We start from the raw sequence: 55,909 nt of genomic DNA, 5'->3' as shown, positions 1-55,909 counted from the left end.
CAGGGGCGCGACCGCTTTCACCGGCAGCCTGACCGGCGCGTTCCGGTGCCGCTGCCCGAGGGCGTGGCCTGCCATGCCGTCGCCGCCACGCTGGCCGCGCGGCGCAGTCCGGTGGCCGAGCGGCTGGTGGGCGACGGGTTGGTGCCGTTGCACAGTGCCCTGGGCATCCACGATGATGCGCGGCGGACCCTGGGTTTTGCCAAGGATCGGCAGGCCGTGTTCCACCGGATGGGCCATCTGGCGCTGCTGGGCGATGCGGGCGTGGCGCGGCAGCTGGAGCAGTGGCTTCGGCCCGCGTGAGCGGCAAAGGGAGGAAAGCGGTCCGGTGGTCCGCTTTTCCACGCCAACGGCCTTGTGGGGCCTTGGCCCGCGGCTACCATGTGGCCATGAATATGTGACAAGGAGAAACTAGTGAGCGACGTGAAATACCGGCTGGTAACCCGCAGCGACTTCGACGGCCTCGTGTGTGCCGTGCTGCTCAATGAGCTCAATCTCATCGACGAGATCACCTTCGTGCACCCGAAGGACATGCAGGACGGCAAGATCGCCATCACCAGCCGCGACATCACCACCAACCTGCCCTATGTGCCGGGGGCCCACCTGGTCTTCGACCACCACGAATCGGAAACCGTGCGCAACTCGGGCCGGCGCGACGAAAACCACATCATCGAGGCCCATGCGCCGTCGGCGGCCCGCGTGGTCTACAACCACTACGGCGGCAAGGCGGCCTTTCCGCGCATCACCGACGAAATGATGGCGGCGGTGGACCAGGCCGACTCCGCCCAGTACTCCCGCGAAGACATCCTGGACCCCCAGGGCTGGGTGCTGCTGAACTACATGATGGATTCGCGCACGGGACTGGGGCGTTTCCGCGACTTCCGCATCAGCAACTATGCGCTGATGATGGACCTCATCCAGTATTGCCGCGACCACGACATCGCCGACATCCTGGCTCTGCCCGACGTGCAGGAGCGCGTGCAGCTGTACCGCGACCATGCCCCCAAGGCCCAGGAGCAGCTGCAGCGCTGCGCCATCCGCATCGGCAAGCTGGTGGTGCTGGACCTGCGCGAGGAAGAAACCATCTGGGCCACCAACCGCTTCATGATCTACGCGCTGTTCCCCCAGTGCAACATCTCCATCCACGTGATGTGGGGCCTGCAAAAGCAGAACACGGTGTTCGCCACGGGCAAGTCCATCCTCGACCGCAGCAGCCAGGTGCACATCGGCAACCTCATGCTGGAGTTTGGCGGCGGCGGGCATGCGGCCGCGGGCACCTGCCAGGTGGCCAACGACAAGGCCGACAAGATCCTGCAGACGCTGGTGCAGCGCATCACGATCGAGGGCTGAAGCCCGCCCCCTCAGTCGTCGCTGAGCAGCGCGCGGTAGATGGCGGCGCCCAGCAGCGCGCCTGCGATGGGCGCTGCCCAGAACACCCCCAGTTCCGACAGCGCATAGGCCGGGCCAAACAGCGCCGGGCCGGTGCTGCGCGCGGGGTTGACCGAGGTGTTGGTCACCGGGATGGAGATCAGGTGGATGAGCGTGAGGCACAGGCCGATCGCCAGCCCGCCAAAGCCGCTGGCCGCGCGTTTGGCCGTGGCGCCCAGGATCACGATGAGGAACACGGCCGTCAGCACGACCTCCGTCACCACGGCGGCCACCAGGCCATAGCCGCCGGGGGAGTGTTCGCCATAGCCGTTGGTGGCGAAACCCCCGATGTCCGCGCCCGGCTTGCCGGTGGCGATGAGGTACAGCACGCCCGCCGCGGCGATGGCGCCCAGCACCTGGGCCAGCACGTAGCCGGGCAGCTCGGACGCCTTGAAGCGGCCACCCAGCGCCAGCCCCACCGACACGGCGGGATTGAAGTGCCCGCCCGAGATCGGTCCCAGGGCATAGGCCCCCGTCAGCACCGTGAGGCCAAAGGCCAGGGACACGCCGACAAAACCAATGCCCAGCTGAGGAAAGGCCGCGGCCAGCACGGCGCTGCCGCAGCCGCCCAGGGTCAGCCAGAACGTGCCGAGGAACTCGGCGGACCATTTTTGAAGGGATGTGGGCATGGCAGGACGGCTCCGAAAGAAAAAAGGGCACAGGGTTCTGGAAGGCTGCTCCCTTCGGAACAGCGGCGGCGCGTGCATCTTATGGGGGGCAAATGACAAAAAATACTGCCAGTTGCCTGCAAATTGTCAACAATCTTCAGCGCCCGGCCCCGCCTGCCCGCCGTCTGCAGGGACGGACGGCAGGCCGCGCCGGAGGCCGCCGTGTGCGAAACACCCTTGAAATCAGCCAGTCCGCCCCGAGGTGAACACGCGCGAACGCCTTTCCTCGCCACCCCCGTGGCCCGTGAAAGGCGTTCCCTTGCACCTTACACAGCAATCTCCAAGACACCATGAGCACCAAACAGACCCTGTCTTTCCAGGCCGAAGTGGCCCAACTGCTGCACCTTGTCACGCACTCGCTGTACTCCAACCAGGAGATCTTCCTGCGCGAGCTGATCTCCAACGCCTCGGACGCGTGTGACAAGCTGCGCTTCGAAGGCCTGAACAATTCCGCGCTGTTCGAGGACGCTCCCAACCTGGAAGTGCGCGTGACCTTCGACAAGGACGCGAAGACGCTCACCATCACCGACAACGGCATCGGCATGAGCCAGCAGGAGGCCATCGAGCATCTGGGCACCATCGCCAAGAGCGGCACCAAGGACTTCATGGGCAAGCTCTCGGGCGACCAGAAGCAGGACGCGCAGCTCATCGGCCAGTTCGGCGTGGGCTTCTATTCGGGCTTCATCGTGGCCGACAAGATCACGGTCGAGTCGCGCCGCGCGGGCCTGCCTGCCGGCGAAGGCGTGCGCTGGGTGAGCGGCGGCACGGGCGACTTCGAGGTGGAAACCATCACCCGTCCGCAGCGCGGCACCAGCATCATCCTGCACCTGCGCGACGACGCCGAGGAATACCTCAACGCCTGGAAGCTCAAGTCCGTCATCGCCAAGTATTCGGACCACATCAGCCTGCCCATCCTGATGGAAAAGGAAGAGTGGAAAGACGGCGAGCTCATCACCCCCGGCGACGAAGCCGGCGGCCGCCAGCCCGGCGGCATGGTCAAGACCGGCGAGTGGGAAACCATCAACAAGGCCAGCGCCCTGTGGACCCGCCCCAAGAAGGACGTGACCGACGAGCAGTACGCCGAGTTCTACAAGACCATCAGCCACGACCATGAAGCCCCGCTGACCTGGGCGCACAACCGCGTCGAGGGCAACACCGAGTACACGCAGCTCCTGTACATCCCCGCCAAGGCGCCGTTCGACCTGTGGAACCGGGACAAGAAGGCCGGCGTGAAGCTGTACGTCAAGCGCGTGTTCATCATGGACGACGCCGAGGCGCTGATGCCCACCTACCTGCGTTTCGTCAAGGGCGTGATCGACTCGGCCGACCTGCCGCTGAACGTGAGCCGCGAGCTGCTGCAGGAAAGCCGCGACGTGCGCGCCATCCGCGAAGGCTCGACCAAGCGCGTGCTCAGCATGCTGGAAGACCTGGCCAAGCACGACAAGCATGAGGCCACGGCGGGCGACGACGGCGTGACCGATGTGGTCGACGCCGACGACAAGGCCAAGGAAGGCAAGTACAGCCAGTTCTACGCCGAATTCGGCGCCGTGCTCAAGGAAGGCCTGGGCGAAGACTTTGGCAACCGCGAGCGCCTGGCCAAGCTGCTGCGTTTTGCGTCCACCACCAGCGACACCGCCACCGTGGGCTTTGCCGATTACAAGGCCCGCATGAAGGAAGGCCAGGAGGCCATCTACTACATCACCGCCGACACCCTGGCCGCGGCCAAGAACAGCCCGCAGCTCGAAGTCTTCAAGAAGAAGGGCATCGAGGTGCTGCTCATGACCGACCGCGTGGACGAGTGGGCGCTGAACTACCTGCACGAATTCGACGGCACGCCGCTGCAAAGCGTGGCCAAGGGCGCGGTGGACCTGGGCAAGCTGCAGGACGAGGCCGAGAAGAAGGCCGCCGAAGAGGCCGCCGAGACCTTCAAGCCCGTGCTCGCCAAGCTCAAGGAGGCGCTCAAGGACAAGGCCGAGGACGTGCGCGTGACCACGCGCCTCGTCGATTCACCCGCGTGCCTGGTGGTGCAGGACGACGGCATGAGCACGCAACTGGCCCGCATGCTCAAGCAGGCGGGCCAGCAGGCCCCGGAGACCAAGCCCGTGCTGGAGGTCAATGCCGAGCATGCGCTGGTCAAGAAGCTCGACGGCAGCGTGCATTTCCACGACCTCGCGCACATCCTGTTCGACCAGGCGCTGCTGGCCGAAGGCGGCCTGCCCGAAGACCCGGCGGCCTACGTGCGGCGGGTGAATGCGCTGCTGGTGTGACGGGGATGAAATAGGCTCCTGGCGCCCGGCCATCAAGCGCCGATAGCTATTAAAAATAGAGCAAACCCCGTCGATGCCAGGGCATCACGGGGTTTTTTTGCGCCGGCGCTGGCGTCCTCCGCGCCAGCGGGCGGGGGCGGTGCGCCTCAATCCTCCGGCCGCGCCTGCTCCAGCAGGCGGTCGTGCGCGCGGTTGCGCTCCTGCGGGTCGGCGTCGATCAGCTCCTTGAGCGCGCCCTGCGGCGCCAGCAGCCCCTTGCGCCGGTCATTCTTGACGGGCAGGTTGCGCCAGCCCGAGAGCACCAGCCAGTCCCAGAGCTCGGGCGGCACGGGGCAGGTGATCGCCATCTTGACCGGCCCCCGGATGATGAACGTGCCCACCGCCGGCAAGGGCCCCACCGGGGCAGGCCGGCGCTGCTGGCGGATGGAAAAGAGGTTGCGGAACAAATCCTTCATGGCCGGGGCAACTCGCTGGGGGATCTGGAATGGCGCAGCATAGCCCAGTGCCGTGGAGCCGGTCCACTGCCCGGGGGCGCCTGCGCGCCACGGCCTGCGTGGTGGAAACAATACGCAATACGGTTCACGAACGTTAACGATTGTTTCTGCGCGGATTACGCCTGCCGCGCTCGATAAATTCAGGCCCTGCCTTTGCCCATGGCGGCCCAGGCGCGTTCACGCACTCCCTCGCATTTTTTGCCAGCCCTGAGGGGCCTGGTGAGGTCGCGGCGTGGCCGGAAGTTCGAGCCATCCACTTCAGGAGAATTCAATGCCCTATCGATTGACGCGACTATGGACGAGCGGCCGCGCTCCCTGGCGCGCGCAGACATCCAGCGGGTCCATGCAGCCTGCCAGCGATGCCACCGCGCAGGCACGCGAGGTTCCTGCGGCTGCGCCCGCGCAGCGCGCCGTGCGCCGCTTCCGCTGGCTCTTGCTGGCCAGCGGGTTGTTTGCCGGGGCCGCCCTGGCGCAGTCCGCCGACCTGGTGGTGAACCATGCGGATTCCCCGGACCCGGGGCCCGCCGGAGGCATCTTCACGTACACGCTGCGCATCGACAACAACGGCCCGAACGGCGCCACCGGCGTCACGCTGGTGGACACCCTTCCCGCGGGCTCCACGTTCATCGACGTGAACACCACGGCGGGCTCGTGCAGCGAGGCCGGCGGCACCGTCAACTGCGCCGTGGGCAACATCGCGTTCAACACCAACCAGACCGTGACGATCCGCGTGCGGCTGCCTTCCGCGGGCGTGTGGACCAACACCGCCACGGCCTCCAGCGCCACGTCCGATCCCAACACCAGCAACAATGTCAACAGCGTGCAGGACACCACCGCCACGCAGGCGGCCGACCTGGCGCTCGTGGCCACGCCTTCCACGGCCAACGTGGTGGCCGGGCAGGCCTACAGCTATGCGCTGCAGGCTGCGAACAACGGCCCGAATGCGGCCGATGGGAGCCAGCGCATCACCTTCACCGTGCCGGCCGGCGCCTCCATCACGTCGACGCCCACGGGCACGGGCTGGTCGTGCACGGCCTCGGGCGGTTACCCGCTGAACAGCGGCACGGTGACCTGCACCCGCGCGGGCACGCTCGCCAACGGAGCGTCCGCCGCCGTGCTGACGGTCCCCGCCGTGTCCAACGTCAACGGCACGGTGACCGCCGCATTCGCCATCGACGGCCTCAAGCCCGACAACTCGGCCATGCCGGACGGCAACACCTCCAACAACACCACCTCCGCCGACGTGACTTCCGCCTCCGGTGCCGATGTGGCCATCACCAAGAGCGCCGCCAGCTCCAATGTGGCCCAGGGCACCAACGTGGTGTACACGCTCACGCCGCGCCTCAATGGCGGGGAGTCGCTGGTGGGCCGGCCCGTCACGGTGACCGATACGCTGGGCGCGGGGCTCACCTTCGTGTCCGCCGTGGGCACGGGCTGGACCTGTGACGCCACGATCACCTGCACGCGCACGGAGTACACCGGTGCCAACTTCACCAACATGCCCGTCATCACCGTGACCGCCACGGCCAACAGCGCGGGCACGCTGGGCAACACGGCCGCCGTCAACACGCCGCTGGCCGACCCGGTGCCCGCGAACAACTCGGACTCGGTCAACGTGACGGCCAGCAACGATGCGGACATGCAGCTGACCAAGACGGCCAGCATCAACCCGGTAGTGCCGGGCCAGGCGTTCAACTACACGCTGACGGCGCGCAACACCGGCCCCTTGGCGGTACCCAACGGCCAGGCGATCACCATCTCCGACGTGGTGCCTGCCGGTGTGACGCTCAACAGCCTTGTCAGCGCCACGGGCTGGACCTGCGATGCACTGCCCTTTGTCGGCAACGGCGTGGCAGCCTGGAACTGCACCCGCTCCACGGGCCTGAACGCGAACTCCAGTGCGCCTGCCGTCACGGTGTCCGCCGTGCTGGCCAGCGCGGGTACCGTCACCAACAATGCCTGCGTGGCGCTGGGGGGAGGTGCGCGAGTGGACAGCAACGGGACGAACAACTGCGTGGGCGTGGGCGTCACCGCCACCGCCACCCAGGCCGACCTGCGCGTCGTGTCCAAGACCGCAGCGCCGGACCCCGTGGTCGCGGGCCAGAACCTGACCTACGTCATCACGGTCGACAACGTCGGCCCGGCGTCCGCCAGCAATGTCATTGTGTCGGACACGCTGGCCAGCCTGGTGACCACCGGCGGCTTCCAGTCCGCTGTGGCCTCGCAGGGCAGCTGCACGCCCAACGGCGTCACCAACGGCACCTCGCAGAACCTGAGCTGCAACCTGGGCACGCTGAACTCCGGCGCGCAGGCCACGGTGACCGTGGTGGTGCGCCCCAGCATCGCCGCCACCGGCCCGCGCACCAACATCGCCACCGTGCGTTCCGCCGACGTGGGCGACCCCAACCAGGCCAACAACAGCGGCAGCGTGACCAGCCAGGTCACGGCCATCGTGGACGTGACCGCCGCCAAGACGGCCACGCCCTCCACGGTCGCGGCCGGTGCGCCCATCACCTTCGTGGCGACCATCGGCAACACGGGGCCTTCCACGGCACAGACCGTGCAGATGGTGGACACCCTGCCGTCCAATGCCGCCTTTATCGACGTGGTGAGCGTGAGCGGGGGCGGCAGCTGCGTCCCCATCGCGGCAGGCACGGTGGGCGGAACGCTCACCTGCAACTGGGCCAGCATCAATGCCGGCGTGCAGCAGACGGTGAACTACCGCATGCGTCCCCTGGGCAACGCGGCAGGCAGCAGCGTGGTCAACAGCGTCGCCGCGACCACCGCCACCACCGAGTCGAGCCTGGCCAACAACAGCGCCACCACCACGACGCCCGTCACGGCGCCGCAGCTGGACATCCTGGTGAACAAGGTGGACAGCTCCGACCCGGTGGACCTGGGGCAGTCGACGACGTACACGATCACGGTGAACAACAGCGGCCCGTCCTTCGGCACCAACGTGGTGATGACCGACGTGTTCCCCGCGCCGGGCTCCTCGCCGACGGCCACCTTCAGCTACCGGGGCTCGCTCACGGTGAATGCGGGCGGCTCCTGCACCGAGCCCGCGGTGGGCGCGACCAGCGGCACGCTGATCTGCTCCTTCCCAGGGCTCAGCAGCGGCCAGAGCGCCACCATCACCTACGTGATGCGCGCTGAAACCCTCACCGTCGCGGGGGCCACGAGCGGCACCGCGTTCAACCAGGCGAGCGTGGTGGTGGAGGAAACCGAGACCACGCTGGCCAACAACGTGGTGACGCACGACACGACCGCGCGCCGCTTCACCGTGGCCACGGACCTGGCCCTGACCAAGACGGCGCCCGCGGGCCCGATCGCACCGGGCGCGGCGCTGGACTACACGCTGGTGGTGACCAACAACGGCCCGCTGGCCAGCGATGGCGCGCAGGTGGTGGATGTGCTGCCGGCGGGTGTCAACTTCGTCTCCGCTGCCGGGTGCGTCAATGCCTCGGGCACCGTGCGCTGTGCGGTCGGCGCACTGGCGGTAGGGGCTTCGCGCACCTTCACGATCAGCACCATGCTGTCGTCCCCCTACAGCGGCGCACGTCCGCTGGTGAACTCCGCCACCGTGGATGCGCCGGGCGATACCAACCCGCCCAACAACACGGCCAGCGCCACGACCACGGTGTCCAACACCACCAGCAGCATCCCCACGCTGTCCGAGTGGGGCCTGATCCTGCTGGCGGTCCTGCTGGGGCTGATGGCCTGGCAGCACCCTGCCGTGGGTCGCCGCCGGTAGTGCGCGCGTGGCAGCGGCTATCGCGGTGATCGCGCCGGGATAGCCTGCTGCTCGCGGCCCGGTCCAAGGCCAGCACGCTGCCTGCGTGCTGGCCTTTTTTCATTCCGGGATGCGTGTGGGGGGGGCGGGAGGTCCGCCGGGTGTGTGCCGCGGGCTGCGTGTGCGCCGCGTGGGCCGGCCCGCACGCTGGCGGGGGAGGGCGCGGGGGCCGTCTAGCCGCGCGAATCCGCGGCATCCAGCCGGTAGCCCATGCCGTAGATCGCGGTGATCGTGTAGCCGTTGCCCGGGGTCAGCTGCAGCTTGGCGCGCAGGCGCGATACATGGGTGTCGAGCGAGCGCGAAGCCGCCTCGCTGATTTCGCCCCACACGACTTCGCGCAGGTGCGCGCGGGACAGCAGCCGCCCCGCGTTGCGGAACATGAACAAGGCCAGTTCGTACTCGCGGTTCTTCAGCGCCAGCGGAGCGCCGTGCAGGGTCAGCAGCCGCCGCTCCGCGTCGAAGCGGTAGGGGCCGAAGACCAGCGCCTCGCCCATGGTCTGCGGGTAGGCCCGCCGCAGCAGGGCCGAGACGCGTGCCACCAGCTCGCCCATGCGCACCGGCTTGGTCATGAAGTCGTCGGCGCCCCGGTTGAGGGCCTCGACCACGTCGCGCTCCTCGTTGCGCCGGGTGACCAGCAGGATGGGAAGCTGGTGCCCGATCATCTCGCGCATGCGCTGTATGACCTCGATCCCGTTCATGTCGGGAAGATGCCAGTCTGCGATCAGCAGATCGAAGGTCTCGTGGCGCACGTCCTTGAGCAGGCTCGCGCCGCTGGCATAGAAGTGGCACACGTGGTGGAGGCGCTCGAGGGCGCCCTTGATCATGTCGGGCAGGAGGGGGTCGTCGTTGAGGACGGCAATGCGCATGGTGGTGTGAGTCTTCGGGCCTGGAGGCCCTTCGCAAGTCAGGAAAATGCCCTTCTTGAAGGTCGTTTTTCTGATGGTGCGCGACATCGCACCCGCGTGCACACGGGTTGACAATCGTTTGCAATGAAGAGGCGCCAAGGGCATCGCCGGCACCCGCAGCGCGAACCCCGTGGCGCGGCACGCAGGCCGCGGGGCTGCCTCAGGCGGACAGGGGCTCTTCCTGCATGGCCTCGATCTGCTCGATCAGCATGTCCACCTGCCCGCGCCAGTAGTCGCTGGTGCCGAACCACGGGAAGTTGACCGGGAAGATCGGGTCCTGCCAGCGGCGCGCGAGCCAGGCGCTGTAGTGGATCAGGCGCAGCGTGCGCAGCGGCTCGATGAGCGCCAGCTCGCGGCGGTCGAAGCCGCGGAACTGCTCGTAGCCGTCGATCAGGGCGCCGAGCTGGTGGGTGCGCTGGCGCCGGTCGCCGGACAGCAGCATCCACAGATCCTGCACGGCCGGGCCCATGCGGGCGTCGTCCAGGTCCACGAAGTGCGGGCCGCCCCGGCCCCATTCGTCCAGCGGCGTCCAGAGGATGTTGCCGGGGTGGCAGTCGCCGTGCAGGCGGATGGGGGTGGCATCTTTCAAGCTAAATGGGGCTCCAGCGCTTGATGGATAGGCGCTGGCAGCTATCAATTCAAGAGCTTTTTCGCACTGGGCCTTCCACAGGGCCTGCATGTCGAGCGGGATGATTTCCCGGGCAAGCAGCCAGTCGTACGACGCCGTGCCAAAGGTCTGCACGTCCAGCAGCGGGCGGTGCACAAACGGCCGGGCCGCGCCCACGGTATGGATGCGGGCGAGAAAGCGGCCGATCCATTCGAGCACCTCGAAGTCATCCAGCTCGGGCTGGCGGCCGCCGCGCCAGGGGCTGACCGAAAACGCAAACCCGTCGTGCTGGTGCAAGGTGCTGCCGTTCAGCACCAGGGGCCCCACGGCGGGCACCTCGGCGGCCATCAGCTCGGCGGCAAAGGCGTGCTCTTCCAGGATCTGCGCCTCGCTCCAGCGGCCCGGGCGGTAGAACTTGGCCACCACGCGCTCGCCGTCTTCCAGCGTGACCTGGTACACCCGGTTTTCGTACGACGACAGGGCCATGAGGCGCCCGTCGCCATACAGGCCCACGCCGGCCAGCGCGTCCAGCACCTGGTCGGGGGTGAGGCGGGCGTAGGGGTGCTGGTCGGCGGGGGGGCGGGTGTCGGGCGCGGTGTCGGGAGGCAATGGGGTCATGCCCCATTGTCGCCGCCCGCCCCGGCATGTCCCGCGCGTTGCGTGTCAGCGGGGCAGCATGGTGGCGATGTGCCCGGCGCGCGGGTCGCCGCTGCCGGCCAGCACGGCGGCAAACAGCGCCTGCGTGGCCTCGGGCCCCTCATGGTTCTGCACCACCAGCCAGGGGTTGGAGGCGGTCTGTACGGCGGCGCTGAACTGGTTCCAGGCCGCCACCAGGCGGTCATTCAGGCCCTGGGCGCCCCAGTCGGCGTGGCGCTTCTTGACCTGCGCGGGCGCGAAGAACATCACCGGGCGCGGGCCGGGCAGCTGGCCGGCGCCGCCCAGATCGCCCACATGACTTGCACCCACCGAGCAGCTGTAGGCCAGGCCCGTGAAGTGGGCGTGGATGCGCTGGCGCAGGCCCACGCTGCCCGCGAAGTCGATGTACACGCTGGGCGTGGCGCCGTCGAGCTGCGATTCCAGCGCGTCGTAGGTGACCACGCGGTCGTAGCAGCCCAGGCTTTCGCAGAAGGCCACATTGCCCGGCGAGGTGAGCCCCACGACCTCGATGCCGCCCCGTTGCGCCAGCTGGAACGCGGTGCCGTAGGCCGTCTTGCTCGACGCGCTGGACAGCAGCATGCGCCTGGCGCCGAAGAACTGCTGGTCTGCCAGAAAGTCGTCGATGAGCCACGAGGTGACGAACAGCGGCCGCAGCAGCGCCTGCACGTCCTCGTTGTCGGCGCGGTACAGCGGGTCGGTGCGGGTGCGCAGGTAGTGGTTGTAGACGGCGTGCAGGCCCGCGCGGTGGGGGGCACCGTCGCTGAAGCCGGCCGCGTTGGCGCGCTGGGGCGAGAGCACCGCCTGGGTGCCCATGGGCCAGTAGCCGTACAGCCGCTCGCCCACCGCCACGTCGGGGTGCGATGACTCGGTCACCGTGCCAAACCCCCACACGGGCACGATGCCCCAGCCGGGCTCGCTGGTGGGGAAGAACTGCCAGTAGTTGAGCATGTTCCCCAGCGCGGCATAGGTGATGTTGTTGGACGTGAGGGCGAACTGTTCGACCCGCACGCGGACCTGGCCCTCGGCGAGTGCAGGTTCTTCGGCGGCCCACTGGCGGGTGGTGGCCAGCTGGTCCTGGCGCACGAGGAGGGTGGTGGTGGTGCTCATGCCGCGACGCTAAACGAAACCCCCCGCCGGCTCAAGATGCCCGCGCCGCCTGCGCGACAGCGCGGCCCGGCCGCTCAGCCGCCCAGGGGGTGCGCCAGCTGCTCGAACGGGAGCGCCTGCTTGACCAGGATGACGGTGCAGGGCGCGTCGCGCGCCACGCGCATGGGCACCGTCGCGATGAAGCGCTGGGTGTGCAGGCCGTGGGTGGCCGCGCCCAGGATCATCATGCTCACGTGGTTGCTGGCGGCGTAGCGCACCAGCGCCTGGGCCACGTCGCTGGCTTCCAGCACGTGGTAGCTCGCGTGGTGGCCCGACAGGTCCAGCCCCTGCGCCCATTGCCGCAGGCGCGCCATGTGCTGGCGGTGCAGCGTGGTCTCGCTGCGTTCGCTGTCGCTCGTGCTGCTGGCCGAGGGCGAGATCACCGTCACGCAGGCCAGGCGCGCGCCGGGCCGGATGCCCAGCGAGCGCGCGACCGCCTGGCGCAGCGAATACAGCGTGGCATCGCTCACGTCGGCATGTGGCACGGCCACCATGAGGATGGGAGTCTCCTCGATCTGCTGCGCGGGCAGGGGGCTGGGCTGGTAGTGCATGCCCGCCGCGCGCACCCAGCGGCGCAGGTGCGTGGTGAGCGGCGTGCCCTGCGTGCGCTGGCCGCGCGCGGTGATGGGCACCTGCGCCGGGTGGGTCAGGTCGAACGCCAGGTGGGCGGCCGAGGGGTAGCGGCTGGCGGCCTCGGGCTCCAGGCAGCGCAGGATGGCTTCCTGCAGCCAGGGCGGGATGTCGGCGCGGTGCTTGCGGGGGGGCGCGGGCGTCATCCACAGCCGCTGGCGCAGGCCGCCCTGCGTGGTGGGCGAGCCAAAGGGCAGCTCGCCGGTGGCCAGCTCGTACAGCATCACGCCGATGGCGAAGATGTCGCTGCGCGGGTCGCCGCGCACGCCCACCACCTGTTCGGGGGCGATCCAGGTGGGCGAACCCACGGCCTGGCGCATTTCCTCGGCCAGCAGGTCGGGGTAGTGCGCGTGGCACGAGAGCCCGAAGTCCAGCAGCACGGCGTCGCCGTCGCTCTTGATGAGCACGTTGGCCGGCTTGAGGTCGAGGTGGCAGACGTTCTGCTGGTGCAAGCTGTGCGCGGCGTGGGCAATGGCCGCGCCCAGCCGCGCAATGGTCTCTGGCGGGGTGGGCGCCATGCCCGGACTGGCGGCGCTGTCCAGCCAGTGCTGCAGCGTCTGGCCCGGCACGTATTCCATGACGAGGTAGGGCAGGCGCACCAGGTCGCCGGCGGCGACGAAGCGCGGCACGTGGGGGCCGGTGAGGACCGGAAGGATCTGCAGTTCGACCTCGAAGCCCACGATGTTCTCCGCGCCGTCGCCCGCGGTCATCCGCGGGATCTTCATCGCCATTGGAAAGCCGGGGCTGCGGCCTGCCTGCGCGTACTCCACGGCATAGATATGCGCCATGCCGCCCGCGTGGATGCATTCGGCCACGCGAAAGCCGTCGATCTCGGTGCCGGGCTCAAGCAGTTTCATGTTGATTTTCCCTTGCGCCGCGTGCCGCGCTGGCGCCGTCCCCCTGCCCGCATCCCCCAGCGATGCGGGGGCGGGAGAAGCGGCGCGGCCGCTCAGGGGGGTGTTTCATCCCTACTGGCCTTTTTCCAGGCGGTCCGCATAGAAGCCGGGCAGGCCCGCCGCGCGGATGGCGGCCGCGGCGGCCAGGTGGTCGTACGGCACGCGGTGGAAGGTGATCTGCGCCGCCGCGTCGTCGAACAGCGCGTACATGGCGCGTGCGTCGCCGTCGCGCGGCTGGCCCACGGAGCCCACGATGGCGAGCCACTGGCGGTGCGGCGGCACGGGCACGGGCACGCCGGGCTCGGGCGCAAAGCGCATGAGCTTGGCGGTGGGCGTGAGGAAGTACAGCACCTGCTCGTGCACATGGCCGCAGAACACATAGCGGATGGCGGGGTCGATGGCCTGCGCTGCCATCATGCAGCGCTCGGCCGCGTTGGAGTCGTCCACGTAGCGCCACTGGGCAGGTGCGTCGGCGCTGGCGTGCACGAGCAGGGCGTTGCCGCCCAGCCGCGCGGTCAGCGGCAAGGCCTGCAGGAAGGCGTGGTGCCGCGACGCGAGGCGGTCGTGTGTCCACCGCGCGCCCAGCTCTGCGCGGTTGCGGGGCGTCGCGGGCGGCGCGAGCGCCATGGCGTCGTGGTTGCCCAGCACGCACAGCGCGCCATTCTGCGCGAGCGCCATGGCCTGGTCTGCCACGACCACGGGGTCGCCGCCGTAGCCCACGAGGTCGCCCAGCAGGGCGAATCGCTGGGCGCCCTGCGCGCGGGCATGCTGCAGGCAGGCGTCCAGGGCCTGGCGGTTGGCGTGGATGTCGGAGAGGAGGGCGGTCTTCATGGCGCGAGTATTGGGCACCATCATCGCGCGCGTGGCTGAATGCCAGCTTGCAGCGCGCGGGCCGGGCGCCGGGGAGCGCCATGCCGCACGTAAAAATAGCTTCCAACGCTTGGCTGGCAAGCGCTGGAAGCTATGATTTTTGTAGCTATTGCAGGCTGCGCTGGCGCGCTGGCTTGTCCAGGGCCAGCACCAGGGCCAGGGCGATGATGGCCGGCAGCGCCTGGGTGAAGAAGATCTTGGGCACGGCGGTGGCGGCGCCGAAGACCCCGGCCACGATCACGCAGCCCAGGAAGAAGATCTTGAACAGCCGGTTGCCGGTGAACAGCCCCCAGAACAGCCCGGCGGCCAGGAAGCCGTTGTACAGCCCCTGGTTGGCCGCCAGCGTCACGGTGGCATCGGCCAGCTCCTGGGTCAGGTTGAAGGTCTTCAGGCCCAGGGGCTTGTTCCAGAAGAACATCTCCAGCACCAGGATGTACACATGCTCGATGGCCACGAGGGCCACCGCGATGCGGGGAAGCAGCAGCCGGCCCATGGCTTACACCAGCGTGATGGTCACGTCGATGTTGCCGCGCGTGGCGTTGGAGTAGGGGCAGACCTGATGGGCTGCGTCCACCAGCTTCTGGGCCGTGGCCTTGTCCAGGCCGGGCAGGCTGATGGCCAGGCGCGCGGCGATGCCGTAGGCGTTCGGGATGGGGCCCAGGTCCACTTCGGCGTCGATGGACACGTCCTGCGGCACGGGGATGCCGATCTTGCCGCCCACGGCCTTCATCGCGCCGATGAAGCAGGCTGCGTAGCCCGAGGCGAACAGCTGCTCGGGGTTGGTGCCGGTACCGGAGGTGCCGGGCGAGGACAGCTTGACGTCCAGGCGGCCGTCATCGGTCTTGGCAGCGCCGTCACGGCCACCGGTCACGTGGGCCTTGGCGGTGTAGAGGACTTTTTCGAGTTGCGTCATGGTGTCTTCCTTTGCAGTGGGTCAATGAATGTCCGCGATGCGGACGGGGGGTGGAAACGAACGGTGAAAGAAAAGGGTCAGCGCGGCGGGTTGATCCGGTCGCGGAAGGTCTTGAGCTGGCCGGTCAGGGCGGTCAGCTCGGGCAGGGTGCACTGGCTGCTTTCGAGCACGCAGGGCGGAATGCTTTCCGCCTTGTCGCGCAGCGCCCGGCCCGGGGCCGTGAGGCTGATGCGCACGCGGCGCTCGTCTTGCGCATCGCGGATGCGGGCAATCAGGCCCGAGGTCTCCAGGCGCTTGAGCAGCGGGGTGAGCGTGCCCGAGTCGAGGAACAGGCGCTCGCCGAGGTCGGAGACGGTCACGCCGTCCTGCTCCCACAGCACCAGCATCACGAGGTACTGGGGGTAGGTCAGGCCCACGGCCTCCAGCAGGGGCTTGTACAGCTTGGTCATCGCCAGCGAGGCGGAATACAGCGCGAAACACACCTGGTTGTCCAGGCGCAGCGCTGCCGGGCTGGGGGTGGTGGAAGTGTTGCTGCGTGCCATGGGGTGGATTGTGCGGTGCAATTCAATTGTGCGCAATTGAATTGTGTAATCTTTTGTTGCTGGATTGGTTTTTGCGGACGGACGCGGCGGCCTTTCGCCCACGGTGCTATCCGCGCGCGGCGCGCGTGCCATCAAGGCGCAAGAGGCCCGGCCCAGCCTGGACGCGGCCTCTGCGGGCCGTCAACGCCCGGTGAAATGCGCGGGCCGCTTTTCAACGAAGGCGCGCACGCCCTCGGCCGCATCCTCGCTGTTGGCCAGCTGTTTCTGCACGGGAATGAAATCGGCCACCGCGGCGGCCTGCCCCTGCTCGATGGCCTTGAGCACGTTGAGCCGCGTGGCCACCACGGCCCGCGGCGCCTGGGCCTCGATGCGCCGGGCGATGGCGATGGCCTCGTCCAGCACCTGCGCGGCGGGCACCACCTTCTGCACGAAGTTCAAGCGCAGCGCCTCGCTGCTTCCGAACTCGTCGGCGGTCAGCAAATGCAGCAGCGCATTGCCGGTGCCCGCGCGTTCGGCCATGCGCAGCGTGGCGCCGCCCGTGGCCATGATGCCGCGCTGCACCTCCATCTGCGAGAAACGGCAGTCATCGGCGGCGACCACGATGTCGGCGCCCAGCATGAGCTCGATGCCCACCGTGAAGCAGATGCCCTTGACCGCCACCACCATGGGCTTGCTGCGGCGCCGGTAGCCGGGCAGGCCGTAGTCGTGGGGCTCCACCAGGCCTTCGGGGATGGCTTTTTCGCCGCGCTGCATGTAGGCGCTCACGGCGGGCAGGTCCAGCCCGGCGGTGAAGTGGTCGCCAAAGGCATGCAGCACGCCCACGCGCAGCTCTGGGTCATCGTCGAGCCGGGTGTAGGCCTCGGCCAGTTGGCGGAACATGGGCGGCGTCCAGCCATTGCGCTTGGCCGGGCGGTTGATGCCGATCAGCAGGATGTGGCCGAGCACCTGGGTGTCGATGCAGCCTTCGGCCGGGGGCGTGGTGGGGGTGATGCTGCTGGTCATGGGCGCAATGTCTCCTTGCCCATGATTGAAAACCCAACGCGATGGGCGCGCCGTCCCCGGGGGGACAGCGCGCCTGGGGTCCTCAGTAGGTGTAAACGCCCTGGCCGGTCTTGCGGCCCAGGCGGCCGGCGGCCACCATTTCCTTGAGCAGCGGGCAGGGGCGGTACTTGCTGTCGCCGAACTCGGTGAGGTAGACGTCCATCACCGCCAGGCAGACATCCAGGCCGATCATGTCGGCCAGCGCCAGCGGGCCGATGGGCTGGTTGCAGCCGAGCTTCATGCCCGCGTCGATGTCCTCGGGCGTGGCCAGGCCCTCGGCCAGCACGAAGAAGGCCTCGTTGATCATCGGCACCAGGATGCGGTTCACCACGAAGCCGGGCGCGTTCTTCACGGTGATGGGGCTCTTGCCCAGGGCCTCGGCCAGGGCCTTCACGGCGTCGTGCGTGGCATCGCTGGTCTGCAGGCCGCGGATGATCTCCACCAGCGCCATCATGGGCACGGGGTTGAAGAAGTGCATGCCGATGAAGCGGTCGGCACGCGACGTGGCGGCGGCCAGCTTGGTGATGGAGATCGAGGAGGTGTTCGAGGCGATCAGCACCTCGGGCGCGACCAGCGCATCCACCTGCTTCAGGATCTTGAGCTTGAGCTCGTAGTTCTCGGTGGCGGCCTCGATCACGAGCTGCGCGGCCTTGAGGTCGTCGTAGCTGGTGGAGACCTTGATGCGCGCCAGCGCCGCGTCCTTGTCGGCCGCCGTGATCTTGTCCTTCTTGATCAGGCGGTCCAGGCTGCCCGACACCGTGGCCAGGCCTTTTTGCACCGCGGCATCGGAGATGTCGACCATCACCACGTCGATGCCAGAGACCGCGCAGGCCTGTGCAATGCCATTGCCCATGGTGCCCGCGCCGATGATGCCAACCGTTCGAATCGTCATATAGAGAGCTCTCTTCAAAGTGAAACAGACGGGCAGCATGGTAAAGCGAATCGAACGCCCGTTCGGTTATCGTGCCTCCACACCGCCGCCATGTACGGCGCAGGAGGCAACACAACATGTTCGATTACATCGTCATTGGCGGCGGTTCGGCGGGCTCCGTCCTGGCGGGCCGGCTGACCGAAGACCCCGCCGTGCGGGTCTGCCTGCTCGAAGCAGGCCCGGCCGACAGCAGCGTGCTCATCCATTGCCCCGCGGGGCTGGCCGTGATGGCCAAGTTCGAACTCAACGGCTGGGGCTTCAACACCACGCCGCAGGCCGCGCTGAACCACCGCAGCGGCTACCAGCCGCGCGGCAAGGTGCTCGGGGGCTCCAGCTCGATCAACGCCATGGTCTATATCCGGGGCCAGCATGCCGACTACGACCATTGGGCCGCCCAGGGCAATCCCGGCTGGGGCTGGGAGGATGTGAAACCCTACTTCCTGCGTGCCGAGAACAACGAGCGCGGCGCCGATGCCTGGCATGCCCAGGGCGGCCCCTTCAACGTGGCGGACCTGCGCGCGCCAAACCGCTTCAGCCAGTACTTCGCCGACGCGGGGGTGCAGGCCGGGCATCCGTACAACGCCGACTTCAACGGCGCCACGCAGGAGGGCGTGGGGCCGTACCAGGTCACGCACAAGAACGGCGAGCGCCACAGCGCCGCCAAGGGCTACCTCACGCCGCACCTGGCACGGCCCAACCTCCAGGTCGTCACCGGCGCGCAGGCCACCCGCATCCTGTTTGACGGCCGGCGCGCCGTGGGCGTGGAATACCGCCAGGGCGGCGCGCTGCGGCAGGTGAAGGCCTCGCGCGAGGTGCTGCTGAGCGCGGGGGCGCTGCTGTCGCCGCAGCTGCTCATGCTCTCCGGCGTGGGGCCGGGCGCGCAGCTGCAAAGCCACGGCATCCCGGTGCTGCATGGCCTGCCCGGCGTGGGCGCGCACCTGCACGACCATCCCGACGTGGTGCAGGTCATGGATGCGCCCGCGCTCAAGGACCTGTTCGGGCTGTCGCTCTCGGGCATGGCGCAAACCCTGCGCGGCATCCGCGAATGGCGGCGCAGCCGCACGGGCATGCTGACCACCAACTTCGCCGAGGCCGGTGGCTTCATCAAGAGCGATCCGTCCGAACCCGCGCCCGACCTGCAGCTGCACTTCGTGATCGGCAAGCTCGTGGACCACGGCCGCAAGACGGTGTTCGGCCACGGCTACTCGGCCCACGTGTGCCTGCTGCAGCCGCGCAGCCGGGGCTCGGTGACGCTGGCGAGCAAAGACCCCATGGCCCTGCCGCTGGTGGACCCGCAGTTCCTTGCCGACCCCGATGACATGCGGCGCATGGTGCGCGGCTTCCAGCGCACGCGCGAGATCCTCGCGCAGCCTGCGCTGGCGAAGTTCGGCGCCAAGGAGCTGGCGGCATCCGCCAACGCGCGCACCGACGTGGAGATCGAGCAGTTCATCCGCCAGTACGCCGACACCATCTACCACCCCGTGGGAACCTGCCGCATGGGGACGGGGCCCATGGACGTGGTGGATGCCGAACTGCGCGTGCATGGCCTGTCGGGCCTTCGCGTGGTGGACGCGTCCATCATGCCTCGCATCGTGAGCGGCAATACCAACGCACCGACGGTGATGATCGCGGAGAAGGCGGTGGACCTGCTGCGTGCGCGGGTGTGAAGGAATTCACATTTGTGGCACTGAACGCGGTTTTTAAGGTTCGAAGAAGGTCTGCTTAAGGAGTTTTTAACAGGCAAACCGGCCGCGCTTTTCTAGACTTCTTTTCATGGAAGCGGGTGCATGGTGCACCCGGCCCGGCACCCCTAGAAGCAGGGTGTTGAGAGGCCCCACGAGGCCATGAAAGAAGCAGATGAAGATTGATGCCCGCGAAATTGCCGCACTGACCCAAGCCCAGCCCGCCGCTCCCCGCATGGACATGTACGCCAGCATCCACAAGGCGCTGCGCGCCTTCATGGCCGACACGCTGCTGGGCCTGGGCCGCATGGATGTGGACGACGACCTGGAGTTCGCCCACACCTGCGACCGTGTGATGCAGCTGCTGGACCTGTGCCGCGCGCACCTGCACCACGAGAACCAGTTTGTGCACGCCGCCATGGAGGCGCGCCAGCCCGGCTCCAGCCAGAGCATTGCGGGTGAGCATGTGGAGCACGAACAGGCCATCACGGCCTTGGCAGACGGGGTGAACCACCTTATGGCCTGTGCCAAGCCCGCACGGGCTGCGGCCAACCTGGCCCTGTACCGCCAGCTGGCGCTGTTTGTGGCACACAACTTCGAGCACATGCACGAGGAAGAGACTGCGCACAACCGCGTGCTCTGGCAGTGCTACACCGACGCGGAACTGGCGGGTGTGCACGATGCGCTGGTGGCCTCGATCCCGCCGCACGAAATGATGGTGGTAGCCCGCTGGATGGTGCCCTACATGTCACCGGCCGAGCGCACGGCCATGCTGTCGGACATGCAGCAGCATGCGCCCGCCCCCGTGCTGGCCGCCGTGCTGGCGCAAGTGCAGCCGCACCTCACGCAGCCCGAGTGGACCAAGCTGATGCGCAGCCTGGGCCTGCCGGTGGTGCCTGGTCTGGTGCACTGAGGCGTCAGGCGTCTTCCAGCACCACGGGGCGCAGCACGCACAGCCGAAAACGCCCGCGCCCTGTTTTTTCGATATGGATGTGCGGGCAGTTCTCCTGCAGGCGGCGCTGCAGCAACAGCAGGCGGGCCTCCAGGTTGTCGGCCACATCGGGCAGGCGCAGGGTGGGGTCCAGCCGCAGTTCGCGGTTGGTGAAGTCCACGCGCCCGGTGTGCTGGTGGTCGCGCAGCAGCTTCCAGATGATGGCTCCTGCCACGCCCTTGATCAGGTAGTCGTCGTTGATGAACACGCTGTCATTGGCCGCAAAGTGGCGCACCCGCAGCGCGCTGCCGCTCACTGGCGTTGCTACAGCGGGGGCGGGCAGGGGCTCGGTCGCATCGGGCGCTGCCTGCAGCAGGTCGATGGCGGCAGCCAGCTGGCCCGCAATGGCCACCAGCAGGTCTTCATCTTCGAAGCCAAAGCGCATGTCCTGGGGGCTTTCGGCAAACAGCACGCCCAGCGGGCGTCCGGCGGACATCAGGGGCACCGCCACCTGGCTGTGCGGCTGGGCCAGGCCCGGGTAGGGAATGTCCAGGCCGCGGGCGGGCTGGGGATCGCTGGTGCCGGCATGGGCATCCAGGCTCTCGCGGATGGCGTGGCTGTAGCGGGCGGCATTGGTGAAATGGCTGATGCGCACGGGTGTCCCTTCCTGGGCCGCGACGCCGATCACCCCCTGGCCGAGGCGGATCTCCGATCCGACGCCCGAGGTTGCGTAGCCGCAGCTGGCCACCGTGTAGAGCTGGCTGGAAGGCGCGTCGAGCAGGAGCACCATCGCGTGCTCGATGTCCAGCTGCTCGCGCAATGCGCCCAGGGTGCATTGCAGCAGCTCGTCGAGCGCGGTGCAGCGGGCCATGCGCTCGCTGCAGGCCCGCAGCGCGTGCAGCATGCCGGGGCGCGGCGCTGGCGGAGGCAGGCTCTCGCCCGCCACGGATTCGATGCGGTCCACCGCGTAGATGTCGGCCCCCTTGAGTTCGAAGACGCCCGCCATTCCCGCGTGCGAGGCAATGCCCGCCAGCTGCGCGCGCATGCTCTCGAACACCGGGCCCGTGGCTTCCGTGCGCTGGTAGACGAGGTGCAGGCGGTAGAAGCTGGCCGTGCGCGGGTCCAGGACCAGCACCGAGGCGCGGGGGTTGCGCAGGATGTTCTGGCGCGTCTTGTTGAAGAACTGGAACGACAGGGCGACATGCCCTTCGTCCACGTACACCGCCTGCGAGATGTAGGCGACGTTGGGGGTTCCATCGGCGTCGCAGGTGGCCATGACGGCCGGTATCGCTCCTTCCAGGCAGGGGCGGATCGTGTGCAGGGACAGGAGGGACTGGCTCATGGCTGCGGCGCGGGCAGCGCGGCGCCCGCGCGCGGCCCCGGTGTCTGGTCGAAGGCCCTGGCCGGCGTGAAGCTGACGGCGACCACGTCCGCCAGCGGCGCTGCCAGCATCGCGCCCACGTAGCGCGGACCGTACCCCACCAGGCCCACCTCGTGTTCCATGGAGCGCAGGTACGCCTCCAGCAGCGGCGCGTCGGCGGCGGCGGCCGGGCGCTGCACCGCCCGGCTGGCCTTGAGCTGCAGCGTGCGGTGCGTGGACGGCTCGCTGAAGACGACGGCGATCTGCCCTGTCTCGGCAATGTCCTGCAGCAGTTGCCGCGACTGGCTGCGGCGCAGGAAGACGGTGACCTGATGCCCGTCCGCGCTGATGTGGGAGCCGACCGCGCGCATGATGCTCGGCTGCAGCTGGGCGTTGCACGATGCCACGATGGCCGACACGCCCTTGGCGACCATGGCCATGCGGTCCGGATCCAGCAGCGGGGGAAGGGCCATGGCGGGTGCCGCCGGTTCAGGCCTTGAAGCGCCTGCGCGTGAGCGCCAGGGCCACCCAGAAGGCCACCACCGTGGTCACCACCAGCACCAGCCCGTGGCGCAGCGCATTGGCAGGCCACTGGTCCATGAACAGGGGCCGCACCAGCTCGACCGCATTGGTCAGCGGCAGCCAGTCCGAGATGGCGCGCACGATGGGCGGCAGCTGCTCGCGCGGGAAGAACACCCCCGACAGGAACATCATGGGCGTGAGCACCAGCGTGAAGTAGTAGGTGAAGAAGTCGTAGCCCTTGGCGAGCGCGTTGAAGATGAGCGCGATGCTGGAGAACATGATGCCGACGAAGAGCAGCACCGGCCAGGCCACGAGCAGCTTGGGGCTGTGGCTGATGGAGAGCGCGAGCATCACGCCCAGGATGGCCGTCACCGTGAACAGCGCCTTGAAGGCGGCCCACAGCATTTCGGCGAGCACCACGTCGTCAAGCCGCACCGGCGCGTTCATGATGCCGTCCCAGGTCTTTTGCACATGCATGCGCGAGAAGGCGGAGTACAGCGCCTCGAAACTGGCGGCGTTCATCGCGCTCATGCAGATCGAGCCACTGGCCAGGAACAGGATGTACGGCACCTGCGTCGTCGCGCCGCCCGCCGTCCCCACGTTCACCTGTCCCACCAGGGCGCCCATGCCGTAGCCAAACGCCACCAGCCACATCAGCGGCTCGGCGATGTTGCCCACCAGGCTGGGGATGGCCAGCTTGCGCCAGACCAGCAGGTTTCGCAGGAACACGGGCCACCAGCGCGCCGAGAGGCTGGGCGCGCGCCAGACGGAGGCAAGGGGCGGGGCGGCAGCGGTTGCCGTGGAGGGGGATACGGATTGCATGGGCTTATTGTGCTGTGTCGGGCCGGGGGTGGATAGGTGGCCGTGTCCACCGCCCCACGGGCCCGTGGGACCGGCAGGCACGGGCATTGCTTGCGGTCGTGCCATAGCGCACTGATCCGACACCCGCCCCCAAGGAGCCCCCATGAACCGCAACGACGTCACCGAGAAGATCATCAGCACCAAGGTCGCCAAGGGCCTGCAATGGGATGCCATTGCCAGGAAGGTCGGCCAGTCCAAGGAGTGGACCACCGCCCTGTGCCTGGGCCAGATGACCGCATCGCCCGTGCAGGCCAAGGTGCTGGGCAAGATCTTCGGCCTCACGGCCGAGGAGCAGAAGTGGCTGCAGGTCGTGCCCTACAAGGGCTCGCTGCCCACGTCCGTGCCCACCGACCCGCTGATCTACCGCTGGTACGAGATCGTGAGCGTGTATGGCACGACCATCAAGGAACTGATCCACGAGGAGTTCGGCGACGGCATCATGAGCGCCATCGACTTCAGCATGGACATCACGCGCGAGGCCGACCCCAAGGGCGACCGCGTGAAGGTGGTGCTGTCGGGCAAGTTCCTGCCGTACAAGCAGTACTAGGGCGTGCCATCAATCCCTACCCCCACGCGCTGGCCCCGCAATGCGGATGGATGCGCGGAGCGGGGCGCGGCGGGGCGGGCAGCGGCCTACGCCGCTTTCCAGAAGATGTAGTCGGCCTGGTACTTCACGCTCTGGCGCTCGCCCTTGTTGGCGGCCGCACAGGGCGAGGCAGGCGCCACGCCGCCCTTCAAGGCCACGCGCTGGATGAAGGTCACACCTGCCATCGCGCCGCCGCCCATGGCGGGGTGGGCCTTGACCAGCTGGTAGGGCAGGTTGCCTGCACCCGATGGCGCCACGGCCAACTGGGTGGCCGTCAGCTTGGAGCCATCGGCCGACTCCCAGGTGGCGGGTGGGCCGTAGTAGGTGCCCACTTGCTTGCCGCTGCGGTCGTTCAGTACCGCCTTGGGGCCCACGAACACCCATTCGGTCTGGCCGGGCGCGTTGGCCTTGTCGCGGCATTCGTAGGTGATGTCGCCCACGCCCACGGTTTCCATGGCGACCCGGTTGCCGGCGGGTACCTTGATGGCGTCCGGCAGGCTGTCCTGCGAGAACATGGGGCTGGGGGTGGGCTGCTTCATCGCCCCGCAGGCGGCCAGCAGGGCCGTGGCGGCAAGTGCGCCCGTCAGGGCCGCGAAACGGGAGCGCAATGGCTGGGTGTGCATGGTATTTCCCTTTTCTTCAGTGGGTTGAAAAAGCGCAGCGGTCCCAAGAACGGTCTGCTGCCCCTGGGAGTACGCGCGCCAGCGCCGCCTGGATCCACCCGGCGCAAAAAATAGTCCGCACGCCCTGTGGCCGGGGTGGCGGGGCGCGCAACCCGTGCATTAAAGTTGGCCGATCGCCGCGGCTTCACGACCCTTTCTGCCGCCCGTCCTCACTTTTTTCTGGAAAGCCTCCCATGACCACCCTCGGAACCCCGCTGTCGCCCCATGCCACCAAAGTCATGCTGCTGGGCTCGGGCGAGCTGGGCAAGGAGGTGCTGATCGCGCTGCAGCGCCTGGGTGTGGAAACCATCGCCGTGGACCGGTACGAGAACGCCCCCGGCCAGCAGGTGGCCCACCACCAGCGCACCATCACGATGAGCGACCCGGCCCAGCTCAAGGCCCTGGTCGAGGCCGAGAAACCCCACCTGGTGGTGCCCGAGATCGAAGCCATCGCCACGCCCATGCTCGAAGAGCTGGAAGCCGCCGGCACCGTGCGCGTGATCCCCACCGCCCGCGCCGCGCGCCTGACCATGGACCGTGAAGGCATCCGCGTGCTGGCCGCCGAGACGCTGGGCCTGCCCACCAGCCCGTACAAGTTCTGCAACTCGCTTGAGGAACTGCAGGCGGCCATCGATGCCGGAATCGGCTACCCCTGCATCGTCAAGCCCGTGATGAGCAGCTCCGGCAAGGGCCAGAGCAAGATCGACGGCCCGGCCGACGTGCAAAAGGCCTGGGACTACGCCATGGCCGGCGGCCGCGTGAGCCATGGCCGTGTCATCGTCGAGGGCTTCATCGACTTCGACTACGAGATCACCCAGCTCACCGTGCGTTCGGTGGGGGCTGACGGCCAGATCGCCACCAGCTTCTGCGACCCCATCGGCCATGTGCAGGTGAGCGGTGACTACGTGGAAAGCTGGCAGCCCCACCCCATGCACCCGGCCGCGCTGGAGAAGTCGCGCCAGATCGCCAAGGCCGTGACGGACAACCTCGGCGGCCAAGGTCTGTTCGGCGTGGAGCTGTTCGTCAAGGGCGAGCAGGTGTGGTTCAGCGAGGTGAGCCCGCGCCCGCACGACACCGGCCTGGTCACGCTGTGCACCCAGCACCAGAGCGAGTTCGAGCTGCACGCCCGCGCCATCCTGGGCCTGCCAGTCGATACCAGCCTGCGCAACCCCGGCGCCAGCGCCGTCATCTACGGCGGCGTGGAGGCCCAGGGCATCGTGTTCGACGGCGTGGACGAGGCCCTCGCCGTGCCCGGCACCGACCTGCGCCTGTTCGGCAAGCCCGAGAGCTTTGCCAAGCGCCGCATGGGCGTGGCACTGGCGCGTGCGGCCGAGGTGGAAACGGCGCGCACCAATGCCAAGCTGGCGGCCAGCAAGGTGAAACCACGCACCCCCTGAGCCGCTTCGCGCCTTCCCTCTGTCTCGCTTCGCGGGAGGGGGACGCCACCCGTGGCCTGGCAAAGCCAGTTCCACGGTGGCACCGGCTTGCGCTGTGTCAGTTTTCGCCGTTGCGTGAAGCGTGGCGCACCGGAGTGCACTGATCCAGACTTCAGTTCAGCCATCCTCGCGGATCTGCCGCCCCGTGAGCTTGAGGAACAGGTCCTCCAGGTTGGCCGGCCGGTGCAGGGTGCGCAGGTGCGGGTGCGCGCCCAGCGCCTGCAGCAGGGGCCCTGCGTTCTGGGTGTAGAAGAACACCGTCTCGCCGCTGATCTCCACGCGCGCCGCCAGGGCCCGCAGGGCGGCATTCTCGGCCAGCGCCACGGCGCCCACGCCGAACACTTCCACCACGTCCGGCTCCAGGTGCTGCGCGATCAGTTCGCGCGGGCGGCCCTCGGCGATCTTCTTGCCGTGGTCCAGCACCAGGAGGCGCGAGCACAGGCGCTCGGCCTCGTCCATGAAGTGGGTGGTCAGCAGGATGGACTTGCCCTGCTGGAGCAGCAACTGCAGGCGCTCCCACATGAGGTGGCGGGCCTGCGGGTCCAGCCCCGTGGTGGGTTCGTCCAGCAGCAGCAGGCGCGGGTCGTTGACGAGTGCGCGGGCCAGGCTCAGGCGCCGCTTCATGCCCCCCGAGAGTTCGCCCGGCTTGGCGTTCGCCTTGTGCGTGAGCGCCGCGAAGTCGAGCAGGCGCGGCACGCGCTCGTCCATCACCGGGCCCTTGAGCCCGAAATAGCGGCCGAACACGCGCAGGTTCTCGGCGCAGGTGAAGTCGGGGTCCAGGGTGTCGAACTGGGTCACCACGCCCAGCTGGGCCTTGATGGCGAGGGCATCGCGCGGCATGTGCAGCGGGGCGCCGCCCGGCGCGGGTGTGAAGTGCACCGCACCGCCGTCGGGCGCCGTCAGGCCCAGGCACATGCGGATGGTGGTGGTCTTGCCCGCGCCGTTCGGGCCGATGACGCCCAGGCATTCGCCGGGAGCGATGGAAAAGGAGACATCGTCCACCACGGTGGTGTTGCCATAGCGCTTGCGCAGTTGCAGGGCTTCGAAGAGTGCGGTCATGGCCTGATTGTGTGCCATGCTGGCACCCCGGGCCGCGCGGCGGATGATGGCCGCACCCCCGCAGAGCGCCCGCCCCTTTGAACGAGAAATGCGCCATCCTGCCTGCACCATGAAACCCAGCCCCGCCGATACCAGCTATGTCGAATTGCCACTGGACGCCCTGGATGCGACCCGGATCGAAGCCGTCTGGCGCTACGACGCGGCGGCCCAAGGCCGGCAACTGGTGCTGCCGGACGGCAGGATGGACCTGGTGGTGCATTGCGCCCTGCGGCCCGATGGCACGGTGGCGTCGGTCTGGCCGGTGATCGCGGGCCCCGCCGACCAGCCTGCGTTCGTGAGCCTGCGCGCCGCGACGGTCGTCCTCGGGGTGCGTTTTCACATGGGCTGGGGCGGCGCCTGCCTGGGCACGGCGCCCGGGGCGCTGCGCAACCGGACGGTTTTCGGCGCCGAGGCCGCGCGGATGCTGGGTCCTTCTTGTGCCACCAATCCCTTGCTGCAGGCGCGCACGCTGCGGGGCGTGGAGCAGGCCTTGCGCTCCACCGCCCGCGCGCTGGCGGCCCGGGCCTCGGTGGCAGCGGCCCAGGGTCGGGCGCTCGCGGCCATCGAGCAGATGGTGCGGCAGGGCCAGACCGTGGAGGAAGGCGGTGGCGGCTGGGCCGTACCCTCCTCGCGCACGCTGCGCCGGGACATGGCGGCGGTGGCGGGCTTGCCCCTGCGGAGCCTGGCGGGCATCCTGCGCTTTCAGCGCGCCATGGACCTGCTGCAGGCCGGCCGCCCTTCGCTGGGCGAGGTCGCCTTGGCGGCGGGCTATGCCGACCAGGCGCACATGACCCGCGAGTTCCGCCGCTACGGGGGCTTCACGCCCGCCGCGCCGGCACCGGCGCCGCTGGTCCGGCGGGCGCCCTGCTTGCCCTGACGGCGTTGGCCGAAACCTTCAAGACGCGCGCGTGCGCAACGGCCAGACTTCCCTCTTTTTTGAGCCCGTGCGATGTACAGCCAATCCCTCTTCTCCATCGACGATGTCCGCGAACTGCAGGGCCTGGTGCGCTCCTACCCCCTGGCGACCGTGGTCGCGGCGGCGCACGCGGGCCTGGAGGCCCACCTGCTTCCGCTTCTGCTGCTGGCCGAAGGCGGCGGCCTGGGGCTGCTTCAGGGCCATGTGGCGCGCATGCACACGCTGGCGCGGTCTGTCCCGCAGGGCGCGGAGGTGCTCGCGGTGTTCCAGAGTCCCAATGCCTATATTTCTCCGCGCTGGTACGTGAACGGCCAGCGCAGCGCGCGCCTGGCCCCCAGCTGGAACTATGTGGCGGTGGAAGTCAGGGGGCGCATCCGCTTCGTCGACGACGGCGGCTGGATGAGGGACCACCTTGCCGCGCTCACGGCGTCCCAGGAGGCGCACCGCGCGCAGCCGTGGTCCCTGCACGATGCCTCGCCCGCCTTCATCGACGAGGCGGCGCTGCATCTGCGGGGCTTCGAGATCGAAGTCACCCGCCTCGAGGGCAAGCGCTTCCTGTCCCAGCAGCGCACGCCCGCGGACCGGTCCAGCCTCGTCGCGCAGCTGGCGCTGGAGCGCCAGGGGGCGGCGCACGATGTCGCGGCGCTGATCGTTCCCTGACCGCCTGCCGTTGCCCGGAGGTGGTCTTCAGGTGGCGGCGGTCAGCCGGCCGCGGCCCGTGGCCTTGGCGTCGTAGAGCGCGCTGTCGGCCCGTGCCATCAGGGCCGCCAGGCTGGATTCTCCGGGCTGCAGCACGGCCATGCCGGCGCTGTAGTCCAGGATGAAGCCCAGTTCTGCCGCGCTGGCGTCATGCAGCTTGTGGCGCAGGCGCCGGTCGAACGAGACGCCCGCCGACGCCGCGTTGTGCAGCATCAGCACGCCGAACTCCTCGCCCCCGAGCCGCGCAATCAGGTCGCCGCTGCGGCAGGTGTCGCCCAGCAGCCGCGCAAACAGTTGCAGCGCACGGTCGCCCGCGTCGTGCCCGTGGGTGTCGTTGATCTGCTTGAAGTGGTCCAGGTCCAGCATCAGCGCGGTGAGCGGCAGCCGGTGGCGCCATGCATGCGAAAGCAGGTTTTCGCCCTGGGTGGTGAAACCTCGGCGGTTGAGCAGGCCCGTGAGCCCATCGGTCATGGCCAGCGTGCGCAGCTTCTGCTCTGCCTCGTACCGCCAGGCCACCAGCACGGCGACGGTGCCCAGCACCAGGCTCACGTTGGTGGCCAGCGCCGCGGCCAGGTTGACCGGGTGCGGCGTGCGAAAGCTGGGGTACTCGTCGGTGAAGGCGCCCAGCAGCCCGCGCGCCAGGGTGAAGGCGGCCGAGGTGGCCAGGCAGCCCAGGAGCAGGCTGCGCCAGCGCACGTCGGCGAGCACCAGCGGGTACAGCGTGGCCCGCGCCACGATGCACAGGATGACCGCCATCAGCCCGTTGGCCCAGCCCACGCGCCAGGCGTAGTGGTCAAAACCCAGCGTGTAGCCCAGCGGCGCGGCCACCACCAGCGCCAGCAGCACACGCCGCAGGGGGCGGGGGCCCAGCCATTCTTCCAGCGCGCGGTAGAGCATCCACTGGGCAGCGGCGTTGCATGCGATGGACAGCGTGGACAGCGCCCGGTCCCATAGCGAGGACGACGCGATGATGGCGGCCCAGGCCAGCGCCTGTAGCAGCATGCTGGCCTGCACGTGGCGTGCGGCGCGGCTCACATCCCGCCCCATGATGAGCGGCAGGACGGCCGAGATCATGAACAGGTTGGCGGCCATCGCCGCCATGAGCGTGAGGAAGTCCAGGGGCATGGGAGACGGGGCGCTGCTTCTTTCTTGTCGTCACTGGAAGGCGACTTCGGCAAAGCTGCGCAGCTTGCGGCTGTGCAGCCTGTCCACGCCGCCGTTGCGCAGGATCTCGATGGCGCGCATGCCGATGCGCAGGTGCTGGTCCACGCGCTCGCGGTAGAAATGGTTGGCCATGCCCGGCAGCTTGATCTCGCCGTGCAGCGGCTTGTCGGAGACGCACAGCAGGGTGCCATACGGCACGCGGAAGCGAAAGCCGTTGGCCGCGATGGTGGCGCTTTCCATGTCCAGCGCCACGGCGCGGCTCTGGCTGAAGCGGCGCTGGGGCATGTTGTCGGGCAGCAGTTCCCAGTTGCGGTTGTCGGTGCTGGCCACGGTCCCGGTGCGCATGATGCGCTTGAGCTGGTCCTCCGGCACCCGCGTCACGTCGGCGACGGCCTGCTGCAGCGCCATCTGGATCTCGGCCAGCGCCGGGATGGGCACCCACAGCGGCAGCTCCTCGTCCAGCACGTGGTCCTCGCGCACGTAGGCGTGGGCCAGCACATAGTCGCCCAGCTGCTGGCTGTTGCGCAGGCCCGCGCAATGGCCCAGCATCATCCACGCGTGCGGGCGCAGCACGGCGATGTGGTCGGTGATGGTCTTGGCGTTGGCCGGCCCCACGCCGATGTTGACCATGCTGATGCCGCTCGCGTCCTTGCGCACCAGGTGGTAGCCGGGCATCTGCGGCAGGCGCGGCGGGGCGATGCCCAGCTCGTCGCCCGGCTGCGCGGACAGGCCCGCGCGGCGAGTGACCACGTTGCCGGGCTCGATGAAGGCCACGTACTCGCTGTCTTCCCTGGCCATCTCGGCGTGGCCCAGGCGCACGAACTCGTCGATGTAGAACTGGTAGTTGGTGAACAGCACGAAGTTCTGGAACCATTCGGGCGCGGTGCCCGTGTAGTGGCGCAGGCGGTGCAGCGAGTAGTCCACGCGCGGCGCGGTGAACAGCGACAGCGGCTGCGCCTCGCCTGGGCGCGCCTGCCAGGTGCCGTTGGCGATGCCGTCGTCCATGGCCGCCAGGTCCGGCAGGTCGAACACGTCGCGCATCAGCATGCGGCGCTCGGCCGTGAGCGTGCCCTCGATGTGGTCGTGCTCGGCGAACGAGAAGTGGATGGGGATGGGGTGCGCGCTGGTGCCCACCTCCAGCTCGACGTTGTGGCTGGCCCGCAGCAGGCGGAACTGCTCGGCGTAGTAGTTGGCGAACAGGTCGGGGCGGGTGAGGGTGGTTTCGTACCGCCCGGGGCCTTCCACGAAGCCGTAGGCCAGCTTCGAATCCGCCCGTGCCACCGTGGTGGTGTGCACCCGCACGAAGGGATAGAACGCGCGCACCGCGCTTTCGGGCGTCTCGCCCGCCACGAAGCGCTGCATGGCATCGCGCAGGTGGCCGATCTGTTGCTGGTAGATGCGCTGCACCTGGGCCAGCGCTTCGGCCGGGTCGGTGTGGCGGGTGGGGGCGATGAAGTCGGGAATGAGGGGCATGCCCCTATTGTCCACAAGCCGGGAACGTGTTTGTGTGACGGGCTGGCGCCGGGGCCGCGGAGGGCCTCAGGAATTGACCGCCAGCAGGGGCTCCAGGCCGTGGAAGTCGCGCATCCAGCGCAGGATGGACGCGGCGTCCCGGGGCACCGACACCACATGGCCCTGGATCAGGTCGCACCCCAGGCCCGCCAGCAGATCCACCTGCGCCTGTGTCTCCACCCCCTCGGCCACGGTCCTGATCTGCAGGCTGCGGCCCATCTGGATGATGGCGGTGACGATGGCCACGTCGTCGGCGTTGTCCGGGGTGTCGACCACGAAGGAGCGGTCGATCTTGAGCTTGTCGATCGGGTAGCGCTTGAGGTAGGCCAGCGATGAGTACCCGGTGCCGAAATCATCGATGGAGATTCCGACGCCGAGTGCCTTGAGGGCATTGAGGGTGTCCAGCACCTGGCCCGTCTGGTGCATCAGCACGGATTCGGTGAGTTCGATCTCCAGGTACTGCGTTGCCAGCCCGGTCTCGTGCAGCATGGCCGCGATCTCGCCCGCCACGTCGCGCTGGCGGAATTCGAGGGCCGACAGGTTCACCGCCACCGGCACCATGGCCAAGCCCTGGTCCTGCCACTCCCGGAGCTGGCGGCAGGCCTCGCGCATCACCCAGCGGCCAATGGGGGTGATGAGGCCGCGGGATTCCGAGAAGGTGATGAACTCATCCGGCCCCACCAGGCCGCGCTGGGGATGGCGCCAGCGCACCAGGGCCTCGAAGCCGCGCAGCGAGCCGTCTTCCAGGCAGATCTGGGGCTGGTAGTGCAGCACGAAGGCGTTGTGGACGATGGCCTCGCGCAGCAGCCGCTCGTGCTGCAGCACATCGATGGCGCTGGCCTCCATGCTGGGTTCGTAGAACTGGCGGTTGCCCCGGCCGCTTTCCTTGGCGTGGTGCATGGCCGCGTCGGCGCAGCGCAGCAGCGCGTCGCCGGTGGCGGCATGCTCCGGAAAGAGGCTGATGCCGATGGACGGCGAGACGGTCAGCGGCACCTGGTCGAGCGTGAACACGCCGTGCATGGAGTCGAGCAGCTTGTCGGCCACCCTGGCGGCGTCATCGGGGCTTTGCACGTCGGTCAGGACCACCACGAACTCATCGCCGCCCAGCCGCGCCACCACGTCGGCATCGCGCACGCCCTGGCGCAGACGCTCGGCCACGTTGCACAGCAACTGGTCGCCCGCGTGGTGGCCGAGCGAGTCGTTCACCGTCTTGAAATGGTCCAGGTTCACGAACAGCACGGCCGCGCGGCCGTGGCGCCTGCGCGCCAGCGACAGCACCTGCGACAGCTGCTCCATCAGGAAATGCCGGTTGGGCAACTGCGTGAGGGTGTCGTGCAGCGCGATGAAGGCCTCGCGCTCCTGCGCCTGCTTGCGCGCGGTGATGTCCCGCACCACCACGATGCGGTAGTCCGCATGGTGCAGCGGCATGGTCTTGCCCACCACCTCGACGGGGATGGCATGCCCGTCCTTGTGGCGGATGGTCACTTCGTAGGGGTCTTCGCGCCCGCTGCGGGTGTAGTCCAGCGCCACGGCCCGCCATTCGGGACTGATGAAGTGGAAGATCGAGAACCCCAGCACCTCCTGCAGCCCGTAGCCAACCAGGCGGGTGAGCGCCTCGTTGCCGTCCGTGATGATGCCGTCGCGGTGGAACACGATGGCCTCGTCCGTGGCCTCGGTGAACTTGCGCATGCGCTCTTCGCTCTGGCGCACCTGGCGTTCCGCGCGCCAGCGCTCGGTGATGTCGGTGATCAGCACGAACGAGCCCAGCTGCTGCGAGCCGGCGCCGAAGTGCGGGATCAGGTTGACCTCGATCATGCGCGTCTCGCCATTGGGCAGGATCTGCTCGCGCGTGTACTTCACGTGCTCGCGGCGCGTGGAGCGCTCCACATGCGGCTGGATCACCTGCCAGGCCTTGTCGCCAATGGCTTCCTGCACCGTGAGCCCCAGGATCGATTCGGTCGTGTGGCCGTTGTAGGCGGCGTAGCCCTGGTTGGCGAACTGGCAGCGCAGGCCGGGCAGGTCGAAGTACGCCATCAATGCGGGCACGGAATCGGCGATCAGGCGCAGCAGCGAGTCGCTGGAGCCCCCCTGGCCAGGGGCGTTGGCTGCGTTGATTGAATCTGGCATGTCCCACCCGGTGCTGAGAAGGTGTGGCGGTCTGCACGCGGCCCCGTGGAGATCGCCAGCACGTTCTTCCGTTATAGCCGATAGACCTTGCACGCGTGCAAGGTAGTTGCCCGGATACCCCGGGCGGGATAATCGGGCCATGACCTCCAAAGAAAACCAAGCCGGCACTGACTTCAGCACGCTGGCCCTGAGCCCTGCCATGCTGTCCAACCTGCAGCAGCTGGGCTACATGCAAATGACTCCGATTCAGGCGGCCAGCCTGCCGCCCGCGCTGCTGGGCAAGGATCTGATCGCCCAGGCCAGCACCGGCAGCGGCAAGACCGCCGCCTTCGCCCTGGCCCTGCTGGCCAACCTCAACCCGCGCCGCTTCGCCGTGCAGGCGCTGGTGCTGTGCCCCACGCGCGAGCTGGCCGACCAGGTGACCACCGAGATCCGGCGCCTGGCGCGCGCGGAAGAGAACATCAAGGTCGTGACCCTGTGCGGCGGCGTGCCGCTGCGCGCCCAGACGCTGAGCCTGGAGCACGGCGCCCACATCATCGTGGGCACGCCCGGCCGCGTGATGGACCACCTGGAGCGTCAGCACCTCTCGCTGGAAGCGCTCAACACCCTGGTGCTCGACGAGGCCGACCGCATGCTCGACATGGGTTTCTTCGACGACATCGCTACCGTGGCGCGCCAGTGCCCTTCGGCCCGCCAGACCCTGCTGTTCTCGGCCACCTACCCCGAGGGCATCGCCAAGCTCAGCGCCCAGTTCATGAAGGCGCCGGTGCAGATCACGGTGCAGGCCCAGCATGCCGAGGGCAAGATCGAGCAGCGCTGGTACGAGGTGAAGCACAGCGAGCGCCTGCACGCGGTGTCCCAGCTGCTCAACCACTTCCGGCCCGAATCGTCGATCGCCTTTTGCAACACCAAGCAGCAGTGCCGCGACCTGGTGGGCGTGCTGCAGGCGCAGGGCTTCAGCGCGCTGGCGCTGTACGGCGAGCTGGAGCAGCGCGAGCGCGATCAGGTGCTGGTGCAGTTCGCCAACAGGAGCTGCTCGGTGCTGGTGGCCACCGACGTGGCGGCGCGCGGGCTCGATATCGCCAACCTGGCCGCCGTGATCAATGTGGACGTGACGCCGGACCCCGAGGTGCACATCCACCGCATCGGCCGCACGGGCCGGGGCGACGCCGAGGGCCTGGCGCTCAACCTGGCCAGCCTGGACGAGATGGGCAGCGTGGGCAAGATCGAGGTGCTGCAGGGCCGGGAGTCGCGCTGGTTCCCGGTGGCGGAGCTCACGCCCGCGGGCAGCGGCCCGCTGGTGCCGCCCATGGTCACCATCCAGATCATCGGCGGCCGCAAGGAGAAGATCCGCGCGGGCGACGTGCTGGGCGCGCTGACCGGCGAGATGGGCTACACCCGCGAGCAGATCGGCAAGATCAACGTGAACGACTTCTCCACCTACGTGGCGGTGGACCGCGCCATCGGCGCCCAGGCCGCGCAGCGCCTGAACCAGGGCCGGGTGAAGGGCAAGGCCGTGAAAGCCCGCCTGGTGATGGATTGATGGCGGCTTGCCGAGCGGGCACCCCCCCCTCAGGATGGCAAATGCCGCTGGACCTTGTCCGGCGGTTTTTTTTGCTCCTTTTTGTGGGTAGCTGATCGTCCGCAACGGGACCCCCATTCCGAAGCCTGGGCATCCGCCGCCGTGCTTGTGGTATTCACTTATTGTGCAAAGACCTATAGAGGACTATAGTTCTTTGCCATGATCTCCCATTCAAAAGTCGTGGCGCTGGATTCCTCCCCGGGCCTGAGCCGGTACGCCGCCCTGGCGGCTGCACTGCGTGCCCGCGTGGTGGCCGGCGAATGGCCGCCCGGCTCGGCCCTGCCGGCAGAAAGCCTGCTGGCCACGGAGCACCAGGTGGCGCTGGGCACCATGCGCCGTGCGCTGGAACTCCTGGTGGCGCAAGGGCTGGTGGAGCGCATCCACGGCCGGGGCACCTTTGTGCGCCAGGGCATTGCCGGCGCCTCGATGCTGCGGTTTTTCCGGTTTGACAGCGGCGGCGGCGAAATGCCGCGCTCGCGCATCCTGTCGCGCCAGCGCATGGCGGCCCCGGCTGCCGTGGCCCGCAGGCTGGGCCTGGCGACGGGCGAGATGGTGCTGCGGCTGCAGCGCCTGCGCCTGCTGGCCGACCAGCCCTGCCTGCTGGAAGACATGTGGCTGCCGCTGGATGTGTTTGCGCCCCTGGCAGAAGGAAACACCGCCGAGTGGGACGACCTGCTGTACCCCATGTTCGCGCGCCGCTGCGGTGTGCATGTGCACCGGGCCGTGGACGACATTGGCTTTGCCATGCTGACAGCCCCGCAGGCCGTCCACCTGGGGCTGGCCGCAGGCCATCCGGGCGTGGTGGTGCAACGGGCCGCCTACGACCTGGGCGGGCGCTGCATCGAATGGCGCACCACGCGCGGCGATGCCCACGCCTTTCACTACACCGTGACCATTACATGAACGGCACCCCTGTGCGGTGCCACGGGCCTGGCAAGGCCCGTGCCGCTGCGCCTGCCGGCCTGGGGCGCGCCGCTTCAGGCGCACTCCCATGAACGACTGAAGACGAAACCAAGGAGACCCGTATGCACCATCTATCCGATCCTCTGAATTCACCAGATCTGTCGCGTCGTGCGGCGCTGGCTGCCGTGGGTGTCACGCTGGCAGCGCCCTGGGTGCGCACCCACGCTGCGGGCGTGGGGGGCGGGCGCGCCGTGACCCTGGTCGTCTCCTACCCCGCAGGCGGCGGCGCCGACCTGATGGCGCGCATCATCGCGCCCCGCATGGCCGAAGCGCTGGGGCAAGGCGTGGTGGTGGACAACAAGCCCGGCGCCAGCGGCCAGCTGGCCGCATCGGCCGTGGCCCGCGCCACGCCGGATGGCACGACCCTGCTGCTCGATGCGTCGTCGTTCGCTGTCAATCCATCGCTGTATCCCAAGCTGCCCTACGACAGCAACACCGCCTTTGTGCCGCTGGCCGTGCTGGCGACCTTTCCGAACGTGCTGGTGTGCCACCCGGGCTTCGGTGTCAATTCCGTCAAGGAAGTCATCGCGCGCGCCAAGGCCAAGCCTGAGGACGTGGCCTATGCGTCGTCCGGCAATGGCTCGGCCCAGCATCTGGCCGGGGCGCTGTTTGAAGAGCGCACGGGCGTGCGCCTGTCCCACATTCCCTACCGGGGGGGCGGCCCCGCCATGAACGACGTGATGGGCGGGCAGGTGCCGCTGTTCTTTGCCAATGTGGCCTCGTCCCTGGGCCACATCCAGGCGGGCAAGCTGCGGCCGCTGGCGGTAACCAGTGCGCTGCGCGCCCGATCGCTGCCGGATGTGCCCACCATGGCGCAGGCCGGCGTGGCCGACTACGAAGTGCTGGAATGGAATCCGGTGCTGGCCCCGGCGGGCATTGCGCCCGAGGTGCGCACGCAGCTGGTCAACGCCATCCGCAAGGCGCTGGCCGACCCCGAGGTGCTGGGCCGCATCCGCGCGCTGGGCGGCGATGCCTTTCCCGACGCGACCCAGGCCAGCGCGGGCAGGTTCATCCAGGCCCAGCAAGCGCAATGGGGCAAGGTCATCCGCGAGCGCAAGATCGTGGTGGGCTGACCCATGGGTGCGCTGGCCCCCTCCGCGCCGTTGCGGGATGTCCCGGAGGGATGGGACACGCATGTCCATGTCTTTGATGCCGCCGCCCCGGTCCAGGCCGGGCACTACCAGCCCGCGCACCAGCCCCTCGAACGCATTGAGGCCGAAGCCGCGAGGCTGGGCGTGGGGCACCTCGTGCTGGTGCAGCCCAGCGTGTACGGCACCGACAACCGGCTTGTGCTCGAGGCCCTGGCGCGCGAGCCGGGTCGGCACCGCGCGGTGGTCGTGGTGGATACCGACATTGCCGACGACGCGCTGCAGACCATGCACACGCTGGGCGTGCGCGGCGTGCGTTTCAATCTGGTGTCCCCGGTGGGCAACGGGGCGCAGGCCATGCAGTCGCTGGCGCCCCGCCTGAAGGCGCTGGGCTGGCATGTGCAGTGGTATGCGGCGCCTGCCCAGCTGGCGCAGATCGCCCAGCTGCATGCGCAAACGGGCCTGCCCTGCGTGCTGGACCACCTGGCGGGCATGCATGCCGCCCTGGCGCGGGACGATGCGGCCTGGCAGGCGCTGGCAAGGCTGGCCGGCCTGGGGGCGTGGATCAAGCTGTCAGGCTGGTACCGCCTGCAGGCCGCGGCGCCCTACGCCGAACTGCACGATGCGATCCGCCGCGTGGCCGGGCTGGCGGGGGAGCGGCTGGTGTGGGGTTCGGACTGGCCGCATACCGCATTTGCACCGGACTCCATGCCCGCCTACGCGAGTGTGTGGGAGCCGGTGGTGAATGCCCTGGGCGCGGTACGCGCCGACAGGGTGCGCATGGCGGGCGCAGCGCTGTACCGCTGAAGTGGGGGCAGTGCGCCCGCACGGGTGCATCCCGCATCCGCTGGCTACCTACCTGGCGCCTGATGCTTCCAGCATCCGCACCATCTCGCTGAAGCCCCGCTGGCGGGCCAGCTGCAGTGGCGTGTTGCCCTGCCGGTCGGTCAGCGCATGGCTGGCGCCGGCCTGCAGCAGCGCCTGCAGCGTGGCCTGGTGGCGCGGGCCTCCGTCGCCCAGCACGATGGACTCGATCAGTGCCGTCCAGTGCAGGTTGTTCACATGGTCCAGCGGAGCGCCGGCGGCGATCAGCTGGCGCACCACGCCGTCGTGCCCCAGGTGGGCCGCGGCGATCAGTGCCGTGCCGTCGTACCGGCTCGTCACCTGCCCGGCGCGGGCGCCCAGGGCCAGCAGCAGGCGCAGGGTGTCTTCGTCGTCCGCCACCGCCGCGATGGTCACGGCGTCGTAGCGGTCGTTCTCCAGCGCATTCACATCGGCCCGGGCCTGCACCAGCTGCCGGATCACATCGCGCTGGCGGGCGAACGTGGCCACGTGCAGCGGCGTGCGGCCGTGGGCATCGCGGGCATTCACATCGGCGCGTGCCGCCACGAGCTTTTGCAGCATGCCCACATCGCCGCGCGCGGCGGCGGCGTGCAGGCCCTGGTAGGCCGCCGTTTGCGCCGCGGTGGGCGCCACCTGCGCCTGGGCGGGCTGCGCCAGCAGCAGGGCCGCGGCCAGGGCCAGGGGCATTGCGGTGTGTCGGTTCATGGCGTGTCCCTTCAGCGGTTCGTGGTGCTTTGGCGGGTGTCTGCGCAGCGGGCGAGCGCCCCAGGACGGGGCGCTGCGCTGTGGGCTTACTTCAGCTGGTCCGCCACCTTGGCGATGGCGGCCATGGCGCATTGCTCGTCCAGGTGGCCGCCGGGCGCGCCGCCCACGCCCACGGCGCCGATGACTTCATTGCCCACCTTCAGGGGCACGCCGCCGCCCAGCAGCAGGTAGCCGGGGATCTGGCCCAGGTTGGCGGCGGCGGGATTCTTCTGCGAGCCTTCCATGATGGCCAGCGTGGTGTTCTTGGCCGATGCCGAGGTGTAGGCCTTCAGGCGGCTGGCTTCCAGGGTGTGGGGGCCGGCGTTGTCGGCACGCTGCACGGCGCGCACGGTGCCGGCGCGGTCCACCACGGTGGCGGTCACGTTGTAGCCGGAGGCCGTGCACGCGGCCACGGTGTGGGCGGCGATCTGGTTGGCCAGGTCCAGCGAGATGTTCTTTTCGGTGCGCACGCCTTCGGCGCTGGCAGCGGCGCAGGCGGCCAGGGAAAGGGTGAGGGCGGCGGCTTTGGCAAGGGTGTTCTGCATGGTGTTCTCCGTGGGCGTTCGGTGGTTTCGGGTCCGGTGCCACCCGTTGTGGCGCCGTGGGAGAACTGTAGGAAACGGCGTGGATTCCGGCCATTCGTACGCCTACGCCAGAGCCTCCGTAGAACTACGCAGTGCCCGCCAGGCGGTGGGCGGTTTGAAGGCCGCATCCTCAGCCCGCGGGCTGGCTATTGCACCAGGGCGGCGTAGCGCCGGATCAGTTGCGCCAGCGACTCGGCCCCGAGCTTGGCGAACAGGTTGGCGCGGTGGGTTTCCACCGTGCGGGGCGAGAGTGCCAGCACCCGGCCGATTTCCTTGTTGGTCAGGCCCTCGACGATGAGGCCCAGCACCTCGCGCTCGCGGCCCGAGAGCTGGGCGTAGCGCTCGCGGGCTTGCTGGTCGGCCTGGTGGCGTTCGCGCGAACGCACATGCTGGCGCACGGCGTTCTGCAGGGCTTCGATCAGCACCTCGTCATCCACCGGTTTTTCCAGGAACTCCGCCGCGCCTGTCTTGAAGGCGCGGCGGCACATCTCCACCGTGCCGTGGCCGGTGAGCAGGACCACCGGCTGGTCCACGCCCTGCGCCAGCAGCTGCTCCAGCACCGCGAGGCCGCTGATGCCGGGCATGCGCACATCCAGCACGATGGCGCCGATGCTGGCCCGGTCAAACCCGGCCATGAAGGCATGCGGGTCGGCCCAGGTCTGCACGCGCAGCCCGACGGTGCTGATGAGCAGGCCCAGGCTGTCGCGCACGGCGGCGTCGTCGTCCACCAGGTGAATGAGGGGGGAAAGGGACGTGGCGCTGTCGCTCATGGCTGCGGAGAGGGGGGCGCGGCGGCGGGGCCGGCAGGGGTGCCAGGCGCCGCGGGCAGCACCAGCACGAACTCGGCGCCGCGTTGGGCGGCGGCGTTGCCTGGCGCCGCAGGGGCCAGTTCCAGGCTGGCGCCCATGGCCTGGGCAAGGCTTTCGCACAGTGTCAGGCCCAGCCCCAGGCCGCCCGAGCGCGTGGTGTAGAAGGGCTCGAACAGATGCTCGCGGGCTTCGGGCGGCACGCCGGGGCCGTGGTCGCGAACCGACAGGGCGATCCGCGTGCCATCCCGCGCCGACAGCCGCAGCGTGAGCCGGCGTTCGGCGGGGGGAACCTGCTCCATGGCCTGCATGGCGTTCATCAGCAGGTTGTGGATGATCTGCTGCAAGGCCACGGGCTCGGCCAGCACGGGCGCCAGGTCGGGCGCCACCGTCACCTCGGCCGCGATGGCGCGCTGCGCCAGCTCGGGCTCCAGCAGGTGCAGCACATCCTGCAGCGCCGTGGCCAGGTGCAGCGGCTGGGCCTGCGCCGACAGGTCGGGTCGCTCCACCAGGCGGCGCAGGCGGCCCACCACCGTGGAGGCACGCCGGGCCTGCTCCACCGCGCGCGCCATGGCCGTCTGGGCCGTCTCCAGATCCGGCGGGTCGTCCGCCAGCAGCCGCTGCGCGGCCTGGGTGCTGGACAGCAGCGCCGTGAGCGGCTGGTTCAGCTCGTGGGCCATGCCCGCGGCCAGCTCGCCCAGGGTGTTCAGGCGGGCGACCTGGCCGAGCCGCAGCAGCTCTTCCGCCCGCTGGCGCGCAATGCGCTGGCGCCACAGCGCCCGGCCCGCCGCCCACAGCGCGGCGGTCAGCACGCACCAGCCCAGCATGCCCAGCCAGGGAAGCTCGCGCAGGCCCACATGGCGCTGCGCCACCACATCCAGGGGCTGGCTCGGCGCCGCGAGCAGTTTGTGAAAACCATACGACCAGCCCAGGCCCCAGCGGCCCGGTTCCGTGCGGCCCGGCTGCACGACGAAGGCCGTGCCGCCCTGGGCGAGCGTGACGCGCACCGGGCTGCTGTCCATGGCCATCGGCCATTCGTCCCGGGGGATGGTCATGCGCAGGTCGATCTGCAGCGCATAGCTTGCGGGGGTGCTGGCCAGCACCAGGTGGTAGCGGCCCGCAGGCAGGTCGGGCAGTGCCATTTCGGCATGGCCTGACTGGCGCGATGCGGCCTCGGCGGCCGCCAGGGCCGGCTGCAGCGCGGTGGGCCATGCGCCCCCCGCAGGCCGCTGCAGCACGGAAAGGATCTGCGGGTAGACCGAAGGCAGGCGCGGCAGCGGGGAGGCTGCCGTGGCCTCTTCGGTGGCGCGCGCGGCATCCGGGGTGGCGCCTGGCTCCGGAGGCTGCAGCAGGGCCAGGGTGGCCATCACCGCGTCGTGCTGCACCACGCGCTGGCTCAGGAGCCGGTGCACGATGCGGGCATCGGTCTCGAAGGCCTCCCGCAGCTGCTGCAGGCGCGCGTGAACCAGCCAGCCCGCGCCCGCGCAGGCCACCACGGCCCACAGCAGCAGGCCGGTGAAATGAACCCGCGCGAAACGGCGGCGCCATGCCCTGGTCATGCGCCGATTCTGGCATGGGGCCCTGGCGGTGGCTGCGCGGCGCAGCCTCTCTGGCTCTGGTGTAATCGGCTGCGCTCGCCGGTTTCCGTTTCCCCTGTCGCGTCTGGATGCCTCTCTCATGCCTGCAACTGCCTCCGTGGTCCATCGCTGGTTCTCGCCCCGCAACCTGCTGTGGGCTTCCGTGGCGGTGGCCGTGGTCACCATCCTGCTCAAGACCCTGGCCTGGCTGGTGACGGGGTCTGTCGGGCTGCTGTCGGATGCGATGGAGTCGTTCGTCAACCTGGCCAGCGCGATGTTCGCGCTGGCGATGGTGACCGTGGCGCAGCGCCCGGCGGACGACGACCATCCCTATGGCCACCACAAGGCCGAATACTTCTCGTCGGGGTTCGAGGGCATCCTGATCGTGGGCGTGTCCGTGGGCATCCTGTGGGCGGCGGGCCACCGCCTGGTGGCGCCCCAGCCCCTGGAGCAGGTCGGCTGGGGCCTGGGCCTGTCGGTGCTCAGCTCGGTGCTCAATGGCCTGCTGGCCTGGCTCATGTTCCGTTCGGCGCGCGAGCACCGCTCCATCGCTTTGGAGGCCGATGCCCGCCACCTTGTCACCGATGTGTGGACCTCCGCCGGCGTGCTGGTGGGCATCGCCGGCGCGGCCCTGACCGGCTGGCTGTGGCTGGATGCGCTGGCGGCGATCGTGGTGGCGCTCAACATCCTGAAAGAGGGGCTGGAGCTGGTCTGGCGCTCGTCCCAGGGCCTCATGGACTCGGCGGTGGAACCCGAGGTGCAAGCCACCATCGACGCCACCTTGCAGCAGTTCGTGCAATCGCAGGCGCCCGGCGCCGTGCGGTTCGACCATGTCTCCACCCGCCGCGCGGGCCAGCGCCGGTTTGTGGACATGCACCTGCACATGCCCGCCGACTGGACCCTGCGCCACGCCGCCGAGCTGCGCGGCCAGGTCGAGCGCGCGCTGATGGCCGCCGTGCCCGGCCTGCGCGCCACCATCGAGCTGCTGCCCTCCGACGTGGAAGCGCATTTCGACGACCCCCGTGACGACACCGAGGACGCAGTGAAGTGATCAGCGTATTGCAACGTGTGCGCGAAGCGCGCGTAGATGTGGACGGGCAGACCGTGGGCGCCATCGGCGCAGGCCTGCTGGTGCTGGTGTGTGCTGAACGCGGTGACACGGAGGTGGAGGCCGACAGGCTGCTGGCCAAGATCCTCAAGCTGCGCATTTTTTCGGACGCCGCAGGCAAGATGAACCAGAGCGTGCAGGACACCGGTGGCGGCCTGCTGCTGGTCAGCCAGTTCACCCTGGCGGCAGACACCACCGGCGGCAACCGCCCCAGCTTCACCCAGGCGGCTGCACCCGATGAGGGGCGGCGGCTGTACGACTATGTGGTTGCCCAGGCGCGCAAGGTGCACCCCGAGGTGGCCACGGGCCAGTTTGCCGCCGATATGCAGGTGCATCTCATCAATGACGGCCCGGTGACCATCCCGCTGCGGATACCTCCTAGAGCGGCTTGGTAGTCAAAAAAGATAGCATTCAGTGCTTGGTGGATAAGCGCTATGGCCTTGTTTTCTTCTTGTTTTCGAGGGAAGCCAAGGGCGACACCGGCAGCACCCGGAACCCTGCCGACGCCAGCGCCAGCCAGGTGGCAATGGCCAGCATGACGGCCGTGTAGGCATCCCACCCGTGGCGCTGCGCCCAGGTGGCGACGATGCCCGTGAACCACTGCATCAGCGCCACCCCCAGGAACATTGCCATGGTGTAGGCCGACAGTGCCCGGCCTGTGAGTGTGGGCGGATAGGAGGCCCGCACATCGGCGTACTGCAGCACGCCGTAGCCCGACAGCAGGCCCATCAGCAAAATCAGCACCACGCTGGCCCAAGCGTTCCCGTGCAGGAACGCCAGTACGATGAACAGGCTCGCCATGAGCAGCGAGGCATTGCCGATCCAGCGCCTGCGGCGGGCGATGCCCGGGTCCAGCCGACCGCCCAGACCCGGCGCGAAGAGGGCAATCAGCGAGAGACCCAGCGCAACGTTGCCACTGTCTACCAGCGAGAGGTGGTAGCGGTCCATCAGCAGCGGTGCCAGCCACAGGCCGCGCAATGACAGAAACGCGGCGTAGCCCGACATGCCCAGCAGCAGGATGCCCCAGGTGTGCGGCACCGTGAGCAACTGGCCAAAGCCCAGCAGCGCCTGGCCCCAGGTTTCGCGCTGCGCCGGGGGCGGCACCAGCGGGGTGGGCTCGTGCACGCGCAGCCAGATCAGCAGCCACGACAGCGCGCTGAGCACCGCCAACACGGCATAACCCGTGCGCCAGCCGCCGCCGTGTTGCACCAGCCAGGCCAGCGGCGTGCCGGTGAACAGCAGGCCCAGGCCACCCACACCCATCGCCACGCCCGACAGGTAGGCAAACCGCTCTGCCGGAAAATGCCGCGCAATGAACAGCGTGCAGGCCAGAAACGCGGGCGAGCAGCCCACGCCGATCAGCAATTGCCCTGCCATCAGCCAGGGGTAGGCCGGCGCGGTGGCCGAGAGCGCCGACCCCGCAACCGCCAGCGGAAACGCCGTGAGTACCGTGCGCCGCAGGCCGTACAGGTCCAGCCCCACGCCCATCAGCAACTGGGCCACGCCGAAGGAAAGGCCAAACAGCCCCGCAAACGCGCCCAGCGACCCTGGCGAGAGCCCGAAGTCCGCCGTCAGTCCCTGGGCCACCATGGCCGTGGTGGTGCGAAAGGCCTGGCTCAGTGCAAACCCGCTGAGCAGCGCAAGCAGCATGGCCCACAGCGCACGCGGTGATGGCCGGCCGCTGCCCGCGGGCAAGGATGGAGGCGCCGACGAGGACGGCAGGGGATTGCCGCTCACTGCCGCCAGAAGAACAGAGCGGCCATGACCATCCCGGTAGCCACAATGCCCCAGCGCAGCACGTTGGCAGGCAGCTTGCGCGCTACGCGTGCACCGCCGTACCCGCCAGCGGTGGCGGCCACCATCATCATCAGCGCCTGCGGCCACAGCACCACGCCACCCGCCGCATAGATGAGCACGGCAATGGCTGTGAGCAGGGCCGACACCCAGTTCTTGAGGCCGTTCATGGCGTTCAGGTTCGTCTGCCCCAGCAGGCCGAACAGCGCCAGCAGAAGGATGCCCAGCCCGCCGTTGAAGTAGCCGCCATAGGCGGCCACCGCCAGCACGCCCACCGTGGCCTTGGCGGTGGAGGGTTTGCCGCCCGCCAGCATCCGGCGCAACTGAGGCCCGAATGCAAACAGCGCCGTGGCCGCCAGCAGCAGCCAGGGCACCACGCGGCGGAAGGTGGCGTCGGGCGTGACCAGCAGCAGCGCCGCACCCGCCGCGCCGCCGATGAGCGACAACACCACCAGCAGCCGCATCGACAGCCCTGGCGGCGGTGCCGTGTCCTCTCGAAACCCCCACGCCCCAGCCATGTAGCCGGGCAGCAGCGCGACCGTGCCTGTGGCATTGGCCACCACGGGCGGCACGCCGGTGAAGACCAGGGCGGGAAGGGTCAGGAAGCTGCCGCCTCCGGCGACGGCGTTGAGGGCGCCGGCGACGAAGGCGGCGGTGAGCAGCAAAGGGGCGTCGAGCATGCACCGATGGTAGGGGGTGGCGCTGCCGCCATTGGCGACGGCGCGGATGCAACACTTTTGCTTGCGACTACGTCGATGGGTGCCGGTTGCCATTGCGGCCAAGGCCGCACAACGACCGGCGCTTTCAGCGCCTCAGTACAGATAGGCTGCGTTGGGCACGGCGGGTGTTACGCCATCCGTAGCGCTGCTGGTGCCCACGGCCAGGGTGCTGGCATCACCGGAAAGCGCTACGCCAGCGCCGAAGCTCGCGAGTGCTTGCGGTTGGGGGGGCTTGAGATAGGCGCGGTGGCCCCAAGTCGTGCCGTCGCGGCGGTAGACATTGACGGCTCCGGCTGAATATAAGGCCTGGTTGTTGGGGTTGCCATTGATGCCAGAGGCGTTGCTGGCATCGTTGAGGTCGCCCACGGCGAGCGTGCGGCCGTCCGCAGAAAGCGACAACATGACACTGTTTGTAAAGAACCCGCCGGCAGCCTTGACCGGCAGTGCGGGCTGCTGCGTCCAGGCGTCCCCCGCCGTGCGTGTGAATGTTCGCAGCTGAACGTCAGTACCTCCAGAGCGGTCCAAGACGGCCAGTGTGCTTCCGTCCCTGGACATTGCAAAGGGATTGTGCGAAGCCGGTAGCACACCGGCGGCTGGAACGCGCCACACCTGCGTGGGTGCACTCCAGGCACCGCCGAGATGGGTCAGGACCGAGACGTCCTTGTCGGTGTTCGCCGCAAGCACGGTTCCGTCGCTGGACAGGGCTACAACCGCCCCGAAGCGGGCCATGGTCGGGTCGGCGCTGCTGCCTGGCAGGTGCGCCTGCTCGGCCCAGCCGCCGTTGTTGCGGGCAAAGGTGTGAACGGCTCCCACGCCGCCCCCAAAAATGGTTTCGCCGGTGAAGGAGAGCCCACCCAACACGGCGGCAGACCCCGGGGTGAAGTTAGCGCCTTCTTCGGGCGCTCCTACCGCCAGCAGGTTCCCGTCGGCTGACAGAGCCACGCTGAAGCCAAAGTGTTGGGGGGTGCAGGGAAATATAGCCGTGCCCATGATGTCCAGGCGGCTACAGGTTTCGACTTTCGCAGGCGTGTTGCGGGACTTGATGTAGGCCTGCTGGCTCCAGGTGCTGCCGTTGTCCATGAAGATATACGCAGCCCCCGCGCCATACGCGTCGCGGTTGGCCGCATCGCCGTTGATGCCGCGTGCATTGCTTCTTTCCTCTGGTGCACCCACTGCCAGCGTGCGACCGTTGGCCGATAGTGCCAGGCTGGCGCCAAAGGCCATCTTTGCGGCGGGACTGCTGCCTTCCAGTCGCGCCCGCAGACCCCAGGCAGGGGTTGGCATGCCAATACCTGGCATGCTGCGGCTGAAGATGTACACCGCGCCCGCCCCTGCCAGGTCACCTGAACTGCCCTCGCGGGGCGAACCGACGGCCAGCGTTGCACCGTCGGCCGACAGGGCAATTGCGTTCGTGTAGCCACCAAATCGCTTGGTCGGATCGCCGCCAGCAAGGTCGAAGCGTCCTATGGCCTGGGTGAGGTCGGGTGTTACCGCGGCAGTGAACGGGCCGCAGCCGCTCGCGTCGCAGGCGCGCAGCCGGTAACTCGCGTTCACCCGCTCGTGCAGCAGCCCCCCAATCTGTAGAGGGAAGCTGGTGGCGTTGTTGGCGTTGGCGCTGCCGAACAGCGATTCGGATTGGGGGCCTCCCGCGCCATCAGGGTCCTCGAACAGTTCGTAGCGCATCGCGCCCGGGGTGACGGCCCAACCGAAGTTGTAGGTCTTGGGGCCGTAGCTCGCCACGCTGAAGCCGGGAGGGGCCGAGAGTCCGGCGGACTCCGATTCGCCACTGCCACCCCCGCACGCCGCCAGAACGAGTGGCGCCGCCAGCAGCAATGCGCGATGCAAGGATGGGAGGCCCGAATTTGCCATGGGGGCAGGGTGCCGCGGGAAATTGGTCACAGAGAAGACTCCTGAAAGAATGGGGGAAGACAGGCAGGGCGCGCGGCGGGAGTGCTGGCAGGTCTGCGAGACGCCCACTGGAGGAGTCAATCGTCGCTTATCAAGACAACGCCGGGCCCCGGCAGATGCGAGCACTTTGTACCAAATGGTAAAAATTGCGCCGCTGCCCTCGGCAGTAGGGATGGCGTTCAGGAGGTCGCGTACGGGTCGGCAAAGCCCAGTTCGCGCAGGATGTCCGTCTCATATGCTTCCATCTCCTGCGCATCTTCTTCGCTGGTCTCGTGGTCCCACCCCTGCGCATGCAGCGTGCCGTGCACCAGCATGTGGGCGTAGTGCTCTTCCAGGCTTTTGTTCTGCTCTTTGGCCTCGCGCTCGATCACGGGGGCGCACAGCACCAGGTCGGCGGTCACCACGGGCTCCTGCGTGTAGTCGAAGGTGAGCACGTTGGTGGCGTAGTCCTTCTTGCGGTACGCGTGGTTGAGCTGGCGGCCCTCGTCCTCACCCACGATGCGCACGGTGATCTCGGCGTCGGTGGCCAGGGCGTGGCGAATCCAGCGCGTGACCTTGTGGCGCGGCAGCACGGCGCGGTGTGCCGCCGCGCCGTCAAATGCACCGAATTGCAGCGACAGGGAGAGGTGGTTCAAGGGCATTGGGGCCTCAGGCGCTTGATTGGAAAGCGCGGATAGCTATAAAAACAGGAGCAAATGCTCAGCGGCGCGCAGCGGGCGCCGCACGGCGTGGCGCGTCGTATGCATCCACGATGCGCGCGACCAGCGGGTGGCGCACCACGTCGGCGGAGGTGAAGCGGGTGACGGAAATGCCCTTCACCCGCTTGAGCACGCGCTCGGCGTCGATCAGGCCGCTCATCGCGCCCTTGGGCAGGTCGATCTGGCTCACGTCGCCCGTCACCACGGCCTTGGCTCCAAAGCCGATGCGGGTGAGGAACATCTTCATCTGCTCGGGCGTGGTGTTCTGTGCCTCGTCCAGGATCACGAAGGCATTGTTCAGCGTGCGGCCCCGCATGAAGGCCAGCGGCGCGATTTCGAGTGCGTTGCGCTCGAAGGCCTTCTGCACCTTGTCGTAGCCCATCAGTTCGTACAGCGCGTCGTACAGCGGGCGCAGGTAGGGGTCCACCTTCTGCGCCAGGTCGCCGGGCAGGAAGCCCAGGCGTTCGCCCGCCTCGACTGCCGGGCGGGTCAGCACGATGCGCTGCACGGCGCTGCGCTCCAGGGCGTCCACGGCGCAGGCCACGGCGAGATAGGTCTTGCCGGTGCCGGCAGGGCCGATGCCGAAGGTGATGTCGTGGCTGGCGATGTTTTCCAGATACAGGTTCTGCGTGGGTGTGCGGCCCCGCAGGTCGGCCCGGCGGGTGTTGAGCACGATGGCGCCCTCGGGCGCCTCCACCAGCGCGGTGTCGCCCGCCAGCATGAGCTGCAGGTAGTCTTCCGTGACAGGGCGCTCGGCCATCTCGTACAACGCTTGCAGCAACTCCATGGCCTGGGTCGCCTTGGCTTTGGGGCCGTCCACTTTGAACTGCTCATGCCGGTGCGCAATGCTCACCTGCAGGGCCACTTCGATGGTGCGCAGGTGTGCGTCGGCCGGGCCGCACAGGTGAGTGAGCCGGGTGTTGTTGTGGGGGGTGAAGGTGTGGCGCAGGATCACGCGGATAATTCCCGTTGGATCGCCGCAGTGCGCGGCAAAGGACATCAATGATAGGCAAATTGACCGGCACCCTGCTGGAGAAGAATCCCCCCGAGGTGCTGCTGGACTGCCACGGCGTGGGCTATGAGGTGAATGTGCCCATGAGCACGTTCTACAACCTGCCCGCCGTGGGCGAGCGGGTGAGCCTGCTCACCCAGTTCATTGTGCGCGAGGACGCGCAGCTGCTGTATGGCTTCGCCACGGCGCCGGAGCGCCAGGCATTTCGCGAGTTGATCAAGATTTCGGGCGTGGGGCCGCGCACCGCGCTGTCCATCCTGTCCGGCATGGGTGTGGCCGACCTGGCGCAGGCCATCACGCTGCAGGAAGCGGGCCGCCTGGTCAAGGTGCCGGGCATCGGCAAGAAGACGGCCGAGCGGCTGCTGCTGGAGCTCAAGGGCAAGCTGGGGGCCGACATGGGGGCCCTGCACGGTGGCGCCACCAGCGACGCGCAGGCGGATATCCTCCAGGCATTGCTGGCGTTAGGGTACAACGACAAGGAAGCCGCGGCGGCGCTCAAGGCGCTGCCGGCGGAGGTAGGGGTAAGTGACGGGATCAAGCTGGCGCTGAAGGCGCTGGCCAAGTAACGGGTTCAACCGGAGGGATAACCGAGATGACGTATCGCGCTTCGTTCAAATTTGCCGGACTGCTGGTCGCGCTGGCCATGGCGGCTTGTGGCGGCGGCGGCGGGGGGGATTCACCTGCAGCGCCCCCGGTGCCGACCACCCCGGCCGGCCCGGAACAGCCTACCACCCCCACCGTTCCCGTCACGCCAACGCCGGTGAGCACCGACCGTATCGAGCCGCTCGACACGGGGCTTCCCAAATCCGCCAGCAGCGCCGGAGCCAAGGTCGCAGTGCGTAGCGGCACCGCCGTGCAGGCGACGTCCATCCGCCTCGGCCCGCTGGAAGGCGACACCCAGGCCCTCGTGAAGAAGGCCATGCAACCCGCGGGGCTCACCAAGGGTGATCCCCAGCAGATTGGTGTGGCCCGCCCGGTGGCAGCCACCGCCAAGGCGCGCGACCTGATGGGCCAGCTCAATTGGCAGCCGGTAGGTGCGGGCCTGCAGCGGGCCGCCATCAGTTTCACAGCAGAGGGCGCCCTCGGCGTCCGGCTGGGGCTGGTGGTGCGCCAACTGCCCGCTGGTACGGTGCTGCGTTTTTACGCCCAGGCCGGCGGCGATTCGGTGCAGGTTTCGGGCGCCGAAGTGCTGCGCAGCATCCAGCGCAACCTGGATGCCGGCGACACCGGCGATGCGGCACGCACCTATTGGAGCCCGGATTTTGGCGGGGCCGAGACCACGCTGGAGCTGGAGGTTCCCGTGGCCGCGCGGCTGGAGCAGGAACTGGACATCGCGGTGCCCATGCTCTCGCACTTCTTCGTGTCGCCCGACCAGGCCACGGCCGCAAGCTTTGCCAAGTTGGGTGAATCCGGCACCTGCAACATCGACGTATCTTGCAAGCCCGAACTCAGCGCCGAAAGCCGATCGGTGGCGCGCATGGTGTTTGTCGTCGAGGGCGGCAGTTTCCTGTGCACGGGCACCTTGCTCAACGACGCCCCGTCGAGCAAGAAGCCGCACTTCCTGTCGGCGCACCACTGCATTTCCACCCAGACGGTCGCATCGTCCCTCACCACCGACTGGTTCTACCGCTCGTCGGCCTGCAACAACGCTACCGCAAATCCCGGTACGCAAAAGGTCAGGGGCGGCGCAGAGCTGCTGTTTGCCGACTCGCAGACTGACACGTCCTTCATGCGCCTGAACAGCGCGCCGCCGCAGGGCGTTGTGTATGCGGGTTCGTACGTCGGATCCGTGAACACCTCCGCCGCCGTGGTGGGCATCCACCATCCCCGTGGCGACCTGCAAAAGACGAGCGCTGGCTCGGTGGCCCAGTTCAGCTATTGCAGCGGCGAACGGTGCTTCCCCGAAACGCAGCAGGACGGAAAGTTCTACGCGGTGGGATGGACGGAGGGCACGACAGAGGGCGGCAGCAGCGGCTCCGGCCTGTTCTTCACCATCGGCTCCAGGCGGTACCTGGTCGGCCAGCTCTACGGCGGATCGTCCAGTTGCGCGGCGCCCACGGGCCTTGACCACTACGGGCGCTTCGACCTGCCTTTCAAGCTGGCTCTCAAGACCTGGTTGATGCCCGGTTCCTGATGCCGGAGACGGCGAGAGCGCACACAAAAAGATGACCATCCAGACCGACGATTTCGCCCCTGCGCCCTCCAAACGCGTGATCTCCGCCGCGCCCGCATCGCCCCAGGAAGAAGCCATCGAGCGCGCCCTGCGCCCCAAGCTCCTGCAGGAGTATGTGGGCCAGGCCAAGGCGCGCGAGCAGCTCGAGATCTTCATCGGCGCGGCGAAGAAGCGCGGCGAGGCGCTCGACCATGTCCTGCTGTTTGGCCCGCCGGGTCTGGGCAAGACCACCCTCAGCCACATCATCGCGGCCGAACTGGGCGTGAACCTGCGCCAGACCAGCGGCCCCGTGCTTGAAAAGCCCAAGGACCTGGCGGCGCTGCTCACCAACCTGGAGAAGAACGACGTTCTCTTCATCGACGAGATCCACCGCCTCTCGCCCGTGGTCGAGGAAATCCTCTACCCCGCGCTCGAGGACTACCAGATCGACATCATGATCGGCGAAGGGCCCGCGGCGCGCAGCATCAAGCTCGACCTGCAGCCCTTCACCCTGGTGGGCGCCACCACGCGCGCGGGCATGTTGACCAACCCGCTGCGCGACCGCTTCGGCATCGTGGCGCGGCTGGAGTTCTACACATCCGAAGAGCTGGCGCGCATCGTCAAGCGCAGCGCTGGCTTGCTCAACGCGCCCATGGACGACGAAGGCGGTTTCGAGATCGCCCGCCGCTCGCGCGGCACGCCGCGCATCGCCAACCGGCTGCTGCGCCGCGTGCGCGACTATGCCGAGGTCAAGGGTGACGGCCGCATCACCAAAGGCATTGCCGACAAGGCGCTGGCCATGCTGGACGTGGACCCGCAGGGCTTTGACGTGATGGACCGCAAGCTGCTCGAAGCCGTGATCCACCGCTTTGACGGCGGTCCCGTGGGCCTGGACAACATCGCCGCCAGCATCGGCGAAGAGGCCGGCACCATCGAGGACGTGATCGAGCCCTATCTCATCCAGCAAGGTTTTTTGCAGCGTACGCCGCGCGGGCGCATCGCCACGCTGGCGGCATTCCGGCACCTGGGGGTGGCGCCGCCCAGCGCCGGGGCGCCGGGGTTGTTTGGCGCCTGAGAAGCCTCCTACCGACCTTCACGTCCGCCGCCGCCCAGGCCGCGCAGCACCGCCATGTCAACACCGCGCAAGCATCCCAAGAAGAGCGACCGACGCCGCCAGCTGCGCGCCGAGGTCCGGACGCGCGCTGCGCGGGGCTGGGCGGGGTCGGACGGACCCGTGACCGTGCCCGAGCAACAGTTCCTGCGGTCCTGCGCCGTGGCCTTGCTGGCGGGCACGGTCGCATTGCATGCGCTGGGCGCGCTCATCTATGGCCAGCTGTCCATCTTTGTGCTGGAAGGCTTTGCCGACCTGCGCGGCCGCGTCGCCGTGTGCGCGGCGGTGGCCGAGGCCGCACTGGTGGCAGGCCTGGCACTGCACCTGATCGACGGCCACAGGCGGGGCAGGACGACCGCCGCGTGGTCGCACCGCCTGCTGGTGTGGCGTGCCAGCGCCTACATCCTGTTCGCCGTGCTGGTGCCGGTGACCTTTGTGCTGTGGATGGTGGACAGGCCGCGCTTCTCCATGGACCTGCCTGCGCAGCGCTGGCCGGGGCTGGCCGCGCAATCGGAATGGCTGTTGGCGCCCTTGCCCTGGGCCTGGCATTGGCTGCTGCCGGTGGCCAGCGACCGCCTGCAGGCCTGGCTGGTGGCCGGTGCGGTGCTGGCCGGTTGCCTGGGTGTATGGTGCACGGCAGGCTCCACCAAGCGGTGGCGCACCGGGTACGCCTTCTATGGCCTGGCGCTGGTGCTGACCGGGTTCTGGGCCCTGGGAGGCGCCGTGTACCACTACACCGCCGGGCGGGGCTTGATTGCCGTGCAGGAAGCGGCCATGGCCGCCCTGCTGCAGGCGCGGCCTGGCTGGTACAACGCCGACACCCTGCTGTGGTTGCTGAGCGCCGGCTCGTTCACCCTCGCCGGTGTGCTGTTCATTGCGGGTGCGGCGTACATTCCGGCCGCAGCGCTGGCCCGCACGTGGTCGCATTAGCCACGACAGGAACAGAAGCAACAACGACCGGCGGGCTGTCAGGCGCCGTGGCCTCGAGCGCAGGCACCAGCAACGCCTTCAGCACCCCCGCCACGATGCACGCCTGCGCCACGTAGTAGGTGCCCAGCACCCACACCTGCGACCACGGCAGGGGCTGCACGAAGCGGTGGGTGGCCAGCAGGGAATCGCTGAGCATGAAGAACACCGCCCCCACCGCCACCAGCACCGACGCTCCATCGCGCAGCACGCTGGCCCGCCCGATGGCCTGCGCGGCCATCAGTGCAATCACCAGCACATAGGCTGCCACCGGCCCCCGCAGCGCGGCGGGCAACCCGCCCATCCACAGAAAGGCATACATCGCCACGCCGACACCGAGCGTGCCCGCCAGCGCGCCGCGGTGCGGAAACCACCGCTGGCCGTTCTTGAACAGCGCCACATAGAACAGATGGGCCACCAGGAAGCTCACCAGTCCGGGGATGAAAAAGCCCTCGAACATCAGAAACACATCGCCCGCCAGCGACCCTGCCAGCGCGGCACCCAGCAGTGCCAGGGTTTTTGATGCAAATCTGCCCCTGTCGCTTGACTGGTAAGCGCTGGCAGCTACCAAGACAATAGCAATCACCATGGTCAGCGGCTTGAACACCCAGTGCCACTGCACGAACCCCAGCGCGCTGGTGGCCGTGGCCAGCGCGCCGCTTTGCAGCACCAGGGCCATCAGCATGCCGATGCGCCCCTGCATCACCGCGCCCAGCGCCCACTGCGCGACCAACAGCGTGGCGAACCAGACGGCGTTCCTGGCCAGCGGCGCGCTGTCGGCCTGCCACAGAAAGGCCGCCACCCCCGTGAGCAGCAGCGCGAACTGCACCAGCGCGAACCACTGCACCGCGCGTGCCATCGGCGGGTGGTACAGCTGCATCTGCGCCATGCTGAAGGGGGGCTTGGGAAAACGCTCTGCCACATCGGCGGGCCGCCAGCCCGGGGGCTTGAGCCACACCCGGAGCTTGTCGGCCCAGCTGCGCGCATGCCAGCTGTCGTGCGCCAGGCCCGCGTATACCTGGGCATTGGCCCACAGCGGGTCCCAGCTGTTGAGCAGGCCGCGCGTGCCGTACACGCAGCGGTCCTGGTCGTCTTCGTCCTTGAAGGTGCCGAACAGGCGGTCCCACACGATGAGGATGCCGCCGTAGTTCTTGTCGAGATAGGCGTCGTTCACCGCATGGTGCACGCGGTGGTTGCTGGGGCTGCAGAACCAGCGGTCGAACCAGCCCAGGCGCCCCACCTGCTCGGTGTGCACCCAGAACTGGTAGAGCAGGTCGATGAGCGCCACCACCGCAAACACCAGCGGCGGCACGCCCGCCAGCGCCATGGGCACATAGAAGATCCAGCCCAGCGCTGCGCCAGAGCTGGTCTGGCGCAGCGCGGTGGACAGGTTGTAGTCCTGGCTCTGGTGGTGCACGGCATGCGCCGCCCACAGCACCGCCGACTCGTGCCCCATGCGGTGCAGCCAGTAGTAGCACAGGTCGTAGAACACCAGCGCCAGCAGCCAGCCGGGCAGGCTGGTCCAGAACGCGTCGTTGCGCCACAGGGCCACGTGCTCGAACAGGGCGGTGTAGATGCCAATGCGCAGCAGCCGCGTGAACACGGCGCTCGTCTGGCTGAGCATTCCCAGGCTGATGCTGCTGACCGCGTCGGCCAGCCGGTAGGTATTGCGCCGGCGCCGGTAGCCCACCACCAGCTCGATGGCGATCAGCAGGAAGAAGACGGGGGTGGCGAGAACGATGATCTGGCTGGGGCTCACTGGATTACCTCGGTGCTGCGCATTGCGGTGCGAGCTGGCTGGCGCGGCCCGGTGCGGCGCTCATGCCGCAGCATTCTTGCCCCAATCAGGTCAATGCGCCTCTGGCATCAACCCTGATGATGCGCTCGACCACGCCCGCGGCCAGGCCGCCGCGCACCCCGGTCATGAAGTCGTGCAGGTTCACCGTGGGGTCGCAGTGCCCCGGGATGAGCCACAGCATGCGGCCCAGCGCGGGCAGGCGGGCCTTGGGGCCATCGGCGTGGAGCACGCCGTGTTCGTCGCCTCCATTGGAAAAGCGCAGCGCGCGGTCCGGGGGCAGCAGGGCCACGGTGGGCAGGCCGGAGTCGATGGCGTGGCTCTTGTGGCCCGCGTCGCACACCGCATGGGTGTCGCGCACCGATACCACCTGGGTCTTGATGAAAAGCGCATGCTCGAACGGGGGCTGCGCGGGTTCGCGTTCGTTGCGCGCGTAGTCAGCGTCCATGAACAGGAAGGATCCCGCCTGAAGCTCGCCGAACACCCCGCTGGCCGCCTCGTGCACCAGCGTGCCGGTGCCCGAGCCCGTGACCAGCGGCACGGGCACGCCGGCGGCCTCGATCAGCTGGCGCGTGTGTTCCGCGGCGCGCACCACGGCGGCGATGGCCTCCCTGCGGCCCACCGTGCTGGCCAGGTGCTGGGCACGTCCGTGGTAGGCCTGCAGCCCCGCAAAACGCAGGCGGGGGCTGCGCGCCACGGCCAGTGCCAGCGGCACGGCGGCCTCGCCCGGCGGCACGCCGCAGCGGCCCTGGCCGACGTCGATCTCGACCAGCACGTCGATGCCCGCGTCGCTGCCGGATTGCGCCATCGCCTCGTTCAGGCGTTCGATGCCCTCCAGGTGATCCACCGCCAGGCCCAGGCGGCCCCCCCGTGCCGCCAGCAGGGCCGCCAGCCGTGCCACGCGGTGCAGCTTGGGCATGGCGATGACCTGGTTGGTGATGGTGATGTCGTCCACGCCGCCCGCCGCCAGGGCCTCGGCCTCGGCGACCTTCTGCACGCATGCCCCCTGGGCGCCCGCGCGCTGCAGCTGCAGCGCGAGTTCGGCGCTCTTGTGCAGCTTGGCATGGGGGCGCCAGCGCACCTGGTGCTTGCGCGCGAAGTCGGCCATCCGCTGGATG

General features: G+C 68.8%; 51 protein-coding genes (2 of these 51 cut by a window edge). 20 read left to right on the top strand and 31 right to left on the bottom strand.

Translation table 11 applies throughout. The features are described from left to right. Positions 1-300, top strand: partial view of an esterase/lipase family protein gene (locus AC07OC_RS21670; RefSeq protein ID WP_255594462.1) — the 3' portion only. It extends 990 nt beyond the left edge of the window; the window shows 300 of its 1,290 coding nt (coding positions 991-1,290); its start codon lies beyond the left edge, outside the window; it ends in the stop codon at positions 298-300. A gap of 111 nt (positions 301-411) precedes the next feature. Further along, positions 412-1,347, top strand: coding sequence for an exopolyphosphatase (locus AC07OC_RS21665; protein ID WP_218293065.1), 936 nt, complete (start codon positions 412-414; stop codon positions 1,345-1,347). 11 nt (positions 1,348-1,358) lie between these two features. Here the strand turns inward: AC07OC_RS21665 and aqpZ are convergent, their stop codons facing one another. After that, the gene (gene aqpZ / locus AC07OC_RS21660; protein WP_218340587.1) at positions 1,359-2,054 is read right to left on the bottom strand and encodes an aquaporin Z; all 696 of its coding nucleotides are present in this window, start codon (positions 2,052-2,054) and stop codon (positions 1,359-1,361) included. Between the two features lie 329 nt (positions 2,055-2,383). Here aqpZ and htpG point away from each other — a divergent pair, with 329 nt between their 5' ends. Beyond that, entirely contained in the window at positions 2,384-4,360 is a 1,977-nt protein-coding gene (gene htpG, locus AC07OC_RS21655; RefSeq protein WP_218293067.1) for a molecular chaperone HtpG, read from the top strand. 146 nt (positions 4,361-4,506) lie between these two features. On the opposite strand, the gene AC07OC_RS21650 is transcribed toward htpG, so the two are convergent. Then, complete coding sequence (locus AC07OC_RS21650) at positions 4,507-4,815, bottom strand: hypothetical protein (protein WP_218293068.1); 309 nt, start codon at positions 4,813-4,815, stop codon at positions 4,507-4,509. Between the two features lie 382 nt (positions 4,816-5,197). Between AC07OC_RS21650 and AC07OC_RS21645 the strand changes: the two genes are divergently transcribed. Beyond that, on the top strand, positions 5,198-8,608 hold the full coding sequence (locus tag AC07OC_RS21645; RefSeq protein WP_494602204.1) for an IPTL-CTERM sorting domain-containing protein: 3,411 nt from the start codon (positions 5,198-5,200) through the stop codon (positions 8,606-8,608). Between the two features lie 212 nt (positions 8,609-8,820). On the opposite strand, the gene AC07OC_RS21640 is transcribed toward AC07OC_RS21645, so the two are convergent. The 10 genes from AC07OC_RS21640 to AC07OC_RS21595 all read right to left on the bottom strand — a co-directional run bounded on the left by AC07OC_RS21640 (position 8,821) and on the right by AC07OC_RS21595 (position 17,746). Further along, the gene (locus AC07OC_RS21640) at positions 8,821-9,513 is read right to left on the bottom strand and encodes a response regulator transcription factor (RefSeq protein WP_494602202.1); all 693 of its coding nucleotides are present in this window, start codon (positions 9,511-9,513) and stop codon (positions 8,821-8,823) included. Between the two features lie 199 nt (positions 9,514-9,712). Continuing rightward, a complete protein-coding gene (locus AC07OC_RS21635; RefSeq protein WP_494602200.1) occupies positions 9,713-10,777 on the bottom strand; it encodes a serine/threonine protein kinase in 1,065 nt (354 codons plus the stop codon). A 45-nt stretch (positions 10,778-10,822) separates the two neighbouring features. After that, positions 10,823-11,923: a DUF2855 family protein gene (locus tag AC07OC_RS21630; protein ID WP_494602198.1), complete on the bottom strand. Its 1,101-nt coding sequence runs from the start codon at positions 11,921-11,923 to the stop codon at positions 10,823-10,825. Between the two features lie 74 nt (positions 11,924-11,997). Continuing rightward, entirely contained in the window at positions 11,998-13,449 is a 1,452-nt protein-coding gene (locus AC07OC_RS21625) for a protein kinase domain-containing protein (RefSeq protein ID WP_369641291.1), read from the bottom strand. Between the two features lie 111 nt (positions 13,450-13,560). Continuing rightward, positions 13,561-14,319, bottom strand: coding sequence for a metallophosphoesterase family protein (locus tag AC07OC_RS21620; RefSeq protein WP_494602196.1), 759 nt, complete (start codon positions 14,317-14,319; stop codon positions 13,561-13,563). 145 nt (positions 14,320-14,464) lie between these two features. Beyond that, positions 14,465-14,851: a DUF1304 domain-containing protein gene (locus AC07OC_RS21615; protein ID WP_218293075.1), complete on the bottom strand. Its 387-nt coding sequence runs from the start codon at positions 14,849-14,851 to the stop codon at positions 14,465-14,467. A 3-nt stretch (positions 14,852-14,854) separates the two neighbouring features. Beyond that, a complete protein-coding gene (locus AC07OC_RS21610) occupies positions 14,855-15,271 on the bottom strand; it encodes an organic hydroperoxide resistance protein (protein ID WP_218293076.1) in 417 nt (138 codons plus the stop codon). 77 nt (positions 15,272-15,348) lie between these two features. Continuing rightward, positions 15,349-15,813 (bottom strand): MarR family winged helix-turn-helix transcriptional regulator, encoded by a 465-nt coding sequence (locus tag AC07OC_RS21605; protein ID WP_218293077.1) that lies wholly within the window; start codon positions 15,811-15,813, stop codon positions 15,349-15,351. Between the two features lie 180 nt (positions 15,814-15,993). Then, positions 15,994-16,815 carry a crotonase/enoyl-CoA hydratase family protein gene (locus AC07OC_RS21600; protein ID WP_218340581.1) on the bottom strand — a complete coding sequence of 274 codons (822 nt, stop codon included), beginning with the start codon at positions 16,813-16,815 and terminating at the stop codon, positions 15,994-15,996. A gap of 82 nt (positions 16,816-16,897) precedes the next feature. Further along, entirely contained in the window at positions 16,898-17,746 is an 849-nt protein-coding gene (locus AC07OC_RS21595) for a 3-hydroxybutyryl-CoA dehydrogenase (RefSeq protein WP_218293079.1), read from the bottom strand. Positions 17,747-17,862: 116 nt separating this feature from the next. On the opposite strand from AC07OC_RS21595, the gene AC07OC_RS21590 reads away from it, so the two are divergent. Together AC07OC_RS21590 and AC07OC_RS21585 are read left to right on the top strand one after the other, a co-directional pair. Then, positions 17,863-19,452, top strand: coding sequence for a GMC family oxidoreductase (locus tag AC07OC_RS21590; protein ID WP_218340580.1), 1,590 nt, complete (start codon positions 17,863-17,865; stop codon positions 19,450-19,452). Positions 19,453-19,642: 190 nt separating this feature from the next. Beyond that, positions 19,643-20,380, top strand: coding sequence for a hemerythrin domain-containing protein (locus AC07OC_RS21585; RefSeq protein WP_218340579.1), 738 nt, complete (start codon positions 19,643-19,645; stop codon positions 20,378-20,380). Positions 20,381-20,384: 4 nt separating this feature from the next. Here the strand turns inward: AC07OC_RS21585 and AC07OC_RS21580 are convergent, their stop codons facing one another. Genes AC07OC_RS21580 through AC07OC_RS21570 form a run of 3 tightly spaced genes read right to left on the bottom strand, consistent with a single transcriptional unit; the run spans position 20,385 to position 23,102 of the window. After that, complete coding sequence (locus AC07OC_RS21580; RefSeq protein ID WP_492254536.1) at positions 20,385-21,740, bottom strand: GAF domain-containing protein; 1,356 nt, start codon at positions 21,738-21,740, stop codon at positions 20,385-20,387. Further along, positions 21,737-22,231: a hypothetical protein gene (locus tag AC07OC_RS21575; RefSeq protein ID WP_218340577.1), complete on the bottom strand. Its 495-nt coding sequence runs from the start codon at positions 22,229-22,231 to the stop codon at positions 21,737-21,739. Before AC07OC_RS21575 ends, AC07OC_RS21580 begins: the two co-directional genes overlap by 4 nt. Before the next feature lie 16 nt (positions 22,232-22,247). After that, on the bottom strand, positions 22,248-23,102 hold the full coding sequence (locus tag AC07OC_RS21570; protein WP_369641296.1) for an ABC transporter permease: 855 nt from the start codon (positions 23,100-23,102) through the stop codon (positions 22,248-22,250). 142 nt (positions 23,103-23,244) lie between these two features. On the opposite strand from AC07OC_RS21570, the gene cynS reads away from it, so the two are divergent. Further along, positions 23,245-23,688, top strand: a complete 444-nt coding sequence (gene cynS, locus AC07OC_RS21565) for a cyanase (protein ID WP_492254537.1) — start codon at positions 23,245-23,247, stop codon at positions 23,686-23,688. Between the two features lie 86 nt (positions 23,689-23,774). Here the strand turns inward: cynS and AC07OC_RS21560 are convergent, their stop codons facing one another. Continuing rightward, complete coding sequence (locus AC07OC_RS21560; protein ID WP_492254538.1) at positions 23,775-24,350, bottom strand: DUF3455 domain-containing protein; 576 nt, start codon at positions 24,348-24,350, stop codon at positions 23,775-23,777. A 233-nt stretch (positions 24,351-24,583) separates the two neighbouring features. On the opposite strand from AC07OC_RS21560, the gene purT reads away from it, so the two are divergent. Further along, a complete protein-coding gene (gene purT, locus AC07OC_RS21555) occupies positions 24,584-25,786 on the top strand; it encodes a formate-dependent phosphoribosylglycinamide formyltransferase (RefSeq protein ID WP_218293087.1) in 1,203 nt (400 codons plus the stop codon). A gap of 156 nt (positions 25,787-25,942) precedes the next feature. Here purT and AC07OC_RS21550 read toward each other — a convergent pair whose 3' ends face one another. Beyond that, positions 25,943-26,884 (bottom strand): ATP-binding cassette domain-containing protein, encoded by a 942-nt coding sequence (locus AC07OC_RS21550; protein ID WP_218293088.1) that lies wholly within the window; start codon positions 26,882-26,884, stop codon positions 25,943-25,945. 109 nt (positions 26,885-26,993) lie between these two features. On the opposite strand from AC07OC_RS21550, the gene AC07OC_RS21545 reads away from it, so the two are divergent. Together AC07OC_RS21545 and AC07OC_RS21540 are read left to right on the top strand one after the other, a co-directional pair. After that, on the top strand, positions 26,994-27,800 hold the full coding sequence (locus AC07OC_RS21545; RefSeq protein WP_494602191.1) for a helix-turn-helix domain-containing protein: 807 nt from the start codon (positions 26,994-26,996) through the stop codon (positions 27,798-27,800). A gap of 72 nt (positions 27,801-27,872) precedes the next feature. Then, the gene (locus AC07OC_RS21540; RefSeq protein WP_494602189.1) at positions 27,873-28,499 is read left to right on the top strand and encodes an FMN-binding negative transcriptional regulator; all 627 of its coding nucleotides are present in this window, start codon (positions 27,873-27,875) and stop codon (positions 28,497-28,499) included. A 27-nt stretch (positions 28,500-28,526) separates the two neighbouring features. Here AC07OC_RS21540 and AC07OC_RS21535 read toward each other — a convergent pair whose 3' ends face one another. From AC07OC_RS21535 to AC07OC_RS21525, 3 genes are all read right to left on the bottom strand, one after another. After that, on the bottom strand, positions 28,527-29,663 hold the full coding sequence (locus AC07OC_RS21535; RefSeq protein WP_494602188.1) for a GGDEF domain-containing protein: 1,137 nt from the start codon (positions 29,661-29,663) through the stop codon (positions 28,527-28,529). 30 nt (positions 29,664-29,693) lie between these two features. After that, positions 29,694-31,175 carry an AMP nucleosidase gene (locus AC07OC_RS21530; protein ID WP_494602186.1) on the bottom strand — a complete coding sequence of 494 codons (1,482 nt, stop codon included), beginning with the start codon at positions 31,173-31,175 and terminating at the stop codon, positions 29,694-29,696. A gap of 66 nt (positions 31,176-31,241) precedes the next feature. Next, on the bottom strand, positions 31,242-33,341 hold the full coding sequence (locus AC07OC_RS21525) for a putative bifunctional diguanylate cyclase/phosphodiesterase (RefSeq protein ID WP_494602184.1): 2,100 nt from the start codon (positions 33,339-33,341) through the stop codon (positions 31,242-31,244). A 139-nt stretch (positions 33,342-33,480) separates the two neighbouring features. Here AC07OC_RS21525 and dbpA point away from each other — a divergent pair, with 139 nt between their 5' ends. From dbpA to AC07OC_RS21505, 4 genes are all read left to right on the top strand, one after another. Then, positions 33,481-34,884 carry an ATP-dependent RNA helicase DbpA gene (gene dbpA / locus AC07OC_RS21520; RefSeq protein ID WP_494602182.1) on the top strand — a complete coding sequence of 468 codons (1,404 nt, stop codon included), beginning with the start codon at positions 33,481-33,483 and terminating at the stop codon, positions 34,882-34,884. A gap of 198 nt (positions 34,885-35,082) precedes the next feature. Further along, positions 35,083-35,826, top strand: a complete 744-nt coding sequence (locus tag AC07OC_RS21515) for a GntR family transcriptional regulator (protein WP_218340568.1) — start codon at positions 35,083-35,085, stop codon at positions 35,824-35,826. A 122-nt stretch (positions 35,827-35,948) separates the two neighbouring features. Then, a complete protein-coding gene (locus AC07OC_RS21510; RefSeq protein WP_494602180.1) occupies positions 35,949-36,959 on the top strand; it encodes a tripartite tricarboxylate transporter substrate binding protein in 1,011 nt (336 codons plus the stop codon). Positions 36,960-36,962: 3 nt separating this feature from the next. After that, entirely contained in the window at positions 36,963-37,781 is an 819-nt protein-coding gene (locus tag AC07OC_RS21505; protein WP_492254545.1) for an amidohydrolase family protein, read from the top strand. A gap of 48 nt (positions 37,782-37,829) precedes the next feature. Here AC07OC_RS21505 and AC07OC_RS21500 read toward each other — a convergent pair whose 3' ends face one another. From AC07OC_RS21500 to AC07OC_RS21485, 4 genes are all read right to left on the bottom strand, one after another. Further along, a complete protein-coding gene (locus AC07OC_RS21500; RefSeq protein WP_494602178.1) occupies positions 37,830-38,522 on the bottom strand; it encodes an ankyrin repeat domain-containing protein in 693 nt (230 codons plus the stop codon). 86 nt (positions 38,523-38,608) lie between these two features. Beyond that, positions 38,609-39,106: a GlcG/HbpS family heme-binding protein gene (locus AC07OC_RS21495; RefSeq protein ID WP_218293099.1), complete on the bottom strand. Its 498-nt coding sequence runs from the start codon at positions 39,104-39,106 to the stop codon at positions 38,609-38,611. Positions 39,107-39,291: 185 nt separating this feature from the next. After that, the gene (locus tag AC07OC_RS21490; RefSeq protein WP_218340564.1) at positions 39,292-39,915 is read right to left on the bottom strand and encodes a response regulator transcription factor; all 624 of its coding nucleotides are present in this window, start codon (positions 39,913-39,915) and stop codon (positions 39,292-39,294) included. Next, entirely contained in the window at positions 39,912-41,510 is a 1,599-nt protein-coding gene (locus AC07OC_RS21485) for an ATP-binding protein (protein ID WP_494602175.1), read from the bottom strand. The genes AC07OC_RS21490 and AC07OC_RS21485 overlap by 4 nt, the downstream gene beginning before the upstream one ends. A 118-nt stretch (positions 41,511-41,628) precedes the next feature. On the opposite strand from AC07OC_RS21485, the gene AC07OC_RS21480 reads away from it, so the two are divergent. Further along, positions 41,629-42,579 (top strand): cation diffusion facilitator family transporter, encoded by a 951-nt coding sequence (locus AC07OC_RS21480; protein ID WP_494602173.1) that lies wholly within the window; start codon positions 41,629-41,631, stop codon positions 42,577-42,579. After that, positions 42,576-43,031: a D-aminoacyl-tRNA deacylase gene (gene dtd / locus AC07OC_RS21475; RefSeq protein WP_494602171.1), complete on the top strand. Its 456-nt coding sequence runs from the start codon at positions 42,576-42,578 to the stop codon at positions 43,029-43,031. The genes AC07OC_RS21480 and dtd overlap by 4 nt, the downstream gene beginning before the upstream one ends. Positions 43,032-43,068: 37 nt before the next feature. Here the strand turns inward: dtd and AC07OC_RS21470 are convergent, their stop codons facing one another. The 5 genes from AC07OC_RS21470 to AC07OC_RS21450 all read right to left on the bottom strand — a co-directional run bounded on the left by AC07OC_RS21470 (position 43,069) and on the right by AC07OC_RS21450 (position 48,710). Beyond that, positions 43,069-44,358 carry an MFS transporter gene (locus AC07OC_RS21470; protein WP_494602300.1) on the bottom strand — a complete coding sequence of 430 codons (1,290 nt, stop codon included), beginning with the start codon at positions 44,356-44,358 and terminating at the stop codon, positions 43,069-43,071. An 11-nt stretch (positions 44,359-44,369) separates the two neighbouring features. After that, on the bottom strand, positions 44,370-45,110 hold the full coding sequence (locus AC07OC_RS21465) for a sulfite exporter TauE/SafE family protein (RefSeq protein WP_494602169.1): 741 nt from the start codon (positions 45,108-45,110) through the stop codon (positions 44,370-44,372). Between the two features lie 132 nt (positions 45,111-45,242). Continuing rightward, positions 45,243-46,994 (bottom strand): WD40 repeat domain-containing protein, encoded by a 1,752-nt coding sequence (locus AC07OC_RS21460; RefSeq protein ID WP_494602167.1) that lies wholly within the window; start codon positions 46,992-46,994, stop codon positions 45,243-45,245. Between the two features lie 242 nt (positions 46,995-47,236). Next, positions 47,237-47,698 (bottom strand): rRNA maturation RNase YbeY, encoded by a 462-nt coding sequence (gene ybeY / locus AC07OC_RS21455; protein WP_218340558.1) that lies wholly within the window; start codon positions 47,696-47,698, stop codon positions 47,237-47,239. Between the two features lie 58 nt (positions 47,699-47,756). Then, the gene (locus AC07OC_RS21450) at positions 47,757-48,710 is read right to left on the bottom strand and encodes a PhoH family protein (RefSeq protein WP_494602165.1); all 954 of its coding nucleotides are present in this window, start codon (positions 48,708-48,710) and stop codon (positions 47,757-47,759) included. Positions 48,711-48,757: 47 nt separating this feature from the next. Here AC07OC_RS21450 and ruvA point away from each other — a divergent pair, with 47 nt between their 5' ends. The 4 genes from ruvA to AC07OC_RS21430 are packed head-to-tail and all read left to right on the top strand — an operon-like array spanning position 48,758 to position 52,960. Further along, positions 48,758-49,333 (top strand): Holliday junction branch migration protein RuvA, encoded by a 576-nt coding sequence (gene ruvA / locus AC07OC_RS21445; RefSeq protein ID WP_494602163.1) that lies wholly within the window; start codon positions 48,758-48,760, stop codon positions 49,331-49,333. 26 nt (positions 49,334-49,359) lie between these two features. After that, complete coding sequence (locus tag AC07OC_RS21440; protein WP_494602161.1) at positions 49,360-50,901, top strand: trypsin-like peptidase domain-containing protein; 1,542 nt, start codon at positions 49,360-49,362, stop codon at positions 50,899-50,901. A 31-nt stretch (positions 50,902-50,932) separates the two neighbouring features. After that, complete coding sequence (ruvB, locus tag AC07OC_RS21435) at positions 50,933-51,994, top strand: Holliday junction branch migration DNA helicase RuvB (protein WP_218293110.1); 1,062 nt, start codon at positions 50,933-50,935, stop codon at positions 51,992-51,994. A 54-nt stretch (positions 51,995-52,048) separates the two neighbouring features. Then, positions 52,049-52,960: a hypothetical protein gene (locus tag AC07OC_RS21430; RefSeq protein WP_494602159.1), complete on the top strand. Its 912-nt coding sequence runs from the start codon at positions 52,049-52,051 to the stop codon at positions 52,958-52,960. On the opposite strand, the gene AC07OC_RS21425 is transcribed toward AC07OC_RS21430, so the two are convergent. Both AC07OC_RS21425 and AC07OC_RS21420 read right to left on the bottom strand, forming a co-directional pair. Further along, a complete protein-coding gene (locus AC07OC_RS21425) occupies positions 52,902-54,755 on the bottom strand; it encodes a lysoplasmalogenase family protein (RefSeq protein WP_494602157.1) in 1,854 nt (617 codons plus the stop codon). The genes AC07OC_RS21430 and AC07OC_RS21425 overlap by 59 nt on opposite strands. Positions 54,756-54,840: 85 nt before the next feature. Next, a protein-coding gene (locus AC07OC_RS21420; protein WP_218293113.1) for a DSD1 family PLP-dependent enzyme crosses the window boundary here: on the bottom strand, positions 54,841-55,909 show its 3' portion. It continues 101 nt past the right edge of the window; the window shows 1,069 of its 1,170 coding nt (coding positions 102-1,170); its start codon lies beyond the right edge, outside the window — the gene reads right to left on this strand; its stop codon occupies positions 54,841-54,843.

This window comes from Acidovorax sp. GW821-FHT10E04 (genome assembly GCF_059415185.1).
The sequence above is the reverse complement of the archived record's forward strand: the minus strand, read 5'-3'. Positions and strand labels throughout refer to the sequence as shown.

Excerpts from the sequence above, each read along its gene's own strand:
- aqpZ (WP_218340587.1), bottom strand. The coding sequence starts at position 2,054 with ATGCCCACATCCCTTCAAAAATGGTCCGCCGAGTTCCTCGGCACGTTC.
- htpG (WP_218293067.1), top strand. The coding sequence starts at position 2,384 with ATGAGCACCAAACAGACCCTGTCTTTCCAGGCCGAAGTGGCCCAACTG.
- AC07OC_RS21650 (WP_218293068.1), bottom strand. The coding sequence starts at position 4,815 with ATGAAGGATTTGTTCCGCAACCTCTTTTCCATCCGCCAGCAGCGCCGG.
- AC07OC_RS21645 (WP_494602204.1), top strand. The coding sequence starts at position 5,198 with ATGCAGCCTGCCAGCGATGCCACCGCGCAGGCACGCGAGGTTCCTGCG.
- AC07OC_RS21640 (WP_494602202.1), bottom strand. The coding sequence starts at position 9,513 with ATGCGCATTGCCGTCCTCAACGACGACCCCCTCCTGCCCGACATGATC.
- AC07OC_RS21635 (WP_494602200.1), bottom strand. The coding sequence starts at position 10,777 with ATGACCCCATTGCCTCCCGACACCGCGCCCGACACCCGCCCCCCCGCC.
- AC07OC_RS21630 (WP_494602198.1), bottom strand. The coding sequence starts at position 11,923 with ATGAGCACCACCACCACCCTCCTCGTGCGCCAGGACCAGCTGGCCACC.
- AC07OC_RS21625 (WP_369641291.1), bottom strand. The coding sequence starts at position 13,449 with ATGAAACTGCTTGAGCCCGGCACCGAGATCGACGGCTTTCGCGTGGCC.
- AC07OC_RS21620 (WP_494602196.1), bottom strand. The coding sequence starts at position 14,319 with ATGAAGACCGCCCTCCTCTCCGACATCCACGCCAACCGCCAGGCCCTG.
- AC07OC_RS21615 (WP_218293075.1), bottom strand. The coding sequence starts at position 14,851 with ATGGGCCGGCTGCTGCTTCCCCGCATCGCGGTGGCCCTCGTGGCCATC.
- AC07OC_RS21610 (WP_218293076.1), bottom strand. The coding sequence starts at position 15,271 with ATGACGCAACTCGAAAAAGTCCTCTACACCGCCAAGGCCCACGTGACC.
- AC07OC_RS21605 (WP_218293077.1), bottom strand. The coding sequence starts at position 15,813 with ATGGCACGCAGCAACACTTCCACCACCCCCAGCCCGGCAGCGCTGCGC.
- AC07OC_RS21600 (WP_218340581.1), bottom strand. The coding sequence starts at position 16,815 with ATGACCAGCAGCATCACCCCCACCACGCCCCCGGCCGAAGGCTGCATC.
- AC07OC_RS21595 (WP_218293079.1), bottom strand. The coding sequence starts at position 17,746 with ATGACGATTCGAACGGTTGGCATCATCGGCGCGGGCACCATGGGCAAT.
- AC07OC_RS21590 (WP_218340580.1), top strand. The coding sequence starts at position 17,863 with ATGTTCGATTACATCGTCATTGGCGGCGGTTCGGCGGGCTCCGTCCTG.
- AC07OC_RS21585 (WP_218340579.1), top strand. The coding sequence starts at position 19,643 with ATGAAGATTGATGCCCGCGAAATTGCCGCACTGACCCAAGCCCAGCCC.
- AC07OC_RS21580 (WP_492254536.1), bottom strand. The coding sequence starts at position 21,740 with ATGAGCCAGTCCCTCCTGTCCCTGCACACGATCCGCCCCTGCCTGGAA.
- AC07OC_RS21575 (WP_218340577.1), bottom strand. The coding sequence starts at position 22,231 with ATGGCCCTTCCCCCGCTGCTGGATCCGGACCGCATGGCCATGGTCGCC.
- AC07OC_RS21570 (WP_369641296.1), bottom strand. The coding sequence starts at position 23,102 with ATGCAATCCGTATCCCCCTCCACGGCAACCGCTGCCGCCCCGCCCCTT.
- cynS (WP_492254537.1), top strand. The coding sequence starts at position 23,245 with ATGAACCGCAACGACGTCACCGAGAAGATCATCAGCACCAAGGTCGCC.
- AC07OC_RS21560 (WP_492254538.1), bottom strand. The coding sequence starts at position 24,350 with ATGCACACCCAGCCATTGCGCTCCCGTTTCGCGGCCCTGACGGGCGCA.
- purT (WP_218293087.1), top strand. The coding sequence starts at position 24,584 with ATGACCACCCTCGGAACCCCGCTGTCGCCCCATGCCACCAAAGTCATG.
- AC07OC_RS21550 (WP_218293088.1), bottom strand. The coding sequence starts at position 26,884 with ATGACCGCACTCTTCGAAGCCCTGCAACTGCGCAAGCGCTATGGCAAC.
- AC07OC_RS21545 (WP_494602191.1), top strand. The coding sequence starts at position 26,994 with ATGAAACCCAGCCCCGCCGATACCAGCTATGTCGAATTGCCACTGGAC.
- AC07OC_RS21540 (WP_494602189.1), top strand. The coding sequence starts at position 27,873 with ATGTACAGCCAATCCCTCTTCTCCATCGACGATGTCCGCGAACTGCAG.
- AC07OC_RS21535 (WP_494602188.1), bottom strand. The coding sequence starts at position 29,663 with ATGCCCCTGGACTTCCTCACGCTCATGGCGGCGATGGCCGCCAACCTG.
- AC07OC_RS21530 (WP_494602186.1), bottom strand. The coding sequence starts at position 31,175 with ATGCCCCTCATTCCCGACTTCATCGCCCCCACCCGCCACACCGACCCG.
- AC07OC_RS21525 (WP_494602184.1), bottom strand. The coding sequence starts at position 33,341 with ATGCCAGATTCAATCAACGCAGCCAACGCCCCTGGCCAGGGGGGCTCC.
- dbpA (WP_494602182.1), top strand. The coding sequence starts at position 33,481 with ATGACCTCCAAAGAAAACCAAGCCGGCACTGACTTCAGCACGCTGGCC.
- AC07OC_RS21515 (WP_218340568.1), top strand. The coding sequence starts at position 35,083 with ATGATCTCCCATTCAAAAGTCGTGGCGCTGGATTCCTCCCCGGGCCTG.
- AC07OC_RS21510 (WP_494602180.1), top strand. The coding sequence starts at position 35,949 with ATGCACCATCTATCCGATCCTCTGAATTCACCAGATCTGTCGCGTCGT.
- AC07OC_RS21505 (WP_492254545.1), top strand. The coding sequence starts at position 36,963 with ATGGGTGCGCTGGCCCCCTCCGCGCCGTTGCGGGATGTCCCGGAGGGA.
- AC07OC_RS21500 (WP_494602178.1), bottom strand. The coding sequence starts at position 38,522 with ATGAACCGACACACCGCAATGCCCCTGGCCCTGGCCGCGGCCCTGCTG.
- AC07OC_RS21495 (WP_218293099.1), bottom strand. The coding sequence starts at position 39,106 with ATGCAGAACACCCTTGCCAAAGCCGCCGCCCTCACCCTTTCCCTGGCC.
- AC07OC_RS21490 (WP_218340564.1), bottom strand. The coding sequence starts at position 39,915 with ATGAGCGACAGCGCCACGTCCCTTTCCCCCCTCATTCACCTGGTGGAC.
- AC07OC_RS21485 (WP_494602175.1), bottom strand. The coding sequence starts at position 41,510 with ATGACCAGGGCATGGCGCCGCCGTTTCGCGCGGGTTCATTTCACCGGC.
- AC07OC_RS21480 (WP_494602173.1), top strand. The coding sequence starts at position 41,629 with ATGCCTGCAACTGCCTCCGTGGTCCATCGCTGGTTCTCGCCCCGCAAC.
- AC07OC_RS21465 (WP_494602169.1), bottom strand. The coding sequence starts at position 45,110 with ATGCTCGACGCCCCTTTGCTGCTCACCGCCGCCTTCGTCGCCGGCGCC.
- ybeY (WP_218340558.1), bottom strand. The coding sequence starts at position 47,698 with ATGCCCTTGAACCACCTCTCCCTGTCGCTGCAATTCGGTGCATTTGAC.
- ruvA (WP_494602163.1), top strand. The coding sequence starts at position 48,758 with ATGATAGGCAAATTGACCGGCACCCTGCTGGAGAAGAATCCCCCCGAG.
- AC07OC_RS21440 (WP_494602161.1), top strand. The coding sequence starts at position 49,360 with ATGACGTATCGCGCTTCGTTCAAATTTGCCGGACTGCTGGTCGCGCTG.
- ruvB (WP_218293110.1), top strand. The coding sequence starts at position 50,933 with ATGACCATCCAGACCGACGATTTCGCCCCTGCGCCCTCCAAACGCGTG.
- AC07OC_RS21430 (WP_494602159.1), top strand. The coding sequence starts at position 52,049 with ATGTCAACACCGCGCAAGCATCCCAAGAAGAGCGACCGACGCCGCCAG.